This is a genomic window from Streptomyces sp. NPDC086989, assembly GCF_044745505.1.
Lineage (GTDB): Bacteria > Actinomycetota > Actinomycetes > Streptomycetales > Streptomycetaceae > Streptomyces.
Map to the genome: position 1 here is coordinate 163,093 of NZ_JBIVAL010000001.1, position 56,397 is coordinate 219,489.

A 56,397-nucleotide genomic window follows, 5' to 3' on the forward strand; every position below is an offset into this window, starting at 1 on the left:
GCGTCGCGCGGGGCAGGTTGACGTCCCCGTAGAACGGGTCACGGGCGTCGACCACCAGCATGAGCCGGTGCCCGCGCGGAACGTCGTACGCCGTCGCCTGCAGGTCGAGGTCCGCGGCGACCAGGCTGTCGGGCGGTGAGTCCAGGTCGCTGAACGGGGCGTGCGTGACGATGTGCGCCGTTCCGTCGGGGGCCGCGGCGAGCAGGTACGCGACGAACGAGGATCCGGCATTCGCCGCCCGGTACGTGACGCGCAGCCGCGGGGTGCCGCGCAGCCGCAGCGTCTCCGCCTCCGGCTCGGCGGTCCACACCGCGGCGACGGTGCGGTCGATGTCGCCGGTCCGGTAGGCCTTCGGGCGGCCCGCGATCTCGTCGTACCCGGAGAGCACGACCGCGTCGGCGACGGTCGCCGGGGTGTCCACCCCGCACAGGACGCCCGCGCTCCATCCGGCCTCGGGCCGCTCGGCGAGCTCCCCGTCGCCCGCCAGGTGCAGCCGGCGTACGTGCTCGGTCACGGACTGCCAGGTGGGGCGGGGTTCCAGGGCCTGGCCCCACATGACCTCGCTGAGCACCTGGCCCTCGGCGGCGATGCCGTTGTCGATCCCCCTGAGGTGGTGGTCGAACCAGCGGTGGGCGTTGGTCCAGATCCGGTTCGGCAGGCCGGTCATGCCCGTCATCTCGGGCCCGGAGTGGTCGCCGATGGAGAGGTCGAGCCGCTTGGGGCCGACGAGCTCGTTGAACATCTTCAGGGTCTGGTTGCCCGGGAAGAGCGTCTCGTGCCAGGCGTGCGAGAGGTAGACGGGGACCTGGCGGCGGTTGAGCTCCTTGACGTGGCTGAACGGCGAGCGCTGCTCGGCCCAGCGCAGGGTGCCCTGGATGTCGCGGTTGGCGAGGACGTTCTCGAACACGCTCTGCGTCTGCGGGCTCAGCCGGGCCTTCGCGGCCGCCTTGAGCAGCGCCTCCACGGCGGCCACGTGCCGGGTCCGGTTCTCGTAGAAGGCCTCCCCGAGGTCTCCCCAGGTGCTGAGCGCGACCACCGCGTCGACGCGGGTGTCGTGGGCGGCGACGAGCTGGCTGATGCCCGACCCGTACGAGTCCCCGAGGAAGCCGATCCTGGTGACCGGGCCGGCGGTGCGCTCGATCAGGTGGTCCAGGGCGCGGCTGCCGTCGGCTACGTCCAGCGGTCCGGCCACGTCGACCTGGCCCTCGGATCCGCCGAAGCCCCGGGTGCTGTACGCGAGGACGTTGTAGCCGCGCGCCGCGAAGACGGTGGCCTGGACGGCGTAGGGGAGCCAGCCGTGGTTCGTCCACGGCGAGGGCATCACGATGACCGGCCGCGCCTGGCCCCCTTTGTGCCGCCACAGCGCGGCGTCGAGCAGGTCCCCGTCGGCTCCGGCGACCTTGACGCGGCTGAAGACGGCGACGGACCGGACGTCGGCGACCTCCGCGGCGCGGGCGGGGCCCAGGCCCGTGACGTCGCCGGTCTCCAGGGCGGTGACGAAGGCGGTGAGGGTGGCCGCGTCGAGTTCGGGATAGAGGGAGTAAGCGGCTGGGATCACGTCGGTTCATCCTCTGTGTCGAGTGGACGGAACGTGGGTGCGCGCGCTCGGGGCCCGGAGCGGGGAACGAAGCGTTCAGTATCGATGCGACATCCGGTGAGGTTTCGGTGGTCTGCGACGTCCGGCCGAAATCGCCCCCTGCGCGGTCGGCGCGGACGGCGCCCCCGGACCTGCCCGGGGTGGTGCCGGGCGTCAAATCGGCTTCGGTCCGGGCCAGTTGCTGCGGCTGGCGCGAAGGAAGTGTCCGATGGCGAAATCATGCAAGCATGCTTGATTGTTTTCTCGGCGGCTGTCAGTCTTCCCCTCACGCCGAAAGGGGAGCCCGCCGTGCTCGATCCGTCAGCCGTCGCCGTCTTCGCAGATCTGCGCGAGGAAGGCCTCGAACTCGAAACCCTGGTGAGGGACCTGCCCGAGGCCGGATGGGCCGCGCCCACCCCCGCAAGCGGCTGGACCATCGCCCACCAGATCGCCCACCTGCACTGGACCGACCGGGCCTCGCTGGTCTCCCTCACCGACGCCGACGGCTTCGCCGCCCTGGTCGAGGAGGCGGTCAAGGCCCCCGACTCCTTCGTGGACGAGGGCGCCGCACGAGGCGCCGCCCTGCCGCCCGCCGAACTGCTGGCCCGCTGGAGGGCCGGGCGCACCGCCCTCGACGAGGCGCTCGCCGCGGCCTCGCCCGACGCCAGGTTCCCCTGGTACGGGCCGCCGATGAAGGCCGCCTCCATGGCGAGCGCCCGCCTGATGGAGACCTGGGCGCACGGGCAGGACGTCGCCGACGCCCTCGGGGTGCGCCGCACCCCCACCGCCCGGCTGCGGCACGTCGCCCGAATCGGCGTCCGGGCCCGCGACTACGCGTTCGCCGTACGGGGACTGCCCGCGCCCACTGCCCGGTTCCGGGTGGAACTCGTCCCCCCGGACGGCGGCGAACCCTGGACGTACGGGCCCGAGGACGCGGCGGACCGGGTCACCGGCCCGGCCCTCGACTTCTGCCTCCTCGTGACCCAGCGGGCCCACCGCGCCGACCTCACCCTGACCGCGACCGGCCCCGACGCCGACCGCTGGCTGGACATCGCCCAGGCGTTCGCGGGCCCGGCGGGCCCCGGCCGCGCCCCGGGGACCACCCGGTGACCGGCCGCCGGCCGCTGCGCATCGGCAACGCCTCCGGGTTCTACGGCGACCGCTCCAGCGCCTTCGAGGAGATGCTGACCGGCGGCCCGCTCGACGTGCTGACCGGCGACTACCTCGCCGAGCTGACCATGCTGATCCTCGGCCGCGACCGGCTGAAGGACCCCGGCCTCGGCTACGCCAAGACCTTCCTGCGCCAGCTGGAGGACGGCCTCGGCCTCGCGCTCGAGCGGGGCGTGCGCATCGTCGCCAACGCGGGCGGCCTGAACCCCGCGGGACTGGCCGAAGCGATCCGCACCCTCGCCGCCAGGACCGGGATCCCGGTATCGGTCGCCCACGTCGAGGGCGACGACCTGATGCCGTTCGCGGAGGGCGCGCTGACCGCGAACGCCTACCTCGGCGGCGCCGGCATCACCGCCTGCCTGCGGGCCGGCGCGGACGTGGTCGTCACCGGCCGGGTCACCGACGCGGCCCTGGTCAGCGGACCGGCGGCCTGGTGGTTCGACTGGGCACCCGACGACTACGACCGGCTGGCCGCAGCCGTGGTGGCGGGCCACGTCCTGGAGTGCGGAACCCAGGCCACCGGCGGCAACTACGCCTTCTTCACGGCGCACGACGTCCGCCGCCCCGGGTTCCCGCTGGCGGAGATCTCCGAGGACGGCTCCTCGGTGATCACCAAGCACCCGGGTACGGGCGGCGTCGTCTCGGCGGGCACCGTCACGGCCCAACTCCTCTACGAAACCCAGGGCCCCCGCTACCTCGGCCCCGACGTGACCGCCCGGCTGGACACGGTCCGGCTGACGGACGCCGGCCCCGACCGGGTGGCCGTCACCGGGGTCGTGGGCGAACCCCCGCCCGCCACCCTCAAGGTGGGCGTCACCCGGATCGGCGGCTGGCGCAACGAGGTGGTCTTCGTCCTGACCGGCCTCGACATCGAGGCCAAGGCCGCCCTGGTACGGGCCCAGCTGGCCGACGCCCTGTCCCAGGTGGCCACCGCGGACTGGACCCTGGCCCGCACGGACCACGAGGACGCCCCGACGGAGGAGACCGCGAGCGCGCTGCTGCGCCTGGTGGTGCGGGACCCCTCCCCGGACCGGGTCGGCCGCGCGCTGACCTCCGAGGCCGTCGAGCTCGCCCTGGCCAGCTATCCGGGTTTCCACGTCACCGCCCCGCCGGGCCCGGCCCAGCCGTACGGGATCTTCACGTCCTCGGCGGTCCCGGCGGCCTCGGTCCCGCACGTGGCGGTCCTCCCGGACGGCACCCGCCTCGCGATGCCACCGGTCCGGGACACCTGGGCCCGCCCGGCGTCCGAGGACCCGGGGGCGCAGCCGGCGCCCTCGGGCGCCGCACCGGCACCGGCACAGGCACCGGCACCGGCACAGGCACCGGCACCGGCACCGGCACCGGCACCGGCACAGGCACCGGCAAAGGCATCGGCCGGGCCGACCCGCCGCGTACCCCTCGGCGCGCTGGTCGGCGCCCGCAGCGGCGACAAGGGAGGCGACGCCAACATCGGCGTCTGGGTCGAACGCGACGACGCCTGGGACTGGCTCCACACCACCCTCACGGTGGACACCCTCAAGGCCCTGCTCCCCGAGGCCGCAGGTCTCCCCGTCACCCGCCACGCCCTCCCCAACCTCCGCGCCCTGAACTTCACCGTCCCCGGCATCCTCGGCGCCGGCGTGGCCTCCGCCCACCGCTTCGACCCCCAGGCCAAGGCCCTCGGCGAATGGCTGCGCGCCCGGCACATCGACATTCCCGCCCACCTCCTGCTCACCCCGGAGGGAACCCGCTCATGACCCGCCTCACCACCACCGTCGACCCCCACGCCCCCGACCACCTGGCCCACCGCGCCGCGGCCACCGCCCGCCTCGCCGAGCTGGACGCCGAGCACGCCAAGGCCCTCCTCGGCGGCGGCGAGAAGTACACGGCCCGCCACAAGGACCGCGGCAAGCTCCTCGCCCGCGAGCGCATCGAGCTGCTCCTCGACCCGGACACCCCGTTCCTGGAACTGTCCCCGCTCGCCGGCTGGGGCAGCGACTACCCCGTCGGCGCGTCCATGGTCACCGGCATCGGCACGGTCGAGGGCGTCGAGTGCCTGGTCACCGCCAACGACCCCACCGTCCGCGGCGGAGCCTCCAATCCCTGGACGCTCAAGAAGGCCCTGCGGGCCAACGAGATCGCCCGGCAGAACCACCTGCCCTGCATCAGCCTCGTCGAGTCCGGCGGCGCCGATCTCCCCTCCCAGAAGGAGATCTTCATCCCGGGCGGCGCGATCTTCCGCGACCTGACCCGGCTCTCCGCCGCCGGCATCCCCACCGTCGCCGTCGTCTTCGGCAACTCCACCGCCGGAGGTGCGTACATCCCCGGGATGTCCGACCACACCATCATGATCAAGGACCGTTCCAAGGTGTTCCTCGGCGGTCCGCCGCTCGTCAAGATGGCCACCGGCGAGGAGAGCGACGACGAGTCCCTCGGCGGAGCCGACATGCACGCCCGCACCTCCGGACTCGCCGACTACTACGCCCTCGACGAGCACGACGCCATCCGCCAGGCCCGCCGGGTCGTGGCCCGCCTCAACCACCGCCGGGCCCACCCGGCCCCGCCCCGGGCCGAGGAACCGGCGTACGACCCGGAGGAACTCCTCGGCATCGTCCCCGCCGACCTCAAGACCCCCTTCGACCCCCGCGAGGTCATCGCGCGCATCGTCGACGGCTCCGACTTCGACGAGTTCAAGCCCCTCTACGGCACCAGCCTGGTCACCGGCTGGGCCACCCTGCACGGATACCCGGTCGGCATCCTCGCCAACGCCCAGGGAGTGCTGTTCAGCGCCGAATCGCAGAAGGCCGCCCAGTTCATCCAGCTGGCCAACCAGCGCGACATCCCGCTGCTCTTCCTCCACAACACCACCGGCTACATGGTCGGCAAGGAGTACGAGCAGGGCGGCATCATCAAGCACGGCTCGATGATGATCAACGCGGTCTCCAACTCCCGCGTCCCCCACCTGTCCGTCCTCGTCGGCGCCAGCTACGGGGCCGGCCACTACGGCATGTGCGGCCGCGCATACGAGCCCCGGTTCCTCTTCGCCTGGCCCAGCGCCAAATCCGCCGTCATGGGCCCCCAGCAGCTCGCCGGCGTCCTGTCCATCGTGGCCCGCCAGTCCGCCGCCGCGAAGGGGCAGCCGTACGACGACGAGGCCGACGCCGGGATGCGCGCCTTCGTCGAGGCGCAGATCGAGTCCGAGTCCCTGCCGATGTTCCTGTCCGGGCGGCTGTACGACGACGGGGTCATCGACCCGCGCGACACCCGTACCGTCCTCGGCCTGTGCCTGTCGGCCGTCCACAACGCCCCCGTCGAGGGCGCCCGCGGCGGCTTCGGCGTCTTCCGGATGTGAGCCCGCACATGACGAACCTGACCTCCCTCCTGGTCGCCAACCGCGGCGAGATCGCGGTCCGCGTCTTCCGTACCGCCCGCGCCCTGGGCCTGGCCACCGTCGCCGTCCACTCCGACCCCGACGCCGACGCCCTGCACGTACGCGAGGCCGACGCGGCCGTGCGCCTCCCCGGCGCCGCCCCCGCCGACACCTACCTGCGCGGCGACCTCGTCATCGCGGCCGCCCTCGCCGCCGGCGCGGACGCCGTCCACCCCGGGTACGGATTCCTCTCCGAGAACGCCGGCTTCGCCCGTGACGTCGCCGCCGCCGGACTCACCTGGATCGGCCCGCCGCCCGAGGCCATCGAGGCCATGGCCTCCAAGACCCGGGCCAAGGAACTGATGCGCGCCGCCGGGGTCCCGCTCCTCGACCCCGTCGACCCGGCCTCCGCCACCGCCGCCGACCTGCCCCTCCTCCTCAAGGCCGCCGCGGGTGGGGGCGGGCGGGGCATGCGCGTCGTACGGGACCTCGACGCCCTCAAGGAGTCCCTCGACGCCGCCTCCGCCGAAGCCGCCTCCGCCTTCGGCGACGGCGAGGTCTTCGCCGAGCCCTACGTCGAGCGCGGCCGCCACGTCGAGGTCCAGATCCTCGCCGACTCCCACGGCACGGTCTGGGCACTCGGCACCCGCGACTGCTCCCTCCAGCGCCGCCACCAGAAGGTCATCGAGGAGGCCCCGGCGCCGGCCCTCCCCGAGGCCCTGCGCACCACCCTCCACGAGGCCGCCGTGGCCGCCGCCCGCGCGGTCTCCTACCAGGGCGCGGGCACCGTCGAGTTCCTCGTCGCCGCCGACGGACGCCCGTACTTCCTGGAGATGAACACCCGGCTCCAGGTGGAGCACCCCGTAACCGAGGCCGTCTTCGGGCTCGACCTCGTCGCCCTGCAACTGCGCATCGCCGAGGGCGCGGCGCTGCCGCTGACGCCCCCCGAGCCAGCCGGCCACGCCGTCGAGGCCCGTCTGTACGCCGAGGACCCCGCCCAGGACTGGCGTCCGCAGACCGGAGTCCTGCACACCCTCGCCGTCCCCGGTGAGGTCCGCGTGGACACCGGCTTCGCCGACGGGGACACCGTCGGCGTCCACTACGACCCGATGCTCGCCAAGGTCGTCGCCCACGCCCCCACCCGGGCCGAGGCCGTTCGCGCCCTCGCCCACGCCCTGGCCGGAGCCCGCATCCACGGCCTGGCCACCAACCGCGAACTCCTCGTACGCTCCCTGCGGCACCCGGAGTTCGCCGAGGCGCGGCTCGACACGGGGTTCTACGAACGCCACCTCGGGTCCCTCACCGAAGGCGGCCCGGACGCCACCCTGGCCGCGGTCGCCGCCGCCCTCGCGGACGCCGCACCGGCCCCCGGCGCCCCGCTCGCCACCCGCCTCGGCGGCTGGCGCAACCTCCGCTCCCAGCCGCAGACCCGCCGCTACAGCGCGGCCGGCACCGAGTACGAGGTCCGCTACCGGCCCGGCCGCAGCGGCCCCCCGGAGCTCGTGGACCACCCCGGCGTTCGAGTCCTGGCCGCGGAACCCGAGCGCGTCACCCTCGAAGTCGAGGGCGTCCGCCGGATGTTCCACGTGAAACGCAATTCGAACACCGAGGGTGGGCCGGGCGAGACGTACGTCGACTCCCCGCTCGGCGCGCACACCTTCATCCCCGTCCCCCGGTTCGCCGATCCCCAGGACCGCACCGAACCCGGCTCCCTGCTCGCCCCCATGCCCGGCACCGTCGTCCGCGTCGCCGAGGGCCTGGCCCCCGGCGACGCCGTCACCGCCGGGCAGCCCCTGCTCTGGTTGGAGGCCATGAAGATGGAGCACCGCATCGTCTCGCCCGCCTCCGGCACGCTCACCGCGCTCCACGCCACCCTCGGCCACCAGGTCGAGTTCGGCGCCCTGCTCGCCGTAGTCCAGGAGGAAACGCCCGCATGAGCTCCGTCGTCGAAACCGAAGAGCACAAGGCCCTGCGCGCCGCCGTCGCCGCCCTCGGGCAGCGCTACGGGCGCGACTACCTCGCCCGCGTCGCCCGGGAGGGCGGCCACCCCGACGAGCTGTGGGCCGATGCCGCCAAGCTCGGCTACCTCGGGGTCAACCTCCCCGAGGAGTACGGCGGCGGAGGCGGCGGCATCGCCGAACTCTCCATCGTCCTCGAAGAACTGGGCGCCGCCGGCTGCCCCCTGCTGATGATGGTCGTCTCGCCCGCCATCTGCGGCACGGTCATCTCCCGCTTCGGCACCGAGGCCCAGAAGCGGGCCTGGCTCCCCGGACTCGCCGACGGCAGCCGCACCATGGCCTTCGGCATCACCGAACCCGATGCCGGCTCCAACTCCCACCGCATCACCACCACCGCCCGCCGCGACGGGGACGACTGGGTCCTCACCGGGCGCAAGGTCTTCATCTCCGGCGTGGACATCGCCGACGCCACCCTCATCGTCGGCCGCACCGAAGACGCGCGCACCGGAAGTCTCAAGCCCTGCCTGTTCATCGTGCCGCGCGACACCCCGGGCTTCTCCCGCTCCGCCATCGAGATGGAACTCCAGGCGGCGGAGAAGCAGTTCGAACTCGTCCTGGACGAGGTCCGCCTGCCCGCGGACGCGCTCGTCGGCGACGAGGACGCCGGCCTCCTCCAGCTGTTCGCCGGCCTCAACCCCGAGCGCATCATGACCGCCGCCTTCGCCATCGGCATGGGTCGCTACGCCCTCGCCAAGGCCGTCGACTACGCGAAGACCCGCCAGGTCTGGAAGCAGGCGATCGGGGCCCACCAGGCCATCGCCCACCCCCTCGCCGCAGCCCACATCGACCTCGAACTCGCCCGCCTGATGATGCAGAAGGCCGCCCACCTGTACGACGCGGGCGACGACATGGGCGCCGGTGAGGCCGCGAACATGGCCAAGTACGCCGCCGCGGAGGCCTGCGTGAAGGCGGTGGACCAATCCGTCCACACCCTCGGAGGCAACGGCCTCACCCGCGAATACGGCCTGGCCGCACTGATCACGGCCTCCCGGGTCTCCCGCATCGCCCCCGTCAGTCGGGAGATGATCCTCAACTTCATCTCCCACCAAACCCTGGGCCTCCCCAAGTCCTACTGACCGCTCCCCGCCTCGGGCCGGGCACCGAGCCCCCGGCGTCCGAGTTCCCGGCCCAGGGCCCACCGGAGCTCGGCCCCCGAACCCCCGGCTCAGGGCCCACCGGGGCGGGCCCGCCCGAGCCCCCGGCACGCAGGGGGCGCGGGACTTCGACGAGGAGGGCCCACCCGGCCCCGGCGCCCGGGCCCCCGGCCCAGGGCCCACCCGGCCCCGGCGTCCGAGGCCCCGACTCAGGGCTCGCCGGGGACGGCGGGCGGTGTTCCGGTGCAGCGGGCGGCACCGGCAGCCGTCCCGGCGACGGGGCATCCGGCCGGCCGGGCGGCGCACGGGCGCCGCGCCCCGGACAATGGGTCGGGCCCTGCCCCCGCCGGCGCCGGCCGGACGATCCGCAGCACCCGCACAACCTCCGGAGGACACCGCATGACCCGCCCCGTCGGCGCCGCGCGAGCGCCCGGCATCACCACCCTCACGCTCGACTCCCCGGCCAACCGCAACGCCCTCTCCGCGGACCTCGTCCGCGACCTGCGCACGGCCCTCGCCGCGGCGGCGGCGGACCCGCAGGCCCGGGCCATCGTCCTCACCCACGCCGGCACCACGTTCTGCGCCGGCGCCGACCTGAAGTCCCCCTGCGACCCCGCCGACTTCCTCGCCCTCCTCCGCGAGATCGCCGAACTGCACAAGCCGGTCGTGGCGCGCGTCACCGGCCACGTCCGGGCGGGCGGCCTCGGCCTCCTCGGCGTCTGCGACATCGCCGCCGCCGGCCCGCAGTCCACGTACGCCTTCACCGAGACCCACCTCGGCGTGGTCCCCGCCGTGATCTCCGCCCCGCTGCTCCCACGCCTGGACCCGCGCGCCGCGGCCCGGTACTTCCTCACCGCCGAGGCCTTCGACGCCGCCGAAGCCGCCCGCATCGGCCTGCTCACCCTCCACGGCGACGACGTGGACGAGGTCCTCGCGCCCGTGCTCGCGGGACTGCGCAAGGCGGGGCCGCAAGCCCTCGCCGCCACCAAGGGCCTGCTCACCGCCCCCGTCCGGGCCGTCCTGGCGGCCGACGGCGCCGCGCTCACGGAGCTGTCCGCACACCACTTCGGCTCCGCCGAGGCCCGCGAGGGCATCACCGCCCGCTTCGAACGCCGGGACCCGGCATGGGCCCTGTGACCGACGCCCAGCCCGCGCACGACGCCGGGCGGTCACACGACGCCCAGCCCGCGCACGACGCCGGGCGGGCACACGACGCCCGGCCCGCGCACGACGCCGGGCGCCCGCACGACGCCGCGCCCGGGCCCAAGCAAGCCCGCAGCCGCGTCACGCGCCGCCACCTCCTGGAGGCGGCCGTCGCCTGCCTCGCCGAACAGGGCTGGGCCGGCTCCACCGTCGCCGTCGTCGCCGAACGCGCGGGAGTCTCCCGCGGCGCCGCCCAGTACCACTTCCCGACGCGCGAGGACCTGTTCACCGCCGCCGTCGCCTACGTCTCCGAGGAACGCTCCGCGGCCCTGCGCGACCTCTTCCACGCCGGGCCCGCCGCCCGCCCCGCCGTCGTCGAAGCTCTCGTCGACCTCTACACCGGGGCCCTCTTCCGCGCCGCCCTCCAGCTGTGGGTCGCCGCCTCCAACGAGGAGCAGCTGCGCCCCCAGGTCACCGAACTGGAGGCCCGCGTGGGCCGCGAGACCCACCGCATCGCCGTGGAACTCCTTGGCGCGGACGAGTCCGTCCCGGGCGTACGCGAAACCGTGCAGGGCCTCCTGGACATGGCCCGCGGCCTCGGTCTGGCCAACGTCCTCACCGACGACACGGCCCGCCGCGCCCGCGTGGTCGCCCAGTGGTCCCGGATCCTGGACGCCACGCTCGGCTGAACCCGAAGACGCCGAGGGCGCCGCACCCGTACGCAAGCGACGGGATGCGGCGCCCTGAGGCGGGTGCGACGGACGGTCAGGCCGTGTCGGCGATGTCGGCGTACCCCTCGATCTCCTGCGGGTTGCGCCGGCCCGGGCCGATGTAGCGGGCCGACGGACGCACCAGGCGGCCCGTGCGCTTCTGCTCCAGGATGTGCGCCGACCAGCCGGCCGTCCGGGCGCAGGTGAACATCGAGGTGAACATGTGCGCCGGGACCTCCGCGAAGTCCAGCATGATCGCGGCCCAGAACTCCACGTTCGTCGCGAGCACCCGGTCGGGGCGGCGGGCGTGCAGCTCCTCCAGCGCGGCCTTCTCCAGCGCGGCGGCCACCTCGTAGCGCGGTGCGTCCAGCTCCTTGGCGGTGCGCCGCAGCACGCGGGCGCGCGGGTCCTCGGCCCGGTACACGCGGTGCCCGAAGCCCATCAGCCGCTCGCCCTTGTCGAGGGCCTTCTTCACGTACGCGACCGCGTCCCCGGTGCGCTCGATCTCCTCGATCATGCCGAGGACGCGGGACGGCGCGCCGCCGTGCAGCGGCCCGGACATGGCGCCGACGGCACCGGACAGCGCCGCGGCCACGTCCGCACCGGTCGAGGCGATCACGCGCGCGGTGAACGTCGAGGCGTTCATCCCGTGTTCGGCGGCCGACGTCCAGTACGCGTCGACGGCCTTGACGTGCTTGGGGTCCGGCTCGCCCCGCCAGCGGATCATGAACCGCTCGACCACGGACTCGGCCTTGTCGATCTCGCTCTGCGGCACCATCGGCCGGCCCTGTCCGCGCGCGGACTGGGCGACGTACGACAGCGCCATCACGGCGGCGCGCGCCAGGTTGTCGCGGGCGGTCCGCTCGTCGATGTCGAGCAGCGGTTTCAGACCCCACACGGGGGCGAGCATCGCGAGGGCGGACTGCACGTCGACCCGGATGTCACCGGAGTGGACCGGGATCGGGAACGGCTCGGCGGCGGGCAGACCGGGGTTGAACGCCCCGTCGACCAGCAGGCCCCAGACGTTGCCGAACGAGACGTGCCCGACGAGATCCTCGATGTCGACCCCGCGGTAGCGGAGCGATCCGCCTTCCTTATCCGGTTCGGCGATCTCGGTCTCGAACGCGACGACCCCTTCGAGCCCGGGTACGAAGTCGGACATCAGGCGGCTCCTCAGATAGTGCGAACACGCGCGGCTCCCGGCGTGACTCGCGGTCCGGCGCGGTCATCCCCGTTGATGCCCGGCACGGCCGTCGGTCACCCGTGTGGGGACCTCCGGACCGGCCCCAAGATTTTGGCGGCTGCGGATGCCAGGCGGAAGCGTGACATACGGCACACTGCCGCAAGCACTCCTGCGGCAGGATGGCCGTGTGACCGACCAGGACATTGACCCCGCCACGATGCGCAAGCAGTACCGCTCGGAGATCGTCCTCGAGGCGAGCCTCGCCGAGGACCCCATGCGGCAGTTCGCCGAGTGGTTCCAGCAGGCCGCCGACTCGCACCTCTTCGAACCGAACGCGATGGTCGTCTCGACCGCGACTCCCGACGGCCGCCCCAGTTCCCGCACCGTGCTGCTGAAGCAGTTCGACGAGCGGGGCTTCGTCTTCTACACGAACTACGGCTCGCGCAAGGGCCACGAGATCGACGCCAACCCGCACGTCGCCCTGCTCTTCCCCTGGCACCCCATCGCCCGCCAGGTCATCGTCACCGGCACCGCCGCCCGGATCGGCCGCGACGAGACGGCGGCGTACTTCCGCTCGCGCCCGCACGGCTCCCAGCTGGGTGCCTGGGCGAGCGAGCAGTCCCGCGTGATCGCCTCCCGCGCGGAACTCGACCGCCGCTACGCGGAACTCGCGGAGCGCTACCCCGAGGGCGAGCAGGTCCCGGTCCCGCCCGAGTGGGGCGGCATCCGGATCGTCCCCGACGGCATGGAGTTCTGGCAGGGGCACGAAAACCGCCTCCACGACCGCCTGCGGTACGTCCTGGAGGGCGGAAAGTGGCGCCTGGAGCGCCTCTGCCCGTAGCGGAGAACGCAGACGACCCGCGGGCTCGGGTTTCTCTCCTGCAGTGAGAGAAGCCGGCCGGACGTACCGGCGAGCCCGCGGGTCGGGTGACTGCTTGGGATTGGCGCCTGGCGATCCCGCCGGGCACCGCACTGGGTGCGTGCGACGACGGGCCCTTAGCCCGCAGCCACCTCACGCGTCCGGTTTCCGTACATTTCGGGAACCACCTCCCTTCTCGTGTACCGCAGAGCCTAGAACTGCTTCCCGGGGTCCTCAAGTGATTTATTTCGGGGCGATTCAGGGAATGCGGTGTGGGCTGCGTCACGTTCCAGTTGAATGATCTGACGTGCCGCACACGCGAACACCTGCAGGGGGTGCCAGGTGAGTGCTTCCGGACGTGGTGAGACCACCGACGATCTGCTCGCAGCGCTGCTGGACGGGATGGACGCCGCTTTGTGCGCGTTCGACGCCGACGGCGTGATCACGCACTGGAACCGCGAGGCCGAGCGGATCCTGGGCTGGAGCGCCGCCGAGGCGGTCGGGCGCAAGGGGTTCGCCGGGTGGGCCGTGCGCGCCGCCGACGCGCAGGACGTGGAGGAGCGGCTCATGGCCGTCCAGGACGTGCCCGGGCGGCAGGTGCACGAGTTCGCGCTGGTCACCAAGGAGGGCGGGCGGGTGCTGGTGCGGACCCAGTCCGCCGGGGTGCCCGGGGCGGACGGGAAGCCCGCCGGGGTGTACTGCGCCTTCAGCGAGGTGCACGCCCAGATAGACCTGGAGCGGTCCATCGCGCTGAGCGAGGCGCTGATGGACGACGCCTCGTGGGGCGTGGTCCTCGTCGACGTGGACCTGCGGCCGGCCGTGGTCAACGCGCACGCCGCCCGCGCGTTCGGATCGGCGCGCACCGCGCTGCTCGGCCGGCCCCTGGGAGAGCTGCTGGACCAGGGCGTCGAGGAGCTGGAGGGGGCCCTCAGCCACGTGCTCGCCGAGGGGTCGCCGCCGGCGCCGGCGGAGCTGTGGGTGTCCGTCCGCACGCCGGAGGGGGTGCGGCGGCGGTGCTGGCGGTCCGGGTTCCTGCGGCTGGGCTCGCCGCTGGCGGAGGAGCCGGTGCCGCTCGGGGTCGGCTGGCTGTTCCAGGACGTCACCGAGGCCCGGCAGGCCGCGCTGGACACGGCGCAGCTGCGGTTCCGGGCCGGTCAGCTGCACCGGTCGGGCCGGGCCGCCGCCGAGTGCGGCGACCCGGCCGAGGCCGCCGCCGTACGGCTGGACTTCGCCCTGGCCGGCTTCGCGGAGCACGCGCTGCTCGACGTACTGGAGCAGTCGTCCGACCCGGACCGGCGGCGGCTCGTACGGGTCGCGGCGTCGCCGCCGGTGCTGCCGGACCCGGGGGCCGGGGTGAGCGCCGCCCGCTACGCGCCGGGGCACCCGGCGATGCAGGCGCTGGACCGGATCGGGTCGGTGCGCACCAGCGCCCCGCGCGGCGAGGCGGGCGGGAGCTGGGCGCGGGAGCGGCAGTGGCCGCAGGACGCTGCGCACGTGCTGTGCACGGTGCTGCGCAGCCGGGGGCGGACCCTGGGGGTGCTGACCTTCGTACGGGGTGCTTCGCGGGCCGCGTTCGAGCAGGCGGACGCGGCGTACGCGGAGGAGGTCGCGGCCCGGGTCGCAGCCGATCTGGACCTCGGCGCCTGGCCCCGGCACGATCCGAAGGACCTGGCCTGAGGGCTGTCCCGCAATCCCGCAATCCCCTGGTGCCGCGCCGTTCAGTGGCGGAAGAAGATCCGGTCGCCGTACTCCTGGAGGACCCGGCCGTTCCATTCGTGGCCGCCGTCGACGTTGCCCGAGCGGAGCAGCGGGGGCTCGATGCCGCGGGCGACGAGCTCGCCCGCGGCCGCCGCCATCACGGCCTGCATGATCGCGCTCGTCACGACGGTGGAGGCGGGCGCGAACGGGGCCTCGATGCCGTCATGGCTGAGTTCGGCGTCGCCGACCGCGATCTTGCTGTCGAGGACGATGTCGCAGTGGTCCTTGAGGAAGGTGCCGGAGACGTGCCGCGACCGGGTCTCCGTCGCGTACGCCACGGACGTCAGGCCGATCACCTTCATGCCGATGGCGCGGGCGTTCATGGCCATCTCGACCGGCAGGCCGTTGCGGCCGGAGAGGGAGACGATCACGAGGACGTCGCCGTCGGCGGCCGGGCTGCTGTCGAGGACGGCACCGGCGAGCCCGTCGACCCGCTCCAGGGCGCTGCCGAGGGTGGCCGGCATGACGTCGACGCCGACGGTGCCGGGGACGGCGAGGAAGTTGACGAGGGCGAGTCCGCCGGCCCGGTAGACCACGTCCTGGGCGGGGAGCGAGGAGTGCCCGGCCCCGAAGACGAAGATCCGGTTCCCGGCGGCCACGGCCTCGGCGACGGCGGCGCCGGCCTCGGCGATGCGTTCCGCCTCTTCGCTGCGGACCCGCTCCAGGAGGCCGATCGCGGCGTCGAGGAACTGACCGGCCAGCTTGCTCTCGCTCATACGCCGATGGCCCTTCCAGAGGTGGGGTTCGTCCGTGTCCGCCGCTCACCGTGCGGTCTGGACCAAGGGCGTGTCAATACGAACGTCAATCCCGCGCCGAACGCGCCGGGGGATGTCCTGGGCGGGGCTTGACGTCAGGCACGGGACGGTTGTCCGTGCGATGCGTCAGAATTGGGGGCAGGGCCAGCGCACGATATCCGAGGGGCACGAATGTCCGGACTGATCGATACCACGGAGATGTATCTCCGCACCATCCTCGAGCTGGAAGAGGAAGGCGTGGTCCCCATGCGCGCCCGCATCGCCGAGCGGCTGGACCAGAGCGGGCCGACGGTGAGCCAGACGGTGGCGCGCATGGAGCGGGACGGCCTGGTGGCCGTGGCGAGCGACCGGCACCTGGAGCTGACGGAGGAGGGCCGCCGGCTGGCTACGCGCGTGATGCGCAAGCACCGGCTCGCGGAATGCCTGCTCGTCGACGTCATCGGCCTGGAGTGGGAGCAGGTGCACGCCGAGGCCTGCCGCTGGGAGCACGTGATGAGCGAGGCGGTGGAGCGGCGGGTGCTGGAGCTGCTGCGCCACCCGACGGAGTCGCCGTACGGGAACCCGATCCCGGGGCTGGAGGAGCTGGGCGAGAAGGCGGAGGCGGATCCGTTCCTGGAGGACGGCATGGTCAGCCTGTCGGAGCTGGACCCGGGCTCGGACGGGAAGACCGTGGTCGTGCGCCGGATCGGGGAGCCGATCCAGACGGACGCCCAGCTGATGTACACGCTGCGGCGGGCGGGCGTGCAGCCCGGCTCGGTGGTCAGCGTGACCGAGTCGCCGGGCGGGGTGCTGGTCGGCAGCGGCGGCGAGGCCGCGGAACTGGATGCGGAGATCGCTTCGCACGTGTTCGTGGCCAAGCGCTGAGCCGAAGCCGAGCCAAGCGCTGAGCAGGGCGCCGAACAGGGCGCCGACCCGGGCGTGAACAGAACGCCGACCGTCGGCCCGAAGGCGGTGGAGGGGGTCACGGGTGGTGGACGTGGACGGTCCCGGCGCCTTGCGGCGCCGGGACCGGTCCTCCCCTTGCTGACCTGGAGCCCCGAGCTCTCAAGGTCATCCCCTTCGGACCGTCTTCCCCGAGCGGCCCGCCTCCCTGTTGAAAGGATCTCCATCGGCAGGGGCGGCCAATCCTTGAGCAAGGTCACTCGAAAGAGCGGTGTTAACGGCGAGAACCCCGTTTTCGAATGCGGGTTCGATAGTCTGGCCGCGAGCGAAGGGGGTGCATCTGCCGTGGTACAGCGCATCGATGTGACAGGGGCCGACGGTGTGCGCCTGGCCGCCTGGGAGTTCCGGGAATCCGCCACCGCCGAGCCCCCCGACCCCGACGCGCCCCGGGTGCTGTTACTCCACGGTCTGATGGGCCGAGCCTTCCACTGGGCGGGCACCGCCCGCTGGCTCGCCCGGAACCGCCGCGTCGTGGCCCTCGACCAGCGCGGCCACGGCCAGAGCGAGCGCCCCGCCGCCGGCCCGGGCACCTCGACCCGGCTGGGGCGCGACGCGTTCGTGGCCGACGCCGAAGCCGTCATAGAGCAGCTCGGCCTGGGCCCCGTGACCCTGATCGGGCACTCCATGGGGGCCCTCACCGGCTGGCAGCTCGCCGCCCGCCGCCCCGACCTCGTCGAGGCACTGGTGATCTGCGACATGCGCGCCTCCGCCCTCGGCGAGGCCTCCCAGCAGGAATGGGAGGAGTGGTTCCGCCGCTGGCCCCTCCCCTTCCCCACCCAGGACGCCGCCCGCCGCTGGTTCGGCGAGGACGACCCCCGGGTGGAGCGCCCCGATCCAGGACGCGGCGCCTTCTTCGCCGAGGTGATGCACCAGGCGCCGGACGGCTGGCGCCCCCTGTTCTCCCGCCGCCAGATGCTGACCGCCCGCGAGACCTGGGTCCACGACGCGCACTGGGAGGAGCTGGCCCAGGTCCGCTGCCCGACCCTGGTCGTCCGCGGCCTGGACGGCGAACTGGGCCGTGCGGAGGCCCAGGAGATGGTCCGCGTCCTCCCCGCGGGCCGGTACGCCGAGATCCCCGACGCCGGCCACTACCTCCACTACGACCAGCCCACGGCCTGGCGCGCCGTCCTTGAGCCCTTCCTGGAGGGGGTCAGGGCCCAGGCCTGACCCCGGCGCCGCCGACGCGGCGGGGGCCCGGGGCGCGGACCCGCCCGCGCCGGCCCCTGTGCGCCCGCCCCTGTGCGCCCGCCACCCGCGCGCCGGCCCCGACGCCGTGAGCGCGGGTGCGGGCGCGGGGTGCGGGTACGGCAAAGGTGCGCGGGCGCCGGCGCGCGGGCTACTCCGTGCCGGGGAGCCAGCCGCGCTGGACCGCTCGGACTCCGAACTCGAAGCGGCTCGCGGCGCCCAGCCGGGCCATCAGTCCGTTCGCCAGTCGGCGGGCCGTGCGCGGGGAGACCGCGAGGCGCTTGGCTATCGCCTCGTCGGTCAGGCCCTGCGCCAGCAACTGGACCACCGTGCGCTCCTGCGGGTTGAGCCCGCCCGTGTCCTTCTCCTCGACGGCGCCGAGCGGCCGGGCCCCCGACCAGATGTTCTCGAAGAGCGCGCACAGCGCCGTCAGCGTGCCCTCCCCGGTCAGGACCACCGCTCCCGCGGCACTGTCCGCGCTGCTGACCGGGATCACGGCGGTGGTCCGGTCGAAGACCATCATGCGCGTGGGCAGGTCCGGGGCGGTCCGCACCTCTCCGCCGTTCTCGGTCAGCCACGTCGCGTACGTCACCGTGGTCTGGCTGTTGCGCACGCTGTCCTGGAACAGCGAGCGCATCCGCACCCCGCGGCCCAGCAGCGCCCCGTCGTCCGCCTTCGAGGCCTCCAGCGTCTCGGGCCGGTGGCCCCCGCCCGGGGCGAAGGTCATCAGTTCGCCCTGGACGCGGTGCGCCAGACCGGCGATCCGGGACCGGATGGCGTCGAGCCCGGTGAGCTGCTCGACCCCGGGGCCGGAAGCGGCCGGGCTCAGGTCGGCGAACTCCGCGATGAGCTGTGCGGCGGCCGCCCGGGACGCCTCGATCTTCAGCTGCTGGGCGGCCAGCTCGGCCTGCTGGCGGGCCATGAGGAGTTCCATGCCGACGTCGGGCGAGACCGCGCGGAGCTCCCCGGCGTGCTCGTACGAGGGCCGGATGAGGGCCAGCTCGCTGAGCAGGTCGAGGCTCCGCCGGATTTCCGGTTCGGGCAGCCCGAGATGGGCTGCGAGTGCGCTCACGCCGTCGCGCGGGCGCGCGAGCATGGCGCGGTAGACGGCCTCGGCGGTCGTGTCGAGGCCCAGAGTTGACAGCACAGCGGTTCCCCCCGTGTACACCTTGTCCCTCAAGGCAACCGGATCATCGCACGTCCGTACGGGCCGCGGCCAGCCGGGAACCCTTCGTGGACGGTTCCGGTCAGGGACCCAAAAGGCCAGGTCACGAACCTGTGATACGTCCGGATCCTCGGGAAGGGTCGGATGCATGTATCTCGTACACGCCGGCCTCCGGGCCCCCGCGGCGGGTGGCCTGCTGCCCCCGCGCATCGGTGAACTCCTCCTCTCCCTGGCCGGAAGCCGTGACGCGGTGGAGCACGTGACCCCGCACCCGTACGCGCAGCCCGATCCGGTGCTCGGCGTCTTCGTGCTCGCGGAGAACCTGGACGAGGCGGAGCAGCGGACGGAGTCCCTCTGCCGGCGTGCCCTCGACACGCTCCCCGAACTCGGCGGCTGGAGCCTCACCCGTGTCGGCGTCCCCCTGATCGCCCCCTACTTCGAGCGCGCCCTGCTGTCCCCTTCCGGCCTCGCTGGCCGGAACGGTCCAGGGCCGATTCCGTCCAGCTGAAAGCCCTTCCACCCGCTCTGACCTGCGACGAAAGTAGTGATCGCCGGAAGGGAACACCGCCCCGAAGGCACACCGGACGAAGCGTCACCGCGGGACGCGAGGCCGGATCAGTCACTCATCCCAGCTTTCGCAAAGGACCACTCCCATGCTGCGCACCCACCTCGTCAAGGCCGCCGCGGTCGCCTCCCTCGCCTTCTCCGTCGCCGCCATCACCCCGGCCTTCGCCGGGCACGGCGACAGCGCCGCCACCCGGGTCACCGCCACGACCGCATGGGAGACCGCCCCGGTCACCCTGAAGACCACCGCCTGGGAGTAGCCGAGCCGCCGCCCCGCCGCGGCCGCCGCATTCCACCGCTTCACGGCCCACCGCTTCACGCCCCACTGCTTCACGCCCCACCGCTTCACCGCGCACCGCGTCCGCCGGCCTGACAGCTGCTCCTGCAGGGCAGCCGTCCACCCGCCCGGTGCGCCCACAGACTTCCGGCCCTCGACGGGCCTGCCTGCGGAACCCGCAGCGCCACCACACGCGTCACTTCACTCCCGTACGGAGCTTCGCCATGTCCCGCAGCACCCTGAAGACCACCGCCATCCGCCTCTCCTCCGCCTCCGCCCTGGCCGTGACCGTGCTCACCAGCGTGGTCGCCTCCCCGGCCAGCGCCTCGACGCTCACGGACGGCATCTCGGCCACGGCCCGCGCCGAGAACGGCAACGGCGCCTGTGCCCACGGTGGTTACCTCGGTGGCCCCAACCAGACGAGCAGCTGCTACGGCGGCACCACCACCGCCCACGCCTGGTGTGCGGACTTCGCCGGCTGGGTCTGGGCCCGCAACGGGGTCACGGGCCTGTCCACCCTGGACGACCGGGCCGCGAGCTTCATGGACTACGGCAAGAAGTACGGGACGCTCTCCAGCACGCCGCACGTCGGTGACGCGGTCGTCTTCAACTACAACGGAAGCGACTACGCCGACCACGTGGCCCTCGTCACGGGCATATCCGGTGGCGTGATCACCATCACCGGCGGAAACCAGGGCGGCCGGCCGGGACACGTCAGCACCAACACCGCCACCAACTACAGCGTGGGTTCGGCGCCCTGGGGCGGACAGCGGATCAGCGGCTACATCTCGCCCGCCGGTACCAGCACCCCCACGCTCCCCAACCCCACGACCCTGCCCGCCGGAACGCTCGTGAAGTCGCCCAACGGCCCCGACGTGAAGGTCATGATCAACGGTGCGGGCATTCCGGTCGCCGCCTCCGACGTCACCCCGGACAAGTACGACCTGAGCAAGATCGTGCTCGTGGACGACACGGCCTTCCGGTCCCTGCCGAGCGCCCCGCCCGCCGGCACCGTGGTCCACGACCAGGCCGGCGGAGCCGAGCGCTACGTGATCGTCGACGGTACGGCGCTGCTGATCGGCGCCGAGGACTGGACCGCCGCCGGGTACAACGTCCGTGCCGACATGGGCGTTCCGACGGCCTGGCTGCAGAACGCCGCCCAGCGCAACCTGACGACCGGCATCGTCGTGATGGACCAGACCGGCACCGACCCCGGCCGCTACGTCATCGTCAACGGTGCGGCGCTGCACATCTCGGCCTCCGAGTGGACCGCCGACGACTACAACACCCAGACCCTGATGGGTGTCCCGGGCCAGTGGCTGAAGTCCGCCGTCGCCAAGTCCGTGCCGACCGGCACCGTGCTCATGGACCAGTCCGGCACCGACCCGAACCGCTACGTCATGATCGCCGGTGCCGCGGTGCACATCTCGGCCTCCGAGTGGACCGGCAACGGGTACGACAAGCAGAGCCTGATGGGTGTCCCGGGTGAGTGGCTGGCCTCCACCGTCTCCAAGCAGGTGGCCAACGGCTCGATCGTCAAGGACGCCTCGGGTGCCAACTCCACGGTCTACGTGATGGCGGGCGGCGTCGCGGTGCCGCTGACCTACGCCGACTTCACCGGCTTCGGCTACGACAAGCGTTCGCTGCTCGGCGCCCCGGGTGAGTACCTGGCCTCGGCCGCCGCGAAGGCCGCCCCGGCCGACGGCACGATGCTGCTCTCGCCCGACAGCAACACCGTCTGGCAGATCCAGGGCGGCAAGAAGAAGGCCATGACCGCCGACCAGTTCGGCGAGGGCAAGCTCAGCTTCAACGATGTGATCAGCGTCCCGACCGCCTTCACGGCGAAGTTCCCGACCGTCTGATCACCGCCCGCCCGAGCCGCCCGGTCCGCACCGGCCGGGCGGCTCGGGCCGGCCCGGGCCCCGCCCCGCGGCTTCCGCGCCGGGCTCGCCGCCCCGCGCCCGCCGCCCCCGCATTCGCCGCCCCGCAGCCGCCGACCTCCAGGCCTGCGCCCTGAACTCCCCGAGGAACACTCCGTGCTGTCTGCCGCCCGCAAGAAGTCCGCGCTCGCCGTCACCGCCACCGCTCTGGTCGCCCTCGCCGCCCCGCTGCTCACGACCACCACCGCCTCGGCCGCCTCCGTCTCGACCTGGGACAAGGTCGCCCAGTGCGAGGCCAGCGGCAACTGGAGCATCAACACCGGCAACGGCTACTACGGCGGCCTCCAGATCTCGATGTCGACGTGGCGCGCCTTCGGCGGCACGCAGTACGCCTCCCGCCCCGACCAGGCGACCAAGCAGCAGCAGATCCTGACGGGCGAGAAGATCCTCGCGGGTCAGGGCCAGGGCGCCTGGCCGTCCTGCGGTCCCGCCGCCGGTCTGGGCGCCGACCACGCGGACCCGTACCCGAGCGCCCCCTCGTACCCGAACCCGGCCTCGCTGGCCAACGGCACGCTGGTGAAGTCGCCGAACGGCCCGGCCGTGAAGGTCATGATCGAGGGTGCGGGCGTCCCGGTGGCGGGCTCCGACGTCACCCCCGACCACTACGACCTGAGCAAGATCGTCCTCGTGGACGACGCCGCCTTCAACGGCCTGCCGAGCGCCCCGCCGGCCGGTACCGTCGTGCACGACCAGGCCGGCGGTGCCAACCGGTACGTGGTGATCGACGGCGCCGCGCTGCCGATCAGCGCCTCGGACTGGACCGCCGACGGCTACAACGTCCGTCGCGATATGGGCGTTCCGACCTCCTGGCTGCAGGCCGCGGTCCAGCGCAGCGTCTCGAACGGCCGCGTGGTGATGGACCAGACCGGCACCGACCCGGCCCGCTACGTCATGGTCAACGGCTCGGCGCTGCACATCTCGGCCGCCGAGTGGACGGCCAACGGCTACGACGGCCGCTCCCTGATGGGCGTCCCGACCAGCTGGCTGGCCTCCACCGCGGCCAAGCAGCTGGCCAACGGCACCATCGTCAAGGACGCGTCGGGCACCAACCCCACGGTCTACGTGATGGCGGGCGGCGTCGCGGTCCCGCTGACGTACGCCGACTTCACCGGCCTCGGCTACGACAAGCGTCCGCTGGAGGCCGCTCCCGGCGAGTGGCTGGGCTCGGCCGCCGCGAAGGCCGCCCCCGCCGACGGCACGATGCTGCTCTCCCCGGGCAGCAACACCGTCTGGCAGGTCCAGGGCGGCAAGAAGCGTGCGATGTCCGCCGACGAGTTCGGTGCGGGCAAGCTCAGCTTCGATGACGTGGTCAGCGTCCCGGCCGCCTTCACGGCGAAGTTCCCGACCGTCTGATCACCGCGGCCCCGCACCGCACAACGGGGTCGGCCCCCGCCCCCTCACCGGGAGCGGGGGCCGACCCCTGTGCGCCGGGCCTCAGCCCTTGCTGACCGCCAGCAGGATCTCCGGCAGCTTCCGCGCCACCGTCGGCGCCGCCAGCCGAAGCCCCGCCCAGGCGGCCAGGGTGCCCCAGACCGCGCCCAGCGGGAGCAGGATCCAGGTGAGGGACGCGTGGTCCGCCACATTCAGGTAGACCGCCAAGGCGATCACCGGGGAGCAGATCACCGCCGAGGTGAGCATGCCGCCGAAGATGCCCGCCCAGGCGAGCCCGGCCTGCCCCGGGGCCACGTTCTTGAACGCGCCGTCCGTCGGGATCGAGTACGGGAAGCGGGCGGAGGCCAGCGCGCCCGTGCACAGCATCGAGCCGAGCAGGGCCAGGCCCACCCCGAGTCCGGCCGGGAGGCGGCTCCAGTCGTGCAGCAGCGCCGTCGTGACCGCCGTGACCAGGACCGTGTACGGGACGGTGACCAGGGCCAGGGCGTACGCCCGGGCCCGCAGCTCCTCGAAGGCCTCCCGCGTCGTCGAGATGGTCTGCGCGACCATCCAGAACGCCGAGGTGTCCTGACCGAACTGGTTGTACATCTGGATGCCGAGCATGCCCGTGCCGAAGCAGGCCAGGTACACCGAGCCCGTGCCCTGGAGGGCGTTGAAGACCGGGATGATCAGGCCCACCGCCAGGCCCGTGACCCACGCCGACTTCGTCTTCGGGTCGCGGACCACGTACCGCAGCGTGCGCTGCATGACCGCGCCCGTCCGCCCTGCGGGCAGGAACGCCCAGGCGCCGGCGCCGCCCGCGGACTCCCGCTTCGACGGCTTCGCCGCCGCGATCGTCGAGCCGTCGGGAGTGACCATCAGGCTGGTCAGGCTGCGCTCCCAGAACCACAGGAGCAGCACCAGCGCGAGGACCGTGACCGCCAGCTGGCCCGCCGCCACGCCGTACGAGCCCTTGCTCGCCGAGTCCACCATGCCGACGGCGGACGCCGGCGGCAGCCACCGCACCACCGCCTCGGCCGGCTCCAGCGTGGCCAGGCCGCCCGACTGCGACAGGCGCTGGCCGGCGAAGTTCGCCACCTGCGCGCCGAGGGCGATCAGCAGGCCGCTGAGCAGCGCGAGGTCACGGCCCTTGCGGCTGGTCAGCAGCCGGACGTTGGCCGTGGCCACTGCCCGGGCCAGGGTGACGCAGCCCAGCAGCAGGAGCGGCACGGCCGGTACGGCGGCCACGATGCCCGCCGCGCCCCGCGCGACGGCCACCACGGAGCCCACCGCCAGGCAGACGGTGAACATCGGGCCGATGCCGACCAGCGAGGAGGCCAGCAGGGCGCGGACGAGCGGACGCGGCCGCAGCGGCAGCATGACCAGCCGGCTCGGGTCGAGCGTCTCGTCCCCGGTGGGGAAGAACAGCGGCATGAACGTCCAGCCGAGGGCGATGATCGCGGCGAGCAGGACGACGACCGTGCCCGCGTGCGCGTTTCCGTGCAGCACGGCCAGGCCGAGCATCGCGAAGAACGCCACCACCAGGGAGAACGCCAGCGAGCCGAAGTAGGCGGCCTTGCGCTTCGAGGAGCCCTTGAGCCCGTTGCGGATCAGCGAGAGCTTGAGGCGGACGAAGACGGCGGTCAGGTTGACCCCGGGGGCCGCGGCCGAAGTGGCGGCCGGGGCGGAGGCGGATGCGGTGCTCATCGGGCGGCCTGCCCGCCGAGCCAGTCCAGGGAGTCGCCCGCGTCGCGCCCGCCCGCGCCGACCAGCTCCAGGAACGCGGCCTGCAGCGAGGGCGCGTCGCCCCGTACGTCGGCCAGCGGGCCCGCGGCGCGGATCCGGCCGGCGGCCATGACGGCGACCCAGTCGCACAGCGACTCGACGAGCTCCATGACGTGGGAGGAGAAGACCACCGTGGCGCCGGAGGAGGTGTACCGCTCCAGCACCCCGCGGATGGTCTGCGCCGACACCGGGTCGACGCCCTCGAACGGCTCGTCCAGGAACAGCACTTCGGGGTTGTGCAGCAGGGCGGCGGCCAGGCCGATCTTCTTCCGCATGCCCGTCGAGTAGTCCACGACCAGCTTGTGCTGCGAGCCCGCGAGGTCCAGGACGTCCAGGAGCTGCGTCGCCCGCTTGTCTGTCTCCTCGCCGGACAGGCCGCGCAGCCGGCCCATGTAGCCGAGCAGTTCGCGCCCCGACAGCCGCTCGAACAGCCGCAGGCCCTCGGGCAGTACGCCGATCCGCCGCTTCACCTCGACCGGGTCGCTCCACACGTCGTGTCCGGCGACGACGACGCGCCCCATGTCGGGGCGGAGCAGACCGGTGATCATCGACAGTGTCGTCGTCTTGCCCGCGCCGTTGGGGCCGACCAGGCCGATGAACTGGCCCGCGGGCAGCTCCAGGTCGATCCCCGCGACCGCGACCTGCTCGCCGAAGCGCTTCCACAGGCCCTCGACCCGCACCGCCGCCCGTCCGGTGGACGGCGCGGGTCGCGCACCGCCCGGTCCGTCCGTCCCACCCGTCGCAACTGCCTGGTCCGGCATGCGCCTGCCTCTCGTTCCGTTCCCCGTGGTCCTGCCTTCTTCACGATAGGAGGGCGGGGAGAGGCCGGGCAGTTACTTATGTCATGAGTTTTCGTACAGGAACTCCCTGTTCCGCACCGGGCTGGCCTGCGATCTTGCGGGGCGGGTCAGGCGCCGCGCCGGTCCCGGTCCGCCGCGGCCTCACGCCCGCAGGCGTACGCCAGCGCCGCGATCAGCTCCTCGGTGTCCGGCAGCCACCGGTTGGCCGGAGTGGGCCGGCGCGCCCACTGGACGGAGCCCCGGCCGCCGAAGCGGGTGGGCGGGGCGGCCACGTACTCGCCCTCGCCCCGCGCGGCGAGGTCGATCGACGCCGGCGACCAGCCGAGCCCCCGCACCAGGTCCGGCACCTTCGCCCCGGCGCCCGGCAGGACGAAGAACAGCATCCGGTGGTCGGGGGTGAGGGCGACCGGGCCGAGCGTGCGCTCCATCCGCTCCAGCCGCGCCAGCGCCAGGAACCCGGCCGAGTCCGGGACGTCCAGCGCGTCGAACGTCCGGCCCGTCGGCAGCAGGATCGAGGCCTCGGGGTGCTTCGCCCAGATCCGCCGCACCTGGACCGCGCTGCCCGTCGCCAGCGACGCCCAGTCCTTCACCGTGGGGTGTGCGCCCGGCGCCGGGCAGTCCTGCGCCCCGCACGAGCACAGCTCCCGCCCGTCCGCGGACTCCAGCCAGGTGCCGGCGAAGACGTCCCAGTGCCGTTCTTCCGCGTACCGCACGGCATGGTCCAGCAACTGCTCGCCGCGCTGCTTGGGGATGGGTGCGGTCTCCGTGACTGCGATGGTCTCTTCCACGCCCATCACAACTCTCCGGGTCACCCGGGGTTACGGGCGTAAACCGGCCGGTGGGCGGAGCATCGATCCTGCATACGGGGCGCACTGATGCACGCACGGGGGCGCGTAGGAGGTCGGGGCGCCGGAGTTGGGTAGCGACACGACGCAGAGCGGATGATTCTCCGCACATCAGGCGGGAAGTGATCATTCCAACGATCACCCGCGGCTACTGGGGGTTTTCATGGCAGCCAGGCCTCTCGTCGCGCGCCAGCCGAATGAACGGCTACAGGCGCTCATCCAGGAAGCCGGGTGCTCGAACGCCGGGCTCGCCCGGCGCGTCAACATGTGCGGGGCCGAACACGGCCTCGATCTCCGCTACGACAAGACCTCCGTGGCCCGGTGGTTGCGCGGCCAGCAGCCGCGCGGCCGGGCGCCCGGCATCATCGCCGAGGCGCTGGGGCGAAAACTCGGCCGGACCGTCACCATCGACGAGATCGGCATGGCCAACGGCAAGAACCTCGCGTCCGGCATCGGCCTCCAGTTCTCCCCGACCGTCATCGGCGCCATCGAGCAGGTCAGCGAGCTGTGGCGGAGCGACGTCGGCCGCCGCGACTTCCTGTCCGGGTCGAGCGTGGCCGCCTCGGCGCTCGTCGAACCGAGCCGCGACTGGCTGATCACCGGAGCCGACGCGCAGGTCGCGCGCAGCGGCGGCTCGCGCGTGGGCATGCCGGACGTGGAGGCGGTGCGGGCGACCACGGACGCCCTCAAGGACCTCGATCATCGCTTCGGCAGCGGGCACGTGCGGCCCGTCGTCGTGCACTACCTCAACTCCGTGGTGTCCGGGCTGATCGGCGGCTCGTACCGGGAGCCGGTGGGCCGCGCGCTGTTCGCGGCGGTGGCCCGGCTGACGGAGCTGGCCGGCTACATGGCGGTCGACACGGGGCAGCCGGGCCTGGCGCAGCGGTACTACATCCAGGCGCTGCGGCTGGCGCAGGCGGCGGGGGACCGGGCGTACGGGGGCTACGTCCTCGCGGCGTCCATGAGCCACCTCGCGGCGGAACTGGGCAATCCGCGGGAGATCGCGCAGCTCGCGCGGGCCGCGCAGGAGGGGACCCGCGGGCAGGTCACCCCGCGGGTCGAGGCGATGTTCTACGCCGCCGAGGCGCGCGGGCACGCCCTGCTGGGCGACACCCGGGCCACGGCGGTGCTGTCCTCGCGAGCGGTGACCGCGCTGGAGCGGGCGGAACCGGAGTCCGGCGACGACCCGGTGTGGATCCGCCACTTCGACGCGGCGTACCTCGCGGACGAGCTGGCGCACTGCCACCGGGACCTGGGCCAGGCGGACGCGGCAGCCCGGCAGGCGGAGGAGGCCCTGCGCGGCCTCCCGGCGGGCAAGGAGCGGCGCCGGGCGATCGGCCTGCTGCTGCTGGCGGCCGCGCAGGTCCAGCAGCGGGAGGTGGAGCAGGCCTGCCAGAGCGCCGCGAAGGCGGCGGACCTGCTGTCGGGGCTCCGCTCGACCCGTGGCGCGGAGTACCTGCAGGACTTCCGCACCCGCCTCGCCCCGTACCGCGACGAGCCGGCGGCCCGGGAATTCACCGCCCGCCTGGAGGTGGTGGCGTAGGGAGCCCGGGGCGGCGGCGGGGCGGGTGGGCCTGACGGGGGCGGGGTGACCGGGTAGCGTGAGCCGACGGTTCCGTAGTTCGGAGTATCGGAAAAGTCGGTGAAGGAGTCCCGGTGACGGAGAGCGGACAGGGGAGCGGCCGGCACGCCGCCCCGCAGGCCGGTGCGCCGTGGGGCCCGGACCCGGCGTACCCGCACCCCCCGCAGCAGCCGCCTGCCCCGGCTCAGTCGGCGCCCGGCCATGTCGTGGGCCCCGGCTACGAGGGGCCGGGGCAACCGCACGGGTACGGCTACCCGCCGCTGCCCGAGGCGGTGACCCAGTACATCCCGCCCGTTCCCGCGGGGCCCGGGCCGGGGGAGGGGGCGACGCAGTACATCCCGCCGGTGCCGGCGCAGCATGAGGCGGCGACGCAGTACATCCCGCCCGTTCCCGCGGGGCCGGGGCCGGGGGAGGGGGCGACGCAGTACATCCCGCCGGTGCCGGCGGCTGCGGCGCAGCATGAGGCGGCGACGCAGTACATCCCGCCCGTTCCCGCGGGGGCGGGGCCGGGGGAGGGGGCGACGCAGTACATCCCGCCGGTGCCGGCGGCTCCCGCGCACCATGAGGCGGCCACCCAGCACATCCCGCCCGTCCCCGGCACCGACGGGTTCGACGCGCTGTTCCGCAGCGAGGGGGCCGACGACGGGCAGACGCGCCAGCTGCCGCCCATCCAGGAGCCGGTGCTGCGGCAGCCGCCGCCGCGGGGCTATCCGCCGCGCGGGCAGCGCCCCGTACCGCCCCCGGCCGGGCCGCAGCAGCAACCGCAGCACCCGCAGTACGCGCCGCCCGCGCCCCCGCCGGAGACGTCCCGGCGCGTGCCGGCCGGCGTGATCGCCGCGGTCGTGATCGGCCTGGTCGTCGTCGGGCTCGGCGTCGGCGCACTGCTCAGTGACGGCAAGAAGCAGAACAACGACCCCACGTCGGCGGCCGCGACGCCCAGCGCCGGGAGCTCGGTGCCGGCGGCCGACGAGGGGCCGGTGGATCCGGCGCGGTCCCAGGCCGTCCAGCTGGACAAGCTCCTCGCGGACAGCAACGACAGCCGCGCCGCCGTGATCCGCGCGGTCGACGACATCAAGGGCTGCCGCAACCTCGGCCAGGCGGCGAACGACCTGCGCGACGCCGCGCGCCAGCGCGACGAGCTCGTCACCCGGCTCCAGGACACCAAGATGGACAAGCTCCCCGACAACGCGAAGCTGGCCGCGGCGCTCACCAAGGCCTGGCAGTCCTCCGCGTCCGCCGACAACAACTACGCGGCCTGGGCGGACGAGACCGCCGGCGACAAGAAGGGCTGCAAGGACGGGCAGGCCAAGAACACCGGCAATGCCGCCAACGGCAACAAGGCGAGCGGCGAGGCGACCCGGGCGAAGGAGTCCGCCGCGGGCCTGTGGAACGCGATCGCGGCCAAGTACGGCCTCACCAAGCGGGACAAGTCCCAGCTGTAGTCACCGCCGGAGCCCGGAGCCCGGAGCCCGGAGCCCGGAGCCGGGGCCCCGAGCGCCGAGCCCCGAGCCCCGAGCAGTGCGCCCGCGCCTACGCCGCGGCGGGCGCCTGCTCCAGGGTCTGGGTCATGTCCATGGACTGCTCGCCCTGCTGGGCGACGAGCCGGCCCGTCTGGACGACCTGGAAGGTGACCCGCCCGTTCACCATGCGCGGGAAGCCGGCGACGGCGCGCATGTCCTTGTAGCGCCAGCTCAGGTCAGGGGTCAGGCCGCCCGTCTTGACGGGCTCCTCCTGGTTCAGCCTGCGCGCCACCGTGCGTGCCGTGACGTCCTCGCCGGACTTGAACCGCTTCAGGGTCTCGCTGAGGACCGTGTACGCGATCCAGGTGGTCTGCGTCCCGCTGTCGTCCGGATCGACGGCGTCGTTGCCGAAGGCGTAGTCGGAGATCACCTTCCGCATCGGGTCCCACAGCGGGTCGGTCGACACCGGGTACCAGCTGGTGACGTACGCGCCCTCGAAGGGGCTCTCCTTGCCGCCGGTGCGGTCGACGACGGCCTGGCTCACGCTGCCGAGGACCGAGGAGATCTGCGGGTTCCTGTGCTTGCTGTCCTCGCGGCGGAAGGCGTCGAAGAAGGTCTCCGTGCGCTGGCCGAGCACGGCCGTGACGCAGCCGCGGTCCTTGGTGCCGGAGGAGTCCGCCAGTGCCTCGCGGGCCTGCGGTATGTAGTCGGCGGAGTCCTCGGCGGCGCGGATGTCGCTGGCGTCGCCCATCCTGTTGGCCTTCAGGCCGGCGTTGAGCAGGATCGGCATGGAGTCGCCCGCGAGGGTGTCCGGGCGGACGATGGCGACCTGGCTGCAGGCCCGGCCGAGCTGGTGGCCGGCCCCGGCGAGGAGTACGGGCTGGCCGCCGTTGACGGGGTAGGACAGGGTGCTCTGGAACTCCTCGGAGGAGACTCCGTACCCGCCGATGAAGGGGATGCCCTCGGCCTCCAGCGGGGCCATGAAGGCGCGTCCGTGCTGGCTGTACGAGCCGACGACCGCGACGGCCTTCTCGTTGATGGCCTTGCGGGCGCAGTCGGCGGCGCCGTTGGGGGTGTTCTTCTCGTTGCAGGTCAGTACGCGCAGTTTGTGACCGTTGATACCGCCCTTGGAATTGATCCAGGCCTCATAAGCCTTGGCCATACCGGGCATGCCGGGCATATTGGTTGCGCTGGTGTCCTGCGGCGCGAAGGTCATGACCGTGATGGTGTCCCCGGAGCCCCCCGAGCCCCCGGGGAGCACCCCGCATCCGGCGACCAGACAGGCGCCCATCGTCGTTGCCGCCAGGGTGCGCGAGAAGGAAGCCGTGCGTCGCCATTCGGTCATGTCCACGCACACTTCCGCCCCGCGGGTAACTGGAGAGTGAGAGGGCCACAACAAAGAGTGACGTGAAGGTGAATTGCCGGGGAGCGGCTGCACACAGGTGCTTCAAGATCGCCCAATCCGTGAACGTACGATCGCAAGCGTGACATTCGCCCAAGGTTCGAAGAACTCTTCCCGTCGCGGCGGCCGCTCCTCCACCATGGGCGGCATGCCCCTGAACGACATGCCGTGGTGGCGCTGGCGCAGCAACGTGCGCTCCGCGCTTCACATGCTCTCCGACCCGGTCTTCCACGAGGAGACCTGGCTCGCCGGCGTCGAGGGGTACGGGGACGTCACCGACGCCGTGTACCGCCTCGTCGAGGACACCTGGCTCGACAGCTGGTCCGCGGACAAGTACGTCGGCACGATCTTCCGCGACGCACAGGAGGCCGCGCTCGTGGACCTCGCCGTGCTGCGGGTGCTGCGGATCCTGCACCAGGTCGGGCCCGACGCCCCCGTCTCCGCCTACCTGGAACACCACGCCTGGCCCGAGGCGGTGCGCGCCGCACGCGAGGCGCACGTACGACTGGCCACCGCGGACGGGGACGAACCGGACGCTGCGCCTTCGTCGCTGGAAGTGCTGAGGATCCTCACCCGCGCGGTGTGAAAGGCTGTGGGGTCATGAGCGACGACCCGCAGGCCCAGGCCCCCCAGCAGTACGTACTGACCCTGTCATGCCCGGACAAGCAGGGCATCGTGCACGCCGTGTCAAGTTACCTGTTCATGACCGGGTGCAACATCGAGGACAGCCGGCAGTTCGGCGACCACGACACCGGCCTGTTCTTCATGCGGGTCCACTTCTCGGCCGACGCTCCGGTGACGCTGGACAAGCTGCGGGCCAGCTTCGCCGCGATCGGCGACTCGTTCCGGATGGACTGGCAGCTGCACCGCTCCGACGACCGGATGCGGATCGTCCTGATGGTGTCGAAGTTCGGCCACTGCCTGAACGACCTGCTGTTCCGTACGAGCATCGGCGCGCTGCCGGTCGACATCGCGGCCGTGGTCTCGAACCACACCGACTTCGCCGAGCTGGTCCGCTCGTACGGCGTCCCCTTCCACCACATCCCGGTGACGAAGGAGACGAAGGCGGATGCGGAGGCGCAGCTCCTGGCGCTGGTGCGGGAGGAGAACGTGGAGCTCGTGGTCCTGGCCCGGTACATGCAGGTGCTGTCGGACACCCTGTGCAAGGAGCTGAGCGGGCGGATCATCAACATCCACCACTCCTTCCTGCCCAGCTTCAAGGGTGCGAAGCCCTACCACCAGGCGCACGCCCGCGGTGTGAAGCTGATCGGCGCCACCGCGCACTACGTGACGGCCGACCTGGACGAGGGCCCGATCATCGAGCAGGAGGTCGAGCGCGTCGGCCACGAGGTGACGCCCGACCAGCTGGTGGCGATCGGACGCGACGTGGAGTGCCAGGCGCTGGCGCGCGCGGTGAAGTGGCACAGCGAGCACCGCGTGCTCCTGAACGGCACCCGCACGGTCGTCTTCGCGTAACCCGGGGCGCCTCCCCGGCCCCCGCGGTGTCCGGGCCGCGGCGGGTCCGGGCCGGGGCCCGGACACCGCGGGGCGGGCGGGCCTAGAGCCGGCTCAGCGAAGCCGCCGCGAAGAGGACGTCGCGAATGGCCTCGCGGTCGCCGTGCTGGCCCACCGCGGCCTCCTCCGGGGAGATGTGGCCCGCGGCCAGCTGGCAGAACTCGGCGCCGTCCAGTGCGATCCGGGCCACCGTGTGCTCCGCGGACGGCTTCGCCGCCGGGGAGTCCAGGGCGATGTCCCAGCTGCCGCCGCCCGCGCCCTCGATCTCCAGGTGCAGGGTCCGGCCGGGAGCGCCCGCGGCGACGAGGCCGCGCGCCGGAGCGGCGAGTCCGGCCCGCCGCCGGTGCGCGAGGGCGCTCGGCAGGAGCCGTGCCGCCAGGTCGATCATCCGGTTCAGGTGCGGTCCGGACGGCGGGTCGTACGGGTAGTCCACCGCCTCCGCGATGTCCCAGGCGTGCACCCAGCACTCGAAGGCCCGCTCCAGGAACGCGTCCCCGAGCGGCAGGGCGAAGGCTCCGTAGTCCACCGCCAGTTCGCCGACACCGCGCCCCGCGAACGACACCGTCCGCACCAGCGTGTGCCCCTGCTCACGCCACGGCTCGCGGATCTGCCGGGTGAGGGGCTGCGCGGCGGAGCTCCAGTAGTGCTCGGTACGGGCCGTCGCGCCGGGCGGTGCCTCCGGGCCCAGCGGGTCGTCCAGGCCCAGGGCCGTCGCGATCAGGCCGTCCACCGTGAGCAGGTGCCCGATCACCCCGGCCACCGTCGTCCGGCGCGTTCGCCGCCGCTCCTCCTCGAACCACTTCAGCCGGACCGGGGTCTGCCACTCCGAGTCGCCGAAGTCCCGTAGCAGCGCGTCGAGCCGAGCGGTTTCCGTGTCGTACGGTGTCGCCCACGCCGGGACCGGGATGCGGGCCGGCCGTTTGCCGAGGCAGTCCTCCAGCACGCGCGACCGCAGCAGCGGCTTGAGGTCCAGGCTTTCCTCGGGGTGCAGCAGACCCACCGCGTCACGCAGCCGCAGCGCCTCCTCGGCGCAGGGCGCGCACTCGGTGAGGTGGTCCTCCACCGCCTGGGTCTCCTCGGCGGAGCACGCCGCGAGCGCCCACGCGCCGAGCAGGGACTTGAGCACGGCATGGGTCCGCGGCGGCTGCGGCTCGGACGGCACCTGGGGCGGCGTCCGGGGCGGCGCCCCGGACGGCGGCTCCGGCGACGGCTCGGGCAGCGGATCCGGGGCGTGCCGTGGATCGAGGTCGTCTGCGGCCCCGCGCGGACCCGGTATGCGCGGCGGACCCTCGGGGCGCTGCTCCTCGAATCCGTCGTCGGTCGGGTCGGCGGGGCCGTTCATCGGGGTGTTCCATATCCGGGCGGAGCGGCGCCCTCCTGCGGGAGGACGTTGGCGGTCGACAGCAGCTGGAGGCCCAGGCGCAGCCGGCGCCGGGCCTCGTCCTCGCTGATCTGGAGGTCTGCGGCGGCCTGCCGATAGTCGCGGCGCTTGAAGTACGCGAGTTCCAGGGCGGCGCGCAGCGGCGCGGGCATGGAGGTGACGATGTAGTCGGCGCGGGCGGCGGCGCTGGCGCTGCGCACCTTCTGTTCGAGCTCCTCGCGCGAGCCGCGGCCCCGTTCGGCCTGGCGCAGCCGGGCCACGGCCTGGCTCTGGGCGATCCGGGCGACCCAGGAGCGCAGGGAGCCCTGCTTGGGGTCGTAGGCGTCGGGGTTCTCCCAGATGTAGCCGAACACTTCGCGGGTGATCCGGTCCGCCGCCTTCTCGTCGCCGAGGACCCGGTGCGCCAGGCCGTGCACGAGCGAGGCGAAGCGGTCGTACAGCTCTCCGAGCGCGGCTGCCTCGCCGCGGGCGAGACGCTGCTGCATGCGGCGGTCCCAGCGCGGTGGTACGTCCTTCGGCATAACTGCCCCCAGCCGTGTGTCGACGCATTGAATGTAATGGGCACAGGCGGGTTCCCGCCCGTTTTGCGGGAACCCGCCCCTGGGAGAGTGCCCTGCGTGATAGGTGCGATGCGTGCGGTGAACCGTGGGACGGGAAGCGGCACATGGGCACAGGTGTACGCGCCCCGCCGCGCTCCCCGTGCGCGGGTTCGATGCGGCCACCTCCTTGACGACTTCGCTTAACGGGCAGGCCACGTAGGCCTTACGCTCCTGCCTTGTCTTGAACAGCACCCCACCGCACATGTGAAGGCGGAACACCGAATATGGACAGCGCAGAATACGAGCGCAAGATCGCCGCCCGATTCGCCGCCTTCGACCAGGACGGGAACGGGTACATCGATCGCGAGGACTTCAGTGCGGCCGCGAAGGCGGTGCTGGCGGAATTCGGCACCACCGCGCGGTCCGACAAGGGCCAGGCCGTCTTCGCGGGCGCGGAGGCGTTCTGGCAGGGGATGGCCGGGATCGCGGACGTCGACGGGGACCAGCGGGTGACCCGCGAGGAGTACATCACCGGCGCCGCGAAGCGGCTGCGGGACAACCCGGAGCGGTTCGCGGAGATCGCGCGGCCGTTCCTGCGCGCGGTGATCGCGGTGGCCGACGAGGACGGCGGCGGCGCGACCCCGGCGGCGGCGGCCCGCGTCCTGCGCGTCCTGGGCACCCCGGACGAACTGGCCGGCCGGGTGGCGACGGCCCTGGACGAGGACGGCGACGGCCGCATCTCGGAGAACGAGATCCTGTCGGCGTTCGCGGCCTACTGCGGCGTCGAGGCCCCGGACGCGTAGCCGCCCGTCCCCGGACCGCCGTGCGGCAGACCGCCCCCGCCGCCCGGCGGATCCGCCGCGCCGGCCGGTCGGACCGCACGATGCCCCCGCCCTACGCGAAGCGTTCGCGCAGTTTGTACTTCAGGACCTTGCGGAGGGCGTCGTTGCGGGGGAGGGCGTCGACCAGCTCCAGTTGTTCGGGGAGCTTGTGGGGGGACAGGCCCTCCGAGCGCAGGTACGAGGTCACCTCGGCCAGGGTCAGCGGGGCCGCGCCCGGGGGCTGTTCGACGACCGCGCAGACGCGTTCGCCGCGTTCCGGGTCGGGGAGGCCGATGACGGCCACGTCGGCCACCGCGGGGAGCCGGTGCAGCAGGTCCTCGATCTCCTTCGCGGAGATGTTCTCGCCCTTGCGGATGATGACGTCCTTGCTGCGGCCCGTCAGGACCAGGTACCCGTCCTTCGTGAGGTGCCCGAGGTCGCCCGTGATCAGGTAGCCGTCGGCGTCGAACACGTCCGGGGAGCCGGTGTGCCGGTCCCGGCCGAGGTAGCCCTGGCAGACCGCCTCGCCGCGCAGCCGGACCTCCCCGTCCGTGTCCGGGGGCAGGGGCGTGCCGTCCGGCGCCGTGATGCGGATCGACATGCCCGCCGGGGGGCGGCCCTCCGTCGTCGCCAGGTTCTCGGCCGTGTCGTCCGGGGCGCCCATCGTGATCATCGGCACCTCGGTCATGCCGTAGCCGTGGGTGAGCTGGCAGCCCAGCTCGCGGACGACGGCGTGGTAGATCTCCGGCGGCTTCGGGGCGCCGCCGCCCGCCAGGAGGCGGAGGCTGGGGATCAGCCTGGTGGACGGGTCCTTGCGCTGCTCCGTGAGGAACATCGAGTAGAACGCCGTGGAGCCGCCCGCGACCGTCACCCCGTGGCGCCGGTACCCGTCCAGGGCGTCGGGCATCGCGAACTTCTCGAACAGGACCGCCGGGAACCCGTAGAGCAGCAGCATCACGGTGTAGTCGGGGCCGGCGATGTGCGCGAAGGGGAAGGCCATCGAGCCGACGTCGGCCGGGCTCAGCTGCAGGGCGTGGGCCAGGCAGGCGCCGCCCGCGATCAGTGAGCGGTCGGTGTGCAGGACGCCCTTGGGGTCCGAGGTGGTGCCGGAGGTCCAGTAGATCCACCGTACGGACACCCCGTCGCGCGGCGGCGGGGGGAGCACGGCCGGGTCCCCGTCCGGGAGGCTGCCCGCCTCGTGGACGCGGAAGACGCCGCGCGCGCCGAGCCGCTCGGCCATGGCCGTGTGGTCGAAGCCCCGCCAGACGCCCGGGACGGCGAAGAACTCCGCCTTCGACTCGCGCAGCGCGAAGCCCACCTCGCGGTCGCGGTAGAAGGGGATCACAGGGGTCTGGACGGCTCCGATCCGCGCCAGGGCGAGCGAGAGCAGGACCGTCTCGATGCGGGTGGGCAGTTGCCAGGCGACGACCGTGCCGGGGCGCACGCCCATGCCGTGCAGGCCCGCGGCGACGCGTTCGGAGCGGTCGCGGAGCTCGGCGAAGGTGAGGGTGCGGTCGTCGGCGGGGTCGTCGGCCGCCTGGATCAGCACCGGTGCGCCGGGGGTCAGCGCGGCCCGCCGGACGATCAGCTCCCACAGGGTGGGGGAGCGGCCCAGCCGTTCCGCGACGGCCCTGGCGGCCGGGGTGGCCGGGGTGGCCGAGGTGCCCAGGGTGGCTGAGGTGGCCGAGGTGCCCAGGGTGGCCGAGGTGCCCGAGGGGCCCGGGGCGTCCGTGCTTCCCGCCGGTCGCTCGCCGTCCGCTCCGTCCGTGCTGCTGCCCGACATCCCAGGACCTCCCCTTTGCTGACGGTACGTCAGATCAAGCGGAGAGCGTAGGGCTCCGGCGCTTGTCGGTCCAGGGGTGGCGGAGCTAGCTTGTTTCTGACGATCCATCAGATTCGTTCGGCTTGCGGCGAGGGGACACCATGGAACTGCCTCGGATCATCAGCGTCGACGACCACGTCATCGAACCCGCGCACCTCTTCGACGTCTGGCTGCCGGCCAAGTACCGGGACCGCGGGCCCAAGCCCCTCACCGCCGGCATCGGCGAGCTCGAATACACCGGCGGCAAGTACGTGATCTCCATGGACCCCGACGGCCCGCCCACCGACTGGTGGATCTACGAGGACCTGAAGTTCCCGTACAAGCGCAACATCGCCGCCGTCGGCTTCGACCGTGACGACATGACCCTCGAAGGCATCACCCGCGAGGAGATGCGCCGCGGCTGCTGGGACCCCACGGCGCGCCTCGCCGACATGGACCTCAACCACGTCGAGGCCTCGCTCTGCTTCCCGACCTTCCCCCGGTTCTGCGGTCAGACCTTCGCGGAGGCGCACGACAAGGAGGTCGCCCTCGCCTGTGTCCGCGCCTACAACGACTGGATGGTCGAGGAGTGGTGCGGCGACAGCGGGGGCCGGCTCATCCCGCTCTGCATCATCCCGCTGTGGGACATCGACCTCGCCGTGGCCGAGATCCGGCGCAACGCCGCCCGCGGGGTCCGCGCGGTGACCTTCTCCGAGATCCCCACCCACCTCGGACTCCCCTCCATCCACTCCGGTTACTGGGACCCCTTCTTCGCCGTCTGCCAGGAGACCGGGACCGTCGTCAACATGCACATCGGGTCCAGCTCCCAGATGCCCGCCGCCTCCCCCGACGCGCCGCCCGCCGTCCAGGCCTCCCTCAGCTTCAACAACGCCATGGCCTCGATGATGGACTTCCTGTTCAGCGGCGTGCTCGTCAGGTTCCCCACGCTGAAGCTGGCCTACAGCGAGGGCCAGATGGGCTGGATCCCGTACGCCCTCGAACGCGCCGACGACGTCTGGCGGGAACACCGGGCCTGGGGCGGGGTGCGCGGACTGATCCCCGAACCGCCGTCCACGTACTACTACCGGCAGGTGTTCTGCTGCTTCTTCCGCGACAAGCACGGCATCGCCTCGCTCGACGTCGTCGGCCGCGACAACGCCACCTTCGAGACCGACTACCCGCACGTGGACTCGACGTTCCCGCACACCAGGGAGGTCGCCCTCGACCACGTGAAGGGCCTCGACGAGGAGACGGTCTACAAGCTGATGCGCGGCAACGCCATCCGCATGCTCGGCCTGTCCTTCGACCAGGACCGCAGGAGCCGCTGATGGACCTGGCCTACACCGAGGAGGAGCAGGAGTTCCGGGCCCGGCTGCGCGCATGGCTCGGCAAGACCCTGCCCGAGCTGCCCGCCCGGCCGTCCCCCGACGACTGGCCGGGCCGGCGTGCGTACGACGCCGGGTGGCAGCGCAGGCTGTACGACGCCGGGTACGCCGGGCTGCACTGGCCCGTGGACGCGGGCGGACGCGGAGCCACCCCCACCCAGCACCTGATCTTCCTGGAGGAGACCGAGCGGGCCGGTGCCCCGTACGTCGGCGCCAACTTCGTCGGTCTGCTGCACGCCGGCCCGACCATCGCCGCCGAGGGCACCGCGGCCCAGCGGGCGCGCTGGCTGCCCCCCGTCCTGCGCGGCGACGAGGTGTGGTGCCAGGGGTTCAGCGAGCCCGGCGCTGGCTCCGACCTGGCCGCCCTGCGCACGCGCGCCGTGCGCGACGGGGACGACTACGTGATCACCGGCTCGAAGATCTGGACCTCGCACGCGGAGGTCGCCGACTGGTGCGAGCTCCTCGTGCGCACGGACCCCGTCAGCGAGACCGTGCCCAAGCACCGGGGGATCTCGTGGCTGGCCATGCCGATGGACGCGCCCGGGGTGACCGTACGGCCGCTGCGCACGCTCGCGGGCTCGACCGAGTTCGCGGAGGTCTTCCTCGACGAGGTCAGGGTGCCCGTCGCGAACCGGGTCGGGGACGAGAACGACGGCTGGCGCGTCACCATGGTCACCCTCTCCTTCGAGCGGGGGACGGCCTTCGTCGGCGAGGTCGTGGCCTGCCGCCGCACCCTGGGCGCGCTCGCGCGCACCGCACGGGCGAACGGCCGCTGGGACGATCCGGTGCTCCGGCGCCGCCTCGGGCGGCTGTACGGGGAGTTCGGTGCCCTGTGGCGGCTCACCCAGTGGAACGTCAGCGAGGCCGAGGCCCGCGGCGGGGTCCCCGGCGTCGGCGGCTCCGTCTTCAAGCTCGCCTACTCGCACGCCCGGCAGGAGCTGTACGACGCCGCCGCCGAGGTGCTGGGCGCGGACTGCCTGGCGCTGGAGGGGGAATGGGTGGCGGACCGGCTCTCCTCCCTCTCCTACACGATCGCGGCGGGCACCTCGCAGATCCAGCGCAACATCGTCGCCGAGCGGATCCTCGGCCTCCCGAAGGGCCGGTGAGGGCCGTGGACTTCCGCTTGACGGACGGGCAGCGCGACCTGCGGGCCGGCGTACGGGACCTGCTGGCGGGCCGGTACGGGCGCGAGGCGCTGCGGGCCTCGGTGGAGTCCGGCGGGGCGGTGGACCGGGAGCTGTGGCGCCGGCTCGGCGAGGCCGGGTTCTTCGCGTTGCGGCTCCCGGAGGCGGACGGCGGGGTCGGGCTCGGGCCGGCGGAGGCGGTCCTCGTCTTCGAGGAGGCCGGGCGGGCGCTGCTGCCGGGGCCGCTGGTCGCCACCCACCTGGCGGCCGGGACGGTCCCGGGGGCGGCGGAGGGCACCGCGGTGGTCACCGCGTTCGACCTGGGCGGACCGCTGGTGGCCCATCTCGGGGACGCGGACGCGGTGCTCGGCGCGCCGTCGCTCCCCGCGGGCGAGCCGGTGCGTTCCGCGGACCCGCTGACCCCGCTGCACCGGGTGGCCTCCGTGCCGGCCGGCGCGGAGGCGTACCGCGACGAGGGGGCGCTGCTGACGGCCGCCCTCCAGGTCGGGAGCGCGTCGCGGACGGTGGAGATGGCGGTGCGCCACGGGCGCGAGCGCGAGCAGTTCGGGCAGCCGGTCGGGGCGTTCCAGGCGGTCAAGCACCTGTGCGCGCAGATGCTGGTGCGGGCCGAGGTGGCCCGTACGGCGCTCTACGCGGCGGCGGTGACCGCGGACCCGGCGGAGGTGGCCGGGGCCAAGCTGCTGGCCGACGAGGCCGCCGTCCGCAATGCCCGGGACTGCCTGCAGGTGCACGGCGGCATGGGGTTCACCTGGGAGGCCGACGTCCACCTGCACCTCAAACGGGCCTGGGTCCGCGCCGAGCAGTGGCGGACGGCGCGGGAGGCCGAGGAAGTGCTCGCGGCGGAGCTCTTGGCGCAGGCGGAGGCCGCCGCGGGGTAGCTCACGGTCACGGAGCGGGGCACGGCCGGGACGACGCGGGACGCATGTCCGATTACAGAGAGTTGATATCGGTTTGTGTCCTTGGCCCGCCCCCTTGAGGCCCGGGGACGGGGGACTGCTCCGGTACGCTCCCGGGAATGCGAGCGGTTGAGCAGCGCGGGCGACGCGCAGTATGCACCATGCCTACTCCTTCGCGCTGGAATATGCCCGAAGCGCTTGTTGTGGTGACTGTATGTCAACCATGCTTCTCCACAAGGGGATCACGCTCGGTGATCCCGTCCTGTCGCGAGGCGAAGTGTCCGCCGGTTCGGATGGTGTGAGCGGTGCAGGTGCTTCAGGTACAGCTGGAGGTAGGGCCGGACCCCGCCGAGGTCGGCCGGGCCCGCCGCTGGGCGCGGTCCCGGCTGGCGGGGTCGGGCATAGGGGACGACGAACCGCTCGCCGAGACGCTGATCCTGCTGATCTCCGAGCTGGTCACCAACGCGGTCGTGCACACCGGCTGTCCGGCCGTCCTGCGCATGCTCTTCGGGGAACCGGGCGTACGGGTCGAGGTCGCCGACGCCAGCGCCCGCGGCCCGGCCCGGCGGCAGGCCGCCGGGGACGACACGGGCGGGCGCGGGCTGGAGCTGGTGGACGGACTGGCCGACCGCTGGGGCTGGCAGCGCGAGGGTGCCGGCAAGCGGATCTGGTGCGAGGTCGACCGCGCCGACCACTCCGCGGACTGCGCAACCGAACGGGGTGAAGGCTCGAACAGGACATGTGGGTCGACACGGGAACCGCGCGTGTACCTCTAACGAGGTGTTGACGGTTCGTCAACTGTTGATCACCCTTGTACTGAGCGATTCGTCGCGAGGGGACGCCAAGGGCAGACCTTGACGAGTGCGGGTCGTGGGGTGGCGGCTGCCGTGCCGCGCTCGGGGCGCGCACGAACGTACGCCGCCACCCGCTGGACCGCGCCGCCTTCACCGGGGCGGCGTGACCAGCCCCATCTCGTACGCCTTGATCACCAGTTGCACCCGGTCCCGGGCGTCCAGCTTCGTCAGCAGCCGCGCCACGTGCGACTTCGTCGTCGCCACCGTGATGAACAGCTCCTGCGCGATCTCGCTGTTCGACCTGCCCCGCCCCACCAGCGTCAGCACCTCCTGCTCCCGCCCGGTGATCGCGGGGGCCCGCTCGGGACCGGGGCCGGGCGCCCTTCCCGCGACGAAGTCCGCTATCAGGCGGCGCGTGACGCCCGGCGCGATGAGGGCGTCGCCCGCCGCGACCACCCGAACCGCCGCGAGGAGGTCGTCCAGCGCCATGTCCTTCACGGCGAAACCGCTCGCACCGGCGCGCAGCGCCCCGTACACGTGCTCGTCCTCGTCGAAGGTGGTCAGGATCAGCACCCGGGCGGCGCCCGGGCCGGCCGTGAGCCGACGGGTGGCCTCGATGCCGTCCATCTCCGGCATCCGGATGTCCATCACCACCACGTCGGGGGCCAGCTCGGCGGTCAGCCGGACCGCCTCGGCGCCGTTCGCGGCCTCGCCCACGACCTCCAGGTCCGGGGTGTCGGCCATCAGGACGCGCAGCCCCGACCGCACCAGCGGCTGGTCGTCGGCGAGCAGGACGCGGATGCGGGTGCCGCTCATCGCCCCTCCTCCCGTTCCAGGGGAAGGGCCGCCGCCACCCGGAAGCCGCCCGAGGGCCGCGGGCCGGCCTCGAACCGGCCGTTCAGCAGGGTGGCGCGCTCGCGCATCCCCGTGATGCCGAAACCGGCGCCGGCCGCAGAGCCCTCCGGGACGCCCCGCCCGTCGTCGCTGATCTCCAGGGTCAGTTCGTCCGGCCCGTACGCGATGCCCACCCGGCACGTCCCGGCCCGCGCGTGCCGGACCACGTTGGTCAGCGCCTCCTGCACGATGCGGAACGCGGCCAGTTCGACGTCGGACGGCAGCGGCCGCCGCCGCCCCGACCACACCACGTCGACGCGGACGCCCGTGTCGCCGGCGGCGGCCGTGGCGAGCCGGTCGATGCCGTCCAGGCCCGGTGCGGGCGCCAGCGACGCGGGCTCGCTGCGGCGCAGGGCGACCAGTGTGCGGCGCAGCCCGGCGAGGGTCTCGCGGCTGGTGGTCTCGATGGCCCCCAGGGCCTGGCGGGCCTGTGCGGGCTGCGTGTCGATGACCCGGCTGCCCACCCCGGCCTGGATGGCGATGACGCCGATGCTGTGGGCGACCATGTCGTGCAGCTCGCGGGCGATGCGCAGCCGCTCGTCGGTGAGGGCCTGTTCGGTGGCGCGGGCGTGGGCCTGCGCGGCGGACTCGCGGCCGCGCCGTACCGAGTCCCCGATCAGCCAGGCCAGGACCACGAGCGGCAGCTGGCTCTGGGTGAGGACGCGGGCGGAGCCGGTCACGGGCTGGGCGAACTGGGCCGTGAGCAGCAGCAGGACGGTCAGGGCCACGGCCGGCCACGTCACCCGGCGCGACCGGGTGGCCGCGACCACGCCGAGCGCCACCGCGGCGGGCAGCACCAGGGCGGTCGTGAGCCCGGGCGTGCGGCCGAGGAAGATCACGAGATATGCGTCGAAGATCATCAGGAACAGGGTGGTGAGCGGTGCGCGCCGCAGCAGCAGGGCGGCGGTCACCAGCCCGGTGATCGCGAGGAGCGGCCCGACGTCGAAGAGGCGGTCCCCGACGCCGAGGGGCACCCGGAGCGCGACGTTCGACAGTGCGAGGGTGCCCAGTGCGGCGCCCGCCCAGAGGGCCGCGGTCTGCCACCGGAGTGCCGGCCGCCCCCCGTCCGTCTTCCCTGATGAGGTGTCCATGCCGCGACAGTAACGGCCGTTCCGGGCACCGGCGTCGGCCCGCGGGATGCATCCCGCGGGCTCATGCCGGGGCCGGTGGTAACGCACGATTCCGCTTCGAGAACAATTGGGGACGCACTCGACGTTACTCAGCAGTAGGAGCAAGCGCGTTGAACCAGGACAGGCGTCTTCAGGCCGAGGAATTCCTGCAGCCCGAAGAGCGGTTGATCGCCGTATGTGCCTGCGAACCGGCCCCGGGGGTGCCGAGTCCGCCGGAGGACCTGCTCGCGCCGCCGGAGCCGGTGGCGCTCGGCCGGCGGATCGAGGACAAGCTCCCGCGCTCCCTCCAGCAGCTCCTCAAGGCCCGCGGGCACGACCCGCGCCGGGATTCAGGCGAACGGGCCCCCGGCCCGGCGGACGGCCAGGGCATGGAGGGGGGCTGGCAGAGCGCGGCCGGACGGTTCCTGATCGACCGGGCCGGCGCGCGTGGTTCGGCGACGGACGTCCTGGTGGTGACGGACCGGCGCTGGTTCGCCCTGACGGACGTCTCGCCGCTGTGGCAGTCGACGCCCGTGATGAAGCAGTACTGGGAGGTCCCGCGGTCGGCGGTCACCGTCGTGCGGGCGAATGCCGCGGGGTTGTCCCACAAGGGCCGCATGGACATCGAGTTCGCCGACCTCTCCTGGGTCTCCGTCGCCGCCCTGACCCCCGCCGAGGCTCCCGCCTTCGCGTCCGCGGCGGCCCGTTACCGCTGAGGGCGCCGACCGCGGACCGGCCGCCACGGGCGTGGCCGGCCGGTCCGCCGGACCGGCCGGTCCGCCGGACCGGCCGGCCACGCGGGCCGCCCGGCGGTTCGGCAGCGCGTGCGGGGTCACTCAGAGGACGGCCACCGGGGCGACCGGGGTGCCGACGCCGCCGACAAACGGCTCGGGCATGGCCGAGAGCAGAAAGCCGTACCGGTTTTCTTCTGCACAGGCTGTGGACAACTTTTCGAGGTTCCAGTTCTGGCCCTGGTGCATCCCCATCTCGACCAGGTCCAGGGCGTGCACCGGCAGCCACAGGTCGTCGATCTCCGGCGGGAAGATCTCGAAGGTCAGGGTGTCATTGGCGACGGCCGCCACGTCCCGCGCGTGGAACCACTCGGGCGTGCGGACGGACAGCCCGGGCGAGGGGAAGCCGTAGCCGTGCTTGTCGCCCGCCAGGTAGACCTGGATCTGCCCGGTGCGGATCAGGACGACGTCCCCGGCGCGCACGGTCACCCCGCCGAACTCCTCCGCCTCCGAGAGGTCCTCGGGGGTCACCGCGTGGCCGCCGGGCAGCCGGTCCACGCCCTTCGCGCGGGCCACGTCCAGCAGGACGCCCCGCGAGACGATGTGCCCGGCTTTGTCGATGCCGCTGAACTCGGCGCGCCCGTGCGCCGTGACGGTGCCGGCCGGGCGCCCGTTGTAGATCTTCCCCGAGTGCGAGACGTGCGTGAGGGCGTCCCAGTGCGTCCCGGCCTGGAGGCCCATGGTCACGGCGTCGTCGCTGCACGCCACCGTGCCCGGCCCGAAGAGCTCCTGGTTGATCTGCACCATCGTGTGCAGCGGGTTGATGCGGCCGGGGATCAGGCCGGCCTGGACCCCGTCCTCCTTGAGCGGGAGCGCGAGCGGGATCCGGCGCCCCGAGCGGACCTCGGCGGCGGCGGCCCGGACGACCTCGTCGGTGATCAGGTTCAGCGTGCCGATCTCGTCTGCGGCGCCCCAGCGGCCCCAGTTGTTGACGCGCTTGGCGATGTCGTGGAACGCGGGGGGCATGCCCATGGCCTCATCGGCTCCTTGTCGCGGGGAGATGTGAACGGGGGCTTGTGCAGCCGTGTCCGCCTGCCCAAGAATCTAACGGTCCGTCAGAAAACGCGGGAAGGGGTCGGGCGTGGGGAACTTCTTGGCAGGCAAGGTCGTCGCCGTCACCGGGGCGGGCCGGGGTATCGGACGGGCCGTGGCACTCGCCGCCGCCGCCGAGGGGGCCAGGGTCGTCGTCAACGACTACGGGGTCGGAATCGAGGGCGGCGAGCCCACCAGCGAGATCGCCCGATCCGTGGTCAAAGAGATCACCGCGGCCGGCGGCGAGGCCGTGGCCGTCGCCGACGACATCTCGACCATGGCGGGCGGCCAGCGCATCGTCGACACCGCCCTCGCGCAGTACGGCCGCATCGACGGCGTCGTGTGCGTCGCCGGCATCCTGCGCGAGCGGATGCTGTTCAACATGTCGGAGGAGGAGTGGGACCCGGTCGTCGCCACGCACCTCAAGGGCACCTTCACCGTCTTCCGCGCCGCCTCCGCCGTCATGCGCCGCCAGGGCGCCGGCACCCTCATCGGCTTCACCAGCGGCAACCACCAGGGCTCGGTCGCCCAGGCCAACTACAGCGCGGCCAAGGGCGGGATCATCTCCCTCGTCCGCTCCGCCGCCCTGGGCCTGGCCAAGTACGGGGTCACCGCCAACGCCGTCGCACCCGTCGCCCGCACCCGCATGTCGGCCAACGTCCCCATGGAGCTCAAGGAGATCGGCGAGCCCGAGGACGTCGCGGCCCTGGTCACCTACCTGCTGTCCGACAGGGCCGTCGCCGTCGGCGGCGAAAGGATCACCGGGCAGGTCTACACGATCGCCGGCCCGAAGATCGCCGTCTGGGCACAGCCGCGCGAGCTGCGGGCCGGCTACGCCGAAGGCTCCTGGACGCCCGAGAGGATCGCCGACTTCCTGCCCGCAACGGTCGGCACCGATCCGATGCCGATGCTGGCGCAGCTGGAGGCCATGGCCAAGGCGGCGGCCGCCAAGGACCGCCCCAACGCGTAGGGGAGCCCCGACGACCATGGACTTCAGCTTCGGGGCCGAGGACGAGGAACTGCGCGCCCGCGCCCGCGCCTGGCTCACCGAACACCTCGTGGGCCCGTACGCGCAGGTCCTCGGCCGCGGCGGACCCGGCAGCGAACACGAGGGCATCGACACCCGGCGCGCCTGGGAACGCGAACTCGGCCGCGGCGGCTGGATCGGCCAGGGCTGGAACACGGGGCCGGACGAGGACTACGGCAACCGGCGGCTCTCCCTCACGGGCCAGGTCGTCTGGGCCGAGGAGTACGCGGCGCTGCGCGCCCCCGGCCGGGTCGGCCACATCGGCGAGAACCTCCTCGCGCCGACCCTGATCGCGTACGGGTCCCCGGAGCAGCGCCGCCGCTTCCTGCCCGCCATCGCGCGCGGCGAGGAGCTGTGGTGCCAGGGGTACAGCGAGCCGGGCGCCGGATCCGACCTCGCGGGCATCCGTACGCGCGCGGTACGGGACGCGGGCGACGGGTCCCTCCGCGTCACCGGCCAGAAGATCTGGACCTCCCTGGCCCGGGACGCCGACTGGTGCTTCGTCCTGGCCCGCACCGAACCCGGCTCCCGGCGCCACCGGGGGCTGTCGTTCCTGCTCGTACGGATGGACCAGCCCGGCCGGGTCGAGGTCCGGCCGATCCGCCAGATGTCGGGGACCTCGGAGTTCAACGAGGTGTTCTTCGACGGAGCGGCGGCGGCGGAGGTCGTCGGCGGGGAGGGCAACGGCTGGACCGTGGCGATGGGACTGCTCGCCCTGGAGCGCGGGGTCTCCACACTGGTCCAGCAGATCGGGTTCGCGGCGGAGCTGGAGCGGGTGGTGGGGTCCCACCTGTCCTCGGGCGCCGGGGACCCCGTACTGCGCGAACGCCTCGTACGGCAGTGGGCCGAGCTGCGCACCATGCGCTGGAACGCCCTGCGGACCCTGGGCACCACGGGCGATCCGGGTGCGCCGAGCGTGGCCAAGCTGCTGTGGGGCGGCTGGCACCGGCGGCTCGGCGAGCTGGCGGTGGAGGTCCGCGGGGCCCCGGCCTGCGCCGGGCCCGCGGACTGGGCGCCGGGCCTGCCGTACGAACTCGGACTCGACGAGGAGCAGCGCCTGTTCCTGTTCACCCGCGCCGACACCATCTACGGCGGCTCGGACGAGATCCAGCGGAACATCATCGCCGAGCGCGTGCTCGGCCTGCCTAAGGAGCCCAGGTGAGAGGCGTCGTGTTCGACGGCAAGCAGGTCCAGGTGGTCGAGGATCTGGAGATCCGCGACCCGGGGCCGGGGGAGGTGCTGGTCGCGATCGCGGCGGCCGGACTGTGCCACAGCGACCTGTCGGTGATCGACGGGACGATACCGTTCCCGCCGCCGGTGGTCCTGGGGCACGAGGGCGCGGGGGTGGTGGAGGCGGTCGGGACCGGGGTCACGCACGTGGCGCCGGGCGATCACGTCTCCCTGTCGACCCTGGCCAACTGCGGGGCCTGCGCCGACTGCGACCGGGGCCGGCCCACCATGTGCCGCAAGGCCATCGGGATGCCGGGACAGCCGTTCTCCCGGGGCGGGAAGCCGCTGTTCCAGTTCGCCTCCAACTCGGCGTTCGCGGAACGGACGATCGTCAAGGCCGTCCAGGCCGTGAAGATCCCGGCCGACATCCCGCTGACCTCGGCGGCGCTCATCGGCTGCGGCGTCCTGACCGGTGTGGGGGCCGTGCTGAACCGGGCCCGCGTCGACCACGGCGAGTCGGTGGTCGTCATCGGCACCGGCGGCATCGGGCTCAACGTGATCCAGGGCGCCCGGATCGCGGGCGCGGGCAGCATCGTGGCGGTGGACGCTAACCCGGCCAAGGATGCGGTGGCCCGGCAGTTCGGGGCCACGCACTTCATCGACGCCTCCGCCGTGGCGGACACCTCGGCGGCGGTCCGCGAGATCCTGCCGACGGGCACCGACCACGCCTTCGAGTGCGTCGGCGACGTGAAGCTGATCCGCCAGGCCGTCGACCTCCTCGACCGGCACGGACAGGCGGTCCTGCTCGGCGTGCCCGGCTTCACGGAGGAGGCCTCGTTCCAGGTCTCGTCCATGTACCTCGACAAGACCATCATGGGCTGCCGGTACGGCTCCTCCCGCCCGCAGCGCGACATCGCCCTCTACGCCGAGCTCTACCGGCAGGGAAGGCTGCTGCTCGACGAACTCGTCAGCGAGGTCTACCCGGTCGAGGACTTCGCCAAGGCCGTCGACGACGCCCACCACGGCCGCGTGGCCCGCGGGGTGCTCACGTTCTGACGCGGGGCGACCGCCTCACCGTCGACGGCAGGGCCGGCCCCGGCGTGCAGGGCCGGCCCGGTCCCTCGGCGGCCGGCCCGGGCACGCCGGCCCGGGCGTGCGGCAGGCAGGGCGGGTGCGGGGGCCCGTGCAGCACGGCGCATCCGCCTCGTGACGAGGGTGTCCGCGGTGCGGTCGGTCAGGAACTGAAGCGGCCGAAGCGGCCCTTGTGGAAGAGCAGCGGTTCGCCCTCCCCGTCCGCGCCCATGGCCTCGACCCGGCCGACCACGATCAGGTGGTCCCCGCCGGTGTGCACGGCGTGGATCCGGCAGTCGATCCAGGCGGGCACCGCGGCCAGCCGGGGCGACCCGGTCACGGGGGCCGGGGCGTGGGCGACCCCGGCGAACTTGTCGGCGCCGCTCATCGCGAAGGCCCGGCACAGCTCGCCCTGACCGGCACCCAGGATGTTGACGCAGAACACCCCGGCGCGAGCGATCCGCGGCCAGGTGGTCGACGTACGGGCCACCATGAACGTGACCAGGGGCGGGTCCAGGGACAGCGACGCGAAGGACTGGCAGGCGAAGCCGGCGGGCCCGTCCTGGCCCTCGGCGGGCGGGGCGGTGATGACGGTGACCCCGCTGGCGAAGTTCCCGAGCACGGAACGGAACTCGGCGGGACTGACGGGCGCGCGCTCGTCGTCGCCGACGGCCCGCAGATCGGGGCGCGGCAGCGCGTCGACGTGGCCGGGGTCCGGGTCCCGCTCCGTCGGGGCGGAGGTGGGGGAGCCGACTGACCTGAGGTATCGGACGACGGTGGCCGCCATCCCTGCGTGTCCCATCACCTTCCCGATTGAAGCTGACGAGCCGTCAGATGGGAAGGGGCGTGGGCCGGCGACCCGGAAAGGTGTATCGTCCCGAGTGATTGAACGTGTTCAATCGGTGGGGGTGGGGGCCATGGGCACATCAGAGGCGTACGGGCCGAAGCCGGTTCCGCAGCCAGGGCCGGATCCGGTTCCGCAACCGGCTCCGGCCGTCCGCGCCGGACGGTGGTCACACCTGGCGACCGGGGCCGACCTGGCCTTCATGGCGCAGCTCGTCGTGGCGGGGGCGGTCTTCCTCGCCACCGCCGGCATGCGCGACGACCACGGCACGGGCTTCGCGGGAGGCGCCCTCTCCTACGCGCCCCGGGTGCTCCTCCTGGTCGTGCTCGCCGCGTACCTGCACTGGCTGCTGTTCACCCTCCCCGCGATGGCGCTGGCACGGCTCCTGGGCACCGCGCGGTGGGCGGCGGCCCGGGCGGCGGTGGGCGCCGCCGCGGTGTCCGCGCCCTACGCGTGGGGGGCCGCGGCCCTGTGGGACGTCCCGTTCGGCCGGTCGGCGGCCTGGGTCGCGGGCACCGGGCTGCTCCCGGTGACGGCGGCCTGGTACGCGCGCCACCGGTTCCTGGGGTGGGGCGCGATGGCGGCCCGGATCGGCGCCGTCACCGGGATCGCCCTCCTCCTCGCCGCCTTCGGCGGCTTCCTCCTGGAGCGGACCCGCTGGCACGCGTACGAGGCGCCCCGGCTGGACCGGAGCCGCTACGTCGGGGAGTGGACCGGCGCCGGCGGGGCGTACCGCCTGCGGCTGGGCGAGGACGGCGCGGCGGAGGCCGGCAATCTGCCGCTGGCCGGGGGGCACATCGGAGTGTGGGACAGCTGCTCGGGGACCGGGACGTGGAGGTTCGAGCCGCAGCGCGACTCCGGCGGCCCCTTCCACCGCGGGCCGCGGGACCGCGTCACGCTCACGATCGAGGGCTGCCGCTTCGGCGACTGGGAGGTGGCGGGCACGGCCGACCGGCCCGAGCTGTTCTACGTCGATCGCGATCCGGGCGGCCCGGGCGGCCCGGACGTCACCATCCTGCACCGCCTGTAGCGCGGGGCCCGCTGTTCGCCCGTACGGGTGAACCACCGCCCCCGCAGGACCCGTACGCCGGACAGCCCCGGGAGACGTCGGCATCGTGGCCCCCGGCCCCGATCCACGGCCCCACCCGTCACCCAGGAGGATGCGCATGCTCGGCACCGACTTCCGCACCGGATCGCCCGTCTGGCTCGACCTCGGCAGCCCCGACACCGACGGCGCCGCCGCCTTCTACACCGCGGTCTTCGGCTGGTCCTTCACCGCGCTGGGCCCCGAGGCCGGCGGTTACGGGTTCTTCCAGATCGACGGCAAGACCGTCGCCGCGCTCGGGCCGCTCACCGAGGACGGTGCGAACACCGCCTGGATGGTGCACTTCATGAGCCCGGACGTGCAGGCCACCGTCACGGCCGTCCGGTCCGGCGGCGGGGAGATCCGGATGGAGCCCATGGACGTCATGGGCGAGGGCTGGCTCGCGCAGGCCACCGACCCGCAGGGAGCGGAGTTCGCCGTCTGGCAGCCCGGCAAGACCGCCGGGCTGGGGCGCGTCTCCGAGGAGAACTCCCTGGTGTGGGCGGAACTGCACGTACCCGACCCCGCCGCCGCCATCGAGTTCTACCGCGGCGTCTTCGGCTGGCGCAGCCAGGAGATGCAGACGCCCGGGATGACCTACCGCGTGCTGAGCCTGGCGGACGGCGACCAGCAGCAGACCTCGTTCGGCGGCGTCGCACCGATGGGCGAGGGCGCGGGCGGCGGAGTCGAGAAGCCGCGCTGGGTGCCGTACTTCCACGTCGCGGACGTCGACGCCACCGTCAGCGCGGTCAAGGAGAACCGCGGATCGGTGCTCATGCCCGCGGCCGACGTGCCCGACGTCGGGCGCATCTCGTGGGTGGCGGACCCGTCCGGCGCCGTGTTCGCCCTCCTGAAGCCCGACCCCCGGATGTGAGCGGAGCCGCTGCTACCGCCCGAGGTACTTGGGCGGGCGGCGCTCCACGAAGCTCGCCACCCCCTCGTTCGCGTCGGCGGTGGTCATGTTGATCTCCTGAGCGGTGGCCTCGGCGGCCAGCGCAGCCGCCCGGCCACCGTCCAGGGAGGCGTTGACCAGCTGCTTCGTCAGTGCGAGGGCGCGGGTCGGGCCCTGCGCGAGGCGCTCCGCCCACGCGCGGGCGGTGGCCTCCAGCTCCTCGCCCGGAACCACCCGGTTGACCAGGCCGAGCCGTGCGGCCTCGGCCGCCGGGACGGCGTCGCCGAAGAACATCAGCTCCTTGGCCTTCTGCGGGCCGATCAGGCGCGGCAGCAGATACGCGCCCCCGCCGTCGGGGACCAGGCCGCGGCGGACGAACACCTCGATGAACCGGGCCGATTCGGCGGCGATGACGAGGTCGCAGGCGAGCGCCAGGTGCGCGCCGATGCCGGCGGCCGTGCCGTTGACGGCGGCGATGACGGGCTTCTCGCAGTCGAGCACGGCGGTGATCAGGCGCTGCGCGCCGAGCCGGATCATGCGGGCCACGTCGCCCGCGACCCGCTCGCCCGGTGTGGCGGGGGCGCCGCGCAGGTCGGCGCCCGCACAGAAACCCTTGCCGGTGGCGGTGACGACGACGGCCCGCACGGCGGGGTCGGCGTCGGCCTCGCCGAGCAGGGCGATGACGCGCTCGCGCTGGTCCCAGGTCACGGCGTTCATGGCCTCGGGACGGTTGAGGGTGATCCACGAGACACCGCCCTCGATCCGGTGCAGCACTTCGCCGGCGGGGCCGTGGGGGGCGCTCGTCATGGGCTGGACTCCCGTTCGGGGTGGTGGTGGTTTCCGCGGTGCGTGCGGGTGGGGCCCAGCGCGGGTGGGGCCCAGCGCGGGTGGGGCCCGCGCGGGCGGGGCCTAGCGCGGGTGGGGCCCGCGCGGGCGGGGCCTAGCGCGGGTGGGGCCCGTGCGGGCGGGCCCCGTGCGGGTGGGTCAGCGGCAGACGGCGAGCGCGTCCAGTGCCACCGCCCCCTGCCCGCGCGGGAGCACCATCAGCGGGTTGACGTCCAGTTCCGCCAGGGAGCCGCCCAGCTCCAGCGCCATCCGCTGCACCCGCAGCACGACTTCGACCAGCGCGTCGACGTCCGCCGGCGGCGCCCCCCGGACCCCCTCCAGCAGTGCGCGGCCGCGCAGTTCGCTCAGCATCGCGCGCGCCTGGTCCTCGCCGAACGGCGGGACGCGTACCGCCGCGTCGTGGAGCACCTCCACCAGGACCCCGCCCAGGCCCACGGTGACGGTCGGCCCGAAGAGGTCGTCCTGGGTGACCCCGACGACCATCTCGACCCCGCGCTCCACCATCTGGCACACGAGGATTCCGTCGAGCGGGACGTTCTCGTAGCGGGCGATGTCCGTCAGCTCCCGGTAGGCGTCCCGGATCTGGCTCGCCGAGGTGAGGCCGATCTTCACCAGGCCCAGCTCCGTCTTGTGCGCCAGCTGCGGTCCCGAGGCCTTCATCACCACCGGGTAGCCGACCAGGCCGGCCGCCCGGACCGCGGCCGCCGCGCTGGTCACGAGCTGCTCGCGGGGGACCCGTATCCCGTAGGCCCGCAGCAGCTGTTTCGCCGCGTGCTCGCTGAGCTGCTGGCCCGGGCGCATCAGCGCCTGCGCCTTGCGGTACGAGGGGGACGGGGTCCGCGGCGCGTCCTCGAAGGGGGAGCGGTAGGCGGCGGTGAAGCGGTGGTGGCCGAGGTAGGCGCGGACGGCGGTGATGCAGTTGCCGAAGGTGCGGAAGGTGGCCACCCGGGAGGAACCGAGCAGGGTGGTGCGGTAGGCCTCCTCGGTGCCGACCGGGGAGCCCCAGACCACGCAGACCAGCTTGTCGCTCTGCTCGGCCGCGTCCACCAGGTCCTGCGCGAGCTTGTCGCTCATGGGCGGGAAGGGCCCGGTGATGGGACAGATCAGCACGCCCACGGAGGGGTCGGCGAGGATCGCATCGATGATCTTCCGGCCCCGCCAGTCGCCGACGGGGTGGCCGCCGTTGTCCACCGGGTTGGCGACGTTCAGGTACTGCGGTATCCACTGGTGGAGCTCGTCCTGCTTGGCCGGGGAGAGGGTGGGGAGGCTGAGTCCCGCCTCGGTCGCCAGGTCGGAGAAGTGCGCTCCGGTGCCGCCGGAGATGGAGTACACGACGACCCCGTCGGCCTGCGGTGTGCGGGCCCGGGCGAGCAGCGCGGCGGTGTCCTGGAGCTCGTCCAGTCCGTCGACGCGGATGACGCCGAACTGCCGCATCGCGGCGTCCACGACGGTGTCGGCGCCGGTCAGCTTCCCGGTGTGGGAGGCGGCCGTCCGGGCCCCGGTCTCGGTGCGGCCGACCTTGACGGCGACGACGGGGACGCCGTTGCGGGCGGCCCGGTCGGCGGCCAGCAGGAACGAACGGCCGTCCTTGAGGCCCTCCACGTAGCAGGCGATGGCGCCGACCTCGGGCTGCTCGGCGAAGTAGGAGATGAAGTCGGAGGTTTCGAGGTCGGCCTCGTTGCCCGTGGGAGCCCAGTGGGAGAGCCGGATGCCCAGCTCCTGGAGGGTGTAGACGGGACGGCCCTGGTGGCCGGACTGGGTGATCAGGGCGATCGCCGGGCCGTCGAGGTCGTCGCGGAACTCCTCGAAGGCGTTGAGGTTGGTGTTGGGGCCGAGGAGGCGAAGGCCCGACCGCCGCACGGCATCGGCGAGCCGGTCCTGGGCGGCGGCGCCCGCGTCCCCGGTCTCGGCGAAGCCGGAGGCGAAGGCGACGGCGAACTTGACCTTGGCCTCGGCCAGTTCCTCGATCACGGGCAGCGGATCGCCGACGAGGAGGACGGCGAGGTCGACCTGCTCGGGCAGGTCGGCCACGGACGCGTGGCAGGCCAGTCCGAAGACGGTGGGGCGGGTGGGGTGCACGGGGTGGATCCGGGCGCCGACGCGCTCGGCCCAGGCGATGAGCTGGCGCGTGATGCCGGTGTTCGGTCTGCCCTCGGCGTCGGAGGCGCCGATGACGGCCACGGACTCGGGCCGGAAGAGCCGGTCCAGGTCGGGGACATCGGCGTGCAGGGGCCGTCCGCTGACGTCCAGCGCGACCGTGTCCGAGGCGGACGGCGCCGCCGTGGAGTGGACCGCCGTCCTGGGGGTTTCCCCGCAGGCCTCGACACGTGCGCGGAAGTCGGTGGTGAGGGTGCCGTGAGTAGATCCAAGCATCGTTCCGCCCGCTCCTGCTCGATGAAGCTCAATAACTGACGCGTAGTCAGATTACTGAACTGACGCGTCGTCAGGAACAGTGCTGCGCAGGAAAGTGGTGGAGGTGGTGTGGGGAACGGTGACAGATGCCTCCGGGGTGGGTCCAGGGCGCGATTCGGCCGCTTCCGCGGCCGGCTACGCGAGCGGGTCGACCGGACGCAGGCCGGTGTCCGGCAGCTCCTCGAACGGCTGTCGCGCGACCTGGGGGCCGAGCCGACGGGACAGGGCCCGGGCGATCTTCTCGGCGTCCAGGGCCATCTCGCGGAACATCCCGCTGATGGGGTTGGTGAAGCCGGTGAAGTACAGGCCGGGGGCCTGTGCGGGGGTGCGGGTGCCGTGCGTGCGCGGGCGCCCGCGCCCGTCGAGCACGTCCAGGTGCCCGACCAGGCCCTCCAGGCCGCGACGGTACCCGGTGGCCGCGATGACGGCGTCCGGGGCGATCCGCGTGCCGTCCGCGAGCACCACCTCGCCGCCGTCGAAGGACGCGACGGCGGCGACCGGCTCGACCTCGCCCGCGCGCACGGCGTCGATCAGGCCGACGTCCTGGACCGGGACCGCACCCTCCTTGACCCTGCTGTACAGGCCGGTGTCGGGGCGCGGGAGCCCGTACGCGGCCAGGTCGGGGACGGACGCCTTGGCGACGAGCGCGCCGATCCGGTCCACGAGCCGCACCGGCAGCCGCCGCACCAGGATCCCCGTGCGCTGGGCGGCCCAGCCCGCGGTGGAGCGGCGCACGATGTGCGGGGCGGTGCGCACGGCGACCCGTACCCGCCCCGCCCCGCCCTCGGCGAGGTCGACGGCTATCTCGGCACCGGTGTTGCCGACGCCGACGACGAGCACGTCCCGGCCCTCGTACGGGACGGCGTTGCGGTAGTCGCGGGCGTGCAGCAGCTGCCCGGCGTACGTGTCGCGGCCCGGCCAGTCCGGCAGCGCGGGCGTGTGGTTGAACCCGGTGGCGACGACCACGGCCCGGGCGTCGAGGACCCGGCCGCCGGTGGCGTGCAGGAGCCAGCCGTCCCCGCCGGGGGCGGGGTCGATCCGGGTCACCTCGACGCCGGTGACGATCTCCAGCGCGTGGAACTCGGCGTACTTCTCCAGGTACCGCACCACGTTGTCCCGCGAGACCCACCGGCCGAACCGGCGCGGCATGGCCAGCCCCGGGAGCCCGGAGAGCCGTCGGGTGGTGTGCAGGTGCAGCCGGTCGTAGTGCCCCCGCCATGAGGTGCCGACGGCATCGGACTTCTCGACGACCACCGCGCGCACCCCGCGGGCGCGCAGCGCCGCGGCCGCGGCGAGGCCGCCGGGGCCGGCGCCGATGACGTAGACCGGGCGCGGCTGGGTGGACATCTCGGGGGCTGTGGGGACTGCGGGCATGAGGAGTGATCGTATCGACACACAGCGTTGATGGGTCTCGGACAAGGAGGGAATCGATTGCGGATCGATCACGGCAGGGCCGCGGCGGCCGCCCCGGCTCCGTCGGGACAGGGCGTCCGCGAGGCCCGGACGGTTCCCGGCGGGGGCCTTGCGGGATCGGCGGGGATCCGCTGAACTGACGTACCGTCAGATCAGTGGAAGGGGAGGGCCGATGCAGAGCATCTGGCTCAGTGGGGCCGAGTGGCTCGCCGTGCTCCGGACGGGGCTCGGCCTGTGGTGGCTGGAGAGCTGGCGGCACAAGGACAAGAAGGGCTGGTTCGAGCGCGGCACCGGCATCGCCTGGGCCGCCGACGTCGCGGGCAAGCACCGCTGGCCGTTCGTGAAGGGCGGCTTCGAGAAGGTCGTCCAGCCACGCCCGCGGCTGATGGCGTACGTCGTCGTCTACGCGGAACTCGCCCTCGGTCTGGGGCTGGTGCTCGGCTTCCTGACCCCGGTCGCACTGGTCGGCGGGCTGCTGCTGAACCTGCTGTATCTGGTGCTGATGATCCACGACTGGGCCGAGCAGGGGCAGAACGCGATGATGGCGCTCATCTCGCTCGTCGCGCTCTTCTCGATGGCCTGGCAGACCTGGTCCCTCGACG

Annotated in this window: 49 protein-coding genes (2 of these 49 cut by a window edge); 31 read left to right on the top strand and 18 right to left on the bottom strand. The window is 73.3% G+C overall.

Features of this window, described 5'->3' with window-relative positions; all coding sequences use genetic code 11:
- Positions 1 to 1,558: the 5' portion of an alpha/beta fold hydrolase gene (locus tag ACIPK4_RS00840; protein ID WP_402308141.1), read on the bottom strand. The gene continues 56 nt to the left of window position 1, outside the view; only the first 1,558 of its 1,614 coding nucleotides appear in the window; its start codon is at positions 1,556 to 1,558; its stop codon lies beyond the left edge, outside the window.
- Positions 1,559 to 1,885: 327 nt separating this feature from the next.
- On the opposite strand from ACIPK4_RS00840, the gene ACIPK4_RS00845 reads away from it, so the two are divergent.
- The 7 genes from ACIPK4_RS00845 to ACIPK4_RS00875 all read left to right on the top strand — a co-directional run bounded on the left by ACIPK4_RS00845 (position 1,886) and on the right by ACIPK4_RS00875 (position 11,039).
- Positions 1,886 to 2,686, top strand: a complete 801-nt coding sequence (locus ACIPK4_RS00845) for a TIGR03084 family metal-binding protein (RefSeq protein ID WP_402308144.1) — start codon at positions 1,886 to 1,888, stop codon at positions 2,684 to 2,686.
- A gap of 71 nt (positions 2,687 to 2,757) precedes the next feature.
- On the top strand, positions 2,758 to 4,482 hold the full coding sequence (locus ACIPK4_RS00850) for an acyclic terpene utilization AtuA family protein (RefSeq protein WP_402309045.1): 1,725 nt from the start codon (positions 2,758 to 2,760) through the stop codon (positions 4,480 to 4,482).
- Entirely contained in the window at positions 4,479 to 6,077 is a 1,599-nt protein-coding gene (locus tag ACIPK4_RS00855) for an acyl-CoA carboxylase subunit beta (RefSeq protein ID WP_402308147.1), read from the top strand. The genes ACIPK4_RS00850 and ACIPK4_RS00855 overlap by 4 nt, the downstream gene beginning before the upstream one ends.
- An 8-nt stretch (positions 6,078 to 6,085) precedes the next feature.
- Positions 6,086 to 8,032 carry a biotin carboxylase N-terminal domain-containing protein gene (locus tag ACIPK4_RS00860; protein WP_402308150.1) on the top strand — a complete coding sequence of 649 codons (1,947 nt, stop codon included), beginning with the start codon at positions 6,086 to 6,088 and terminating at the stop codon, positions 8,030 to 8,032.
- The gene (locus ACIPK4_RS00865) at positions 8,029 to 9,189 is read left to right on the top strand and encodes an acyl-CoA dehydrogenase family protein (RefSeq protein ID WP_402308152.1); all 1,161 of its coding nucleotides are present in this window, start codon (positions 8,029 to 8,031) and stop codon (positions 9,187 to 9,189) included. Before ACIPK4_RS00860 ends, ACIPK4_RS00865 begins: the two co-directional genes overlap by 4 nt.
- Positions 9,190 to 9,606: 417 nt before the next feature.
- Positions 9,607 to 10,344 carry an enoyl-CoA hydratase family protein gene (locus tag ACIPK4_RS00870; protein WP_402308154.1) on the top strand — a complete coding sequence of 246 codons (738 nt, stop codon included), beginning with the start codon at positions 9,607 to 9,609 and terminating at the stop codon, positions 10,342 to 10,344.
- Positions 10,341 to 11,039 (top strand): TetR/AcrR family transcriptional regulator, encoded by a 699-nt coding sequence (locus ACIPK4_RS00875; protein WP_402309047.1) that lies wholly within the window; start codon positions 10,341 to 10,343, stop codon positions 11,037 to 11,039. The genes ACIPK4_RS00870 and ACIPK4_RS00875 overlap by 4 nt, the downstream gene beginning before the upstream one ends.
- A gap of 76 nt (positions 11,040 to 11,115) precedes the next feature.
- On the opposite strand, the gene ACIPK4_RS00880 is transcribed toward ACIPK4_RS00875, so the two are convergent.
- Positions 11,116 to 12,222, bottom strand: coding sequence for a citrate synthase 2 (locus ACIPK4_RS00880; RefSeq protein ID WP_054223969.1), 1,107 nt, complete (start codon positions 12,220 to 12,222; stop codon positions 11,116 to 11,118).
- Between the two features lie 208 nt (positions 12,223 to 12,430).
- On the opposite strand from ACIPK4_RS00880, the gene pdxH reads away from it, so the two are divergent.
- Together pdxH and ACIPK4_RS00890 are read left to right on the top strand one after the other, a co-directional pair.
- Positions 12,431 to 13,084, top strand: coding sequence for a pyridoxamine 5'-phosphate oxidase (pdxH, locus tag ACIPK4_RS00885; RefSeq protein WP_376196380.1), 654 nt, complete (start codon positions 12,431 to 12,433; stop codon positions 13,082 to 13,084).
- Positions 13,085 to 13,444: 360 nt separating this feature from the next.
- A complete protein-coding gene (locus ACIPK4_RS00890; RefSeq protein ID WP_402308156.1) occupies positions 13,445 to 14,779 on the top strand; it encodes a PAS domain-containing protein in 1,335 nt (444 codons plus the stop codon).
- A gap of 41 nt (positions 14,780 to 14,820) precedes the next feature.
- Here ACIPK4_RS00890 and ACIPK4_RS00895 read toward each other — a convergent pair whose 3' ends face one another.
- Entirely contained in the window at positions 14,821 to 15,576 is a 756-nt protein-coding gene (locus ACIPK4_RS00895) for an SIS domain-containing protein (protein ID WP_402308158.1), read from the bottom strand.
- A gap of 210 nt (positions 15,577 to 15,786) precedes the next feature.
- Between ACIPK4_RS00895 and ACIPK4_RS00900 the strand changes: the two genes are divergently transcribed.
- Positions 15,787 to 16,479: a metal-dependent transcriptional regulator gene (locus tag ACIPK4_RS00900; RefSeq protein ID WP_054223973.1), complete on the top strand. Its 693-nt coding sequence runs from the start codon at positions 15,787 to 15,789 to the stop codon at positions 16,477 to 16,479.
- A 363-nt stretch (positions 16,480 to 16,842) separates the two neighbouring features.
- Entirely contained in the window at positions 16,843 to 17,724 is an 882-nt protein-coding gene (locus tag ACIPK4_RS00905; protein ID WP_402308161.1) for an alpha/beta fold hydrolase, read from the top strand.
- Positions 17,725 to 17,893: 169 nt separating this feature from the next.
- Here ACIPK4_RS00905 and ACIPK4_RS00910 read toward each other — a convergent pair whose 3' ends face one another.
- On the bottom strand, positions 17,894 to 18,889 hold the full coding sequence (locus ACIPK4_RS00910) for a LuxR C-terminal-related transcriptional regulator (protein ID WP_376196384.1): 996 nt from the start codon (positions 18,887 to 18,889) through the stop codon (positions 17,894 to 17,896).
- A 166-nt stretch (positions 18,890 to 19,055) separates the two neighbouring features.
- Between ACIPK4_RS00910 and ACIPK4_RS00915 the strand changes: the two genes are divergently transcribed.
- The 4 genes from ACIPK4_RS00915 to ACIPK4_RS00930 all read left to right on the top strand — a co-directional run bounded on the left by ACIPK4_RS00915 (position 19,056) and on the right by ACIPK4_RS00930 (position 23,041).
- The gene (locus tag ACIPK4_RS00915; protein ID WP_054223976.1) at positions 19,056 to 19,415 is read left to right on the top strand and encodes a hypothetical protein; all 360 of its coding nucleotides are present in this window, start codon (positions 19,056 to 19,058) and stop codon (positions 19,413 to 19,415) included.
- A gap of 145 nt (positions 19,416 to 19,560) precedes the next feature.
- Positions 19,561 to 19,731, top strand: coding sequence for a hypothetical protein (locus ACIPK4_RS00920; protein ID WP_159044267.1), 171 nt, complete (start codon positions 19,561 to 19,563; stop codon positions 19,729 to 19,731).
- A 241-nt stretch (positions 19,732 to 19,972) separates the two neighbouring features.
- Positions 19,973 to 21,610 (top strand): CHAP domain-containing protein, encoded by a 1,638-nt coding sequence (locus ACIPK4_RS00925; protein ID WP_402308163.1) that lies wholly within the window; start codon positions 19,973 to 19,975, stop codon positions 21,608 to 21,610.
- A 174-nt stretch (positions 21,611 to 21,784) separates the two neighbouring features.
- Entirely contained in the window at positions 21,785 to 23,041 is a 1,257-nt protein-coding gene (locus tag ACIPK4_RS00930) for a transglycosylase family protein (RefSeq protein WP_402308165.1), read from the top strand.
- A gap of 81 nt (positions 23,042 to 23,122) precedes the next feature.
- Here the strand turns inward: ACIPK4_RS00930 and ACIPK4_RS00935 are convergent, their stop codons facing one another.
- From ACIPK4_RS00935 to ACIPK4_RS00945, 3 genes are all read right to left on the bottom strand, one after another.
- Entirely contained in the window at positions 23,123 to 24,766 is a 1,644-nt protein-coding gene (locus ACIPK4_RS00935) for a transporter (RefSeq protein WP_402308167.1), read from the bottom strand.
- Positions 24,763 to 25,605: an ABC transporter ATP-binding protein gene (locus ACIPK4_RS00940; protein WP_054223980.1), complete on the bottom strand. Its 843-nt coding sequence runs from the start codon at positions 25,603 to 25,605 to the stop codon at positions 24,763 to 24,765. Before ACIPK4_RS00940 ends, ACIPK4_RS00935 begins: the two co-directional genes overlap by 4 nt.
- Before the next feature lie 146 nt (positions 25,606 to 25,751).
- Positions 25,752 to 26,432 (bottom strand): bifunctional DNA primase/polymerase, encoded by a 681-nt coding sequence (locus ACIPK4_RS00945; RefSeq protein ID WP_402308169.1) that lies wholly within the window; start codon positions 26,430 to 26,432, stop codon positions 25,752 to 25,754.
- 220 nt (positions 26,433 to 26,652) lie between these two features.
- On the opposite strand from ACIPK4_RS00945, the gene ACIPK4_RS00950 reads away from it, so the two are divergent.
- Together ACIPK4_RS00950 and ACIPK4_RS00955 are read left to right on the top strand one after the other, a co-directional pair.
- Positions 26,653 to 28,032 carry a transcriptional regulator gene (locus ACIPK4_RS00950; protein ID WP_402308172.1) on the top strand — a complete coding sequence of 460 codons (1,380 nt, stop codon included), beginning with the start codon at positions 26,653 to 26,655 and terminating at the stop codon, positions 28,030 to 28,032.
- Between the two features lie 113 nt (positions 28,033 to 28,145).
- A complete protein-coding gene (locus ACIPK4_RS00955; RefSeq protein ID WP_402308174.1) occupies positions 28,146 to 29,513 on the top strand; it encodes a hypothetical protein in 1,368 nt (455 codons plus the stop codon).
- Positions 29,514 to 29,601: 88 nt separating this feature from the next.
- Here the strand turns inward: ACIPK4_RS00955 and ACIPK4_RS00960 are convergent, their stop codons facing one another.
- Complete coding sequence (locus tag ACIPK4_RS00960; RefSeq protein WP_402308177.1) at positions 29,602 to 30,876, bottom strand: ABC transporter substrate-binding protein; 1,275 nt, start codon at positions 30,874 to 30,876, stop codon at positions 29,602 to 29,604.
- Between the two features lie 196 nt (positions 30,877 to 31,072).
- On the opposite strand from ACIPK4_RS00960, the gene ACIPK4_RS00965 reads away from it, so the two are divergent.
- Together ACIPK4_RS00965 and purU are read left to right on the top strand one after the other, a co-directional pair.
- Positions 31,073 to 31,519: a hypothetical protein gene (locus ACIPK4_RS00965; protein WP_054223983.1), complete on the top strand. Its 447-nt coding sequence runs from the start codon at positions 31,073 to 31,075 to the stop codon at positions 31,517 to 31,519.
- A 14-nt stretch (positions 31,520 to 31,533) separates the two neighbouring features.
- Positions 31,534 to 32,409 carry a formyltetrahydrofolate deformylase gene (gene purU, locus ACIPK4_RS00970; RefSeq protein WP_376196542.1) on the top strand — a complete coding sequence of 292 codons (876 nt, stop codon included), beginning with the start codon at positions 31,534 to 31,536 and terminating at the stop codon, positions 32,407 to 32,409.
- An 82-nt stretch (positions 32,410 to 32,491) separates the two neighbouring features.
- Here the strand turns inward: purU and ACIPK4_RS00975 are convergent, their stop codons facing one another.
- Entirely contained in the window at positions 32,492 to 33,790 is a 1,299-nt protein-coding gene (locus ACIPK4_RS00975) for a zf-HC2 domain-containing protein (RefSeq protein ID WP_402308180.1), read from the bottom strand.
- Positions 33,787 to 34,350, bottom strand: a complete 564-nt coding sequence (locus ACIPK4_RS00980; RefSeq protein ID WP_054223986.1) for a sigma-70 family RNA polymerase sigma factor — start codon at positions 34,348 to 34,350, stop codon at positions 33,787 to 33,789. Before ACIPK4_RS00980 ends, ACIPK4_RS00975 begins: the two co-directional genes overlap by 4 nt.
- Before the next feature lie 302 nt (positions 34,351 to 34,652).
- Here ACIPK4_RS00980 and ACIPK4_RS00985 point away from each other — a divergent pair, with 302 nt between their 5' ends.
- Complete coding sequence (locus ACIPK4_RS00985; protein ID WP_402308183.1) at positions 34,653 to 35,171, top strand: EF-hand domain-containing protein; 519 nt, start codon at positions 34,653 to 34,655, stop codon at positions 35,169 to 35,171.
- 91 nt (positions 35,172 to 35,262) lie between these two features.
- On the opposite strand, the gene ACIPK4_RS00990 is transcribed toward ACIPK4_RS00985, so the two are convergent.
- Positions 35,263 to 36,972, bottom strand: a complete 1,710-nt coding sequence (locus ACIPK4_RS00990; RefSeq protein WP_402308186.1) for a class I adenylate-forming enzyme family protein — start codon at positions 36,970 to 36,972, stop codon at positions 35,263 to 35,265.
- A gap of 140 nt (positions 36,973 to 37,112) precedes the next feature.
- On the opposite strand from ACIPK4_RS00990, the gene ACIPK4_RS00995 reads away from it, so the two are divergent.
- The 4 genes from ACIPK4_RS00995 to ACIPK4_RS01010 all read left to right on the top strand — a co-directional run bounded on the left by ACIPK4_RS00995 (position 37,113) and on the right by ACIPK4_RS01010 (position 41,192).
- Positions 37,113 to 38,318 carry an amidohydrolase family protein gene (locus ACIPK4_RS00995; protein WP_402308189.1) on the top strand — a complete coding sequence of 402 codons (1,206 nt, stop codon included), beginning with the start codon at positions 37,113 to 37,115 and terminating at the stop codon, positions 38,316 to 38,318.
- Complete coding sequence (locus ACIPK4_RS01000) at positions 38,318 to 39,481, top strand: acyl-CoA dehydrogenase family protein (RefSeq protein WP_402308191.1); 1,164 nt, start codon at positions 38,318 to 38,320, stop codon at positions 39,479 to 39,481. The genes ACIPK4_RS00995 and ACIPK4_RS01000 overlap by 1 nt, the downstream gene beginning before the upstream one ends.
- A 5-nt stretch (positions 39,482 to 39,486) precedes the next feature.
- A complete protein-coding gene (locus ACIPK4_RS01005; protein WP_402308193.1) occupies positions 39,487 to 40,398 on the top strand; it encodes an acyl-CoA dehydrogenase family protein in 912 nt (303 codons plus the stop codon).
- A gap of 323 nt (positions 40,399 to 40,721) precedes the next feature.
- Positions 40,722 to 41,192, top strand: coding sequence for an ATP-binding protein (locus tag ACIPK4_RS01010; RefSeq protein ID WP_402308196.1), 471 nt, complete (start codon positions 40,722 to 40,724; stop codon positions 41,190 to 41,192).
- A gap of 168 nt (positions 41,193 to 41,360) precedes the next feature.
- Here the strand turns inward: ACIPK4_RS01010 and ACIPK4_RS01015 are convergent, their stop codons facing one another.
- Positions 41,361 to 42,026, bottom strand: a complete 666-nt coding sequence (locus ACIPK4_RS01015) for a response regulator (RefSeq protein WP_402308198.1) — start codon at positions 42,024 to 42,026, stop codon at positions 41,361 to 41,363.
- Positions 42,023 to 43,195 carry a sensor histidine kinase gene (locus tag ACIPK4_RS01020; protein WP_402308201.1) on the bottom strand — a complete coding sequence of 391 codons (1,173 nt, stop codon included), beginning with the start codon at positions 43,193 to 43,195 and terminating at the stop codon, positions 42,023 to 42,025. Before ACIPK4_RS01020 ends, ACIPK4_RS01015 begins: the two co-directional genes overlap by 4 nt.
- Before the next feature lie 149 nt (positions 43,196 to 43,344).
- Between ACIPK4_RS01020 and ACIPK4_RS01025 the strand changes: the two genes are divergently transcribed.
- Positions 43,345 to 43,929: a hypothetical protein gene (locus tag ACIPK4_RS01025; protein WP_402308204.1), complete on the top strand. Its 585-nt coding sequence runs from the start codon at positions 43,345 to 43,347 to the stop codon at positions 43,927 to 43,929.
- Positions 43,930 to 44,049: 120 nt separating this feature from the next.
- On the opposite strand, the gene ACIPK4_RS01030 is transcribed toward ACIPK4_RS01025, so the two are convergent.
- Positions 44,050 to 44,976, bottom strand: coding sequence for a cyclase family protein (locus ACIPK4_RS01030; protein ID WP_402308206.1), 927 nt, complete (start codon positions 44,974 to 44,976; stop codon positions 44,050 to 44,052).
- A gap of 109 nt (positions 44,977 to 45,085) precedes the next feature.
- On the opposite strand from ACIPK4_RS01030, the gene ACIPK4_RS01035 reads away from it, so the two are divergent.
- The 3 genes from ACIPK4_RS01035 to ACIPK4_RS01045 are packed head-to-tail and all read left to right on the top strand — an operon-like array spanning position 45,086 to position 48,289.
- Positions 45,086 to 46,006, top strand: a complete 921-nt coding sequence (locus ACIPK4_RS01035; protein WP_402308209.1) for an SDR family oxidoreductase — start codon at positions 45,086 to 45,088, stop codon at positions 46,004 to 46,006.
- 16 nt (positions 46,007 to 46,022) lie between these two features.
- Positions 46,023 to 47,225 (top strand): acyl-CoA dehydrogenase family protein, encoded by a 1,203-nt coding sequence (locus ACIPK4_RS01040; RefSeq protein WP_402308211.1) that lies wholly within the window; start codon positions 46,023 to 46,025, stop codon positions 47,223 to 47,225.
- Positions 47,222 to 48,289, top strand: a complete 1,068-nt coding sequence (locus tag ACIPK4_RS01045; RefSeq protein WP_402308213.1) for a Zn-dependent alcohol dehydrogenase — start codon at positions 47,222 to 47,224, stop codon at positions 48,287 to 48,289. Before ACIPK4_RS01040 ends, ACIPK4_RS01045 begins: the two co-directional genes overlap by 4 nt.
- A gap of 178 nt (positions 48,290 to 48,467) precedes the next feature.
- Here ACIPK4_RS01045 and ACIPK4_RS01050 read toward each other — a convergent pair whose 3' ends face one another.
- The gene (locus tag ACIPK4_RS01050; RefSeq protein WP_402309049.1) at positions 48,468 to 49,091 is read right to left on the bottom strand and encodes a flavin reductase family protein; all 624 of its coding nucleotides are present in this window, start codon (positions 49,089 to 49,091) and stop codon (positions 48,468 to 48,470) included.
- A gap of 130 nt (positions 49,092 to 49,221) precedes the next feature.
- On the opposite strand from ACIPK4_RS01050, the gene ACIPK4_RS01055 reads away from it, so the two are divergent.
- Positions 49,222 to 50,178, top strand: coding sequence for a hypothetical protein (locus ACIPK4_RS01055; protein ID WP_402308216.1), 957 nt, complete (start codon positions 49,222 to 49,224; stop codon positions 50,176 to 50,178).
- Positions 50,179 to 50,314: 136 nt separating this feature from the next.
- Positions 50,315 to 51,106 carry a VOC family protein gene (locus ACIPK4_RS01060; protein ID WP_402308218.1) on the top strand — a complete coding sequence of 264 codons (792 nt, stop codon included), beginning with the start codon at positions 50,315 to 50,317 and terminating at the stop codon, positions 51,104 to 51,106.
- A 12-nt stretch (positions 51,107 to 51,118) separates the two neighbouring features.
- On the opposite strand, the gene ACIPK4_RS01065 is transcribed toward ACIPK4_RS01060, so the two are convergent.
- The 3 genes from ACIPK4_RS01065 to ACIPK4_RS01075 form a co-directional block, all read right to left on the bottom strand.
- Positions 51,119 to 51,931 carry an enoyl-CoA hydratase/isomerase family protein gene (locus ACIPK4_RS01065; RefSeq protein WP_402308221.1) on the bottom strand — a complete coding sequence of 271 codons (813 nt, stop codon included), beginning with the start codon at positions 51,929 to 51,931 and terminating at the stop codon, positions 51,119 to 51,121.
- Between the two features lie 177 nt (positions 51,932 to 52,108).
- Positions 52,109 to 54,343: an acetate--CoA ligase family protein gene (locus ACIPK4_RS01070; RefSeq protein WP_402308224.1), complete on the bottom strand. Its 2,235-nt coding sequence runs from the start codon at positions 54,341 to 54,343 to the stop codon at positions 52,109 to 52,111.
- Between the two features lie 174 nt (positions 54,344 to 54,517).
- Entirely contained in the window at positions 54,518 to 55,756 is a 1,239-nt protein-coding gene (locus ACIPK4_RS01075; protein ID WP_402308227.1) for a flavin-containing monooxygenase, read from the bottom strand.
- Between the two features lie 211 nt (positions 55,757 to 55,967).
- Between ACIPK4_RS01075 and ACIPK4_RS01080 the strand changes: the two genes are divergently transcribed.
- Positions 55,968 to 56,397: the 5' portion of a DoxX family membrane protein gene (locus ACIPK4_RS01080; RefSeq protein WP_376196563.1), read on the top strand. 23 nt of this gene lie beyond the right edge of the window; the window shows 430 of its 453 coding nt (coding positions 1-430); it begins with the start codon at positions 55,968 to 55,970; its stop codon lies off the right edge, out of view.

Bases quoted from the DNA above. Each gene is read 5' to 3' on its own strand.
- ACIPK4_RS00850 (WP_402309045.1), top strand. From the start codon at position 2,758: ATGCTGACCGGCGGCCCGCTCGACGTGCTGACCGGCGACTACCTCGCC.
- ACIPK4_RS00855 (WP_402308147.1), top strand. From the start codon at position 4,479: ATGACCCGCCTCACCACCACCGTCGACCCCCACGCCCCCGACCACCTG.
- ACIPK4_RS00860 (WP_402308150.1), top strand. From the start codon at position 6,086: ATGACGAACCTGACCTCCCTCCTGGTCGCCAACCGCGGCGAGATCGCG.
- ACIPK4_RS00865 (WP_402308152.1), top strand. From the start codon at position 8,029: ATGAGCTCCGTCGTCGAAACCGAAGAGCACAAGGCCCTGCGCGCCGCC.
- ACIPK4_RS00870 (WP_402308154.1), top strand. From the start codon at position 9,607: ATGACCCGCCCCGTCGGCGCCGCGCGAGCGCCCGGCATCACCACCCTC.
- ACIPK4_RS00880 (WP_054223969.1), bottom strand. From the start codon at position 12,222: ATGTCCGACTTCGTACCCGGGCTCGAAGGGGTCGTCGCGTTCGAGACC.
- ACIPK4_RS00895 (WP_402308158.1), bottom strand. From the start codon at position 15,576: ATGAGCGAGAGCAAGCTGGCCGGTCAGTTCCTCGACGCCGCGATCGGC.
- ACIPK4_RS00900 (WP_054223973.1), top strand. From the start codon at position 15,787: ATGTCCGGACTGATCGATACCACGGAGATGTATCTCCGCACCATCCTC.
- ACIPK4_RS00915 (WP_054223976.1), top strand. From the start codon at position 19,056: ATGTATCTCGTACACGCCGGCCTCCGGGCCCCCGCGGCGGGTGGCCTG.
- ACIPK4_RS00920 (WP_159044267.1), top strand. From the start codon at position 19,561: ATGCTGCGCACCCACCTCGTCAAGGCCGCCGCGGTCGCCTCCCTCGCC.
- ACIPK4_RS00925 (WP_402308163.1), top strand. From the start codon at position 19,973: ATGTCCCGCAGCACCCTGAAGACCACCGCCATCCGCCTCTCCTCCGCC.
- ACIPK4_RS00935 (WP_402308167.1), bottom strand. From the start codon at position 24,766: ATGAGCACCGCATCCGCCTCCGCCCCGGCCGCCACTTCGGCCGCGGCC.
- ACIPK4_RS00940 (WP_054223980.1), bottom strand. From the start codon at position 25,605: ATGCCGGACCAGGCAGTTGCGACGGGTGGGACGGACGGACCGGGCGGT.
- ACIPK4_RS00950 (WP_402308172.1), top strand. From the start codon at position 26,653: ATGGCAGCCAGGCCTCTCGTCGCGCGCCAGCCGAATGAACGGCTACAG.
- ACIPK4_RS00960 (WP_402308177.1), bottom strand. From the start codon at position 30,876: ATGACCGAATGGCGACGCACGGCTTCCTTCTCGCGCACCCTGGCGGCA.
- ACIPK4_RS00965 (WP_054223983.1), top strand. From the start codon at position 31,073: ATGGGCGGCATGCCCCTGAACGACATGCCGTGGTGGCGCTGGCGCAGC.
- purU (WP_376196542.1), top strand. From the start codon at position 31,534: ATGAGCGACGACCCGCAGGCCCAGGCCCCCCAGCAGTACGTACTGACC.
- ACIPK4_RS00975 (WP_402308180.1), bottom strand. From the start codon at position 33,790: ATGAACGGCCCCGCCGACCCGACCGACGACGGATTCGAGGAGCAGCGC.
- ACIPK4_RS00980 (WP_054223986.1), bottom strand. From the start codon at position 34,350: ATGCCGAAGGACGTACCACCGCGCTGGGACCGCCGCATGCAGCAGCGT.
- ACIPK4_RS00985 (WP_402308183.1), top strand. From the start codon at position 34,653: ATGGACAGCGCAGAATACGAGCGCAAGATCGCCGCCCGATTCGCCGCC.
- ACIPK4_RS00990 (WP_402308186.1), bottom strand. From the start codon at position 36,972: ATGTCGGGCAGCAGCACGGACGGAGCGGACGGCGAGCGACCGGCGGGA.
- ACIPK4_RS00995 (WP_402308189.1), top strand. From the start codon at position 37,113: ATGGAACTGCCTCGGATCATCAGCGTCGACGACCACGTCATCGAACCC.
- ACIPK4_RS01000 (WP_402308191.1), top strand. From the start codon at position 38,318: ATGGACCTGGCCTACACCGAGGAGGAGCAGGAGTTCCGGGCCCGGCTG.
- ACIPK4_RS01015 (WP_402308198.1), bottom strand. From the start codon at position 42,026: ATGAGCGGCACCCGCATCCGCGTCCTGCTCGCCGACGACCAGCCGCTG.
- ACIPK4_RS01020 (WP_402308201.1), bottom strand. From the start codon at position 43,195: ATGGACACCTCATCAGGGAAGACGGACGGGGGGCGGCCGGCACTCCGG.
- ACIPK4_RS01030 (WP_402308206.1), bottom strand. From the start codon at position 44,976: ATGGGCATGCCCCCCGCGTTCCACGACATCGCCAAGCGCGTCAACAAC.
- ACIPK4_RS01040 (WP_402308211.1), top strand. From the start codon at position 46,023: ATGGACTTCAGCTTCGGGGCCGAGGACGAGGAACTGCGCGCCCGCGCC.
- ACIPK4_RS01050 (WP_402309049.1), bottom strand. From the start codon at position 49,091: ATGGCGGCCACCGTCGTCCGATACCTCAGGTCAGTCGGCTCCCCCACC.
- ACIPK4_RS01055 (WP_402308216.1), top strand. From the start codon at position 49,222: ATGGGCACATCAGAGGCGTACGGGCCGAAGCCGGTTCCGCAGCCAGGG.
- ACIPK4_RS01060 (WP_402308218.1), top strand. From the start codon at position 50,315: ATGCTCGGCACCGACTTCCGCACCGGATCGCCCGTCTGGCTCGACCTC.
- ACIPK4_RS01065 (WP_402308221.1), bottom strand. From the start codon at position 51,931: ATGACGAGCGCCCCCCACGGCCCCGCCGGCGAAGTGCTGCACCGGATC.
- ACIPK4_RS01070 (WP_402308224.1), bottom strand. From the start codon at position 54,343: ATGCTTGGATCTACTCACGGCACCCTCACCACCGACTTCCGCGCACGT.
- ACIPK4_RS01075 (WP_402308227.1), bottom strand. From the start codon at position 55,756: ATGCCCGCAGTCCCCACAGCCCCCGAGATGTCCACCCAGCCGCGCCCG.